Raw genomic sequence first — 55447 nt, forward strand, 5'->3', positions numbered from 1 at the left:
CCCCAGGGGAAAACTTCACAAAGCACTACGCCAAAACGCTGATGCAAATATCAAGTTCTCGCGGTATGGATCTACCAAGAATCATCTCGATTTGCGTAATTTGTGCCGTTGTAAGGTCTACAACACCCTCTTTTACACCGGCTTGAAGAGACTCCCAGCCAACTACTTCAAGCACGGCCTGATTGAACTCTGGTGCTACGTCTAATTCGAATTGCACGAATTGGTTTTCGTGGCTATCAGGGAAAAAACCTTCGATACATAAAAACATAACTGCTCCCTATGCTTACTTTGGTGTTGTTCTACCCGGCTTAGCCGGCTTTGTCTGTTCACCAGTCTCAGGGTTAAACTCACCTAAGTGCTTACCTTGTTTGTTGTAAATCTCAACGGCCCCATGCTGACTGTCCCATTCATAAATTTTTCCTGAGCTATCCACCCAACGGCGGCGCTTACCGCCACCGCCTTGGATCGAAGCTTTTTGTTTTGCCCGCCTGGCATCCGGAAAGGCCGTAAGTCCTATAGGCGCCGGGTGATAATTATGGTGACCTGGGACGCTCAGCGAAATATAAATCGGCTGTATCCGGGTATCGGGAAACCAGATAATCGCGTCTTGGTAGTCCGTCGGGTGTACGGGGTTGATCAGGATTTTATCGGCCTGCTCGGTAGGAGGGTATACCCATGTCCCCGGCTTTAATGAGACACCTTCTAGGGCAGGAATACCCAATACCCCTTTGGGGTCAGTTGCTGGGGTCCATATGACCTCTCTACCGTTCCCAAGGTTTGCAACGAGTTGCTCGCCACGCGGCTGTGCTTTAATCACGGGCACCATCTGCCACTCTGTTTTCGTCCCCGTGTAAAACCCGTATACGCTCACAGATCCATCTGGCAGGTGTTTTACATTGACTCGCACGCGGGTGTTCGCTTGATCCAGGTGCGCATACTGCTCAGACGTGTAGAACGCAGTGTCAGCCGAAATATCGTCGGGTATTAACAGGGCAGCGAATCCCACAACCGTGGAGCCAGCCAATGCCAAGGCTCCTCCTAGACGGCTAGTAAGGGCTGCTGCACTCCCTGAGCCACCAATCCATTGTAGTGGAGTGCTTCCTGCGGCCACCGCTGAGCCAGTGCCTAACACCGCAAAGGTGCCGTATTGCTTCAGTAATTCGACTGGTACAAAACCACCGGGGTTGCAGTGATCGATTATCCCATTCGGTAACGCGCAGGACTTTGCGAAAACGTACCCCCTTAAACTGCGGATTGAGCTTCTCCTCCAGTGCAGCTTGCTGTTTTTTTAGATGCGCCTCCCATCGTGCGTTGGCCTCTAGTTCGTTTTTTTTGTTGCTAGCGGCTACCGCTGCGCCGACGTCTTGGATGGCTTGGATTTCTTCCTTGGTGGGTTGCTTCCTTGGGATGGGTAAATACTCCGGGGTTTCCGGGAAACCGAGTTTCTTCATTGGTGCGCCTTGTTCGACTGGGGGAATCTCGATCAGATGCATTGCTTGAGTGATTATCACTTAAGCTGTTATGCACTGGCTGTAGGGCGATTCCCAAATGCCAAAACCGCATCGAAGTTTCTCAGTTAGTCGCTCCTTTCCCGCACTGAAACTTCCGCGTCGGTGAGATTGGCCGATACAGCCGTGTCGCCAGGCTTTCCCTGCCCACGGCGACTGGCTAAGCTCAGGCTTCGACATTCCCGCAGAGGTCTGATGTATGCCCCAGCACTGGCCGGCCGCCGCTATCGCCCGGATGATCCTCGATGGCTTCGACGATTACCGTGAGCATTTTCGCCAGATCACCATCGGCGCCCGCGCCCGCTTCGAGCAGGCTCAGTGGCAACAGACCCAGAGCGCGTCGGCGGCGCGGATCAACCTCTATGAGGAAAAGGTCAGCGAAGTCAGCGCCTGGTTGCATCAGGCGTTCGACGCCGAAGTGCTGCTGGAGGTGGCGCAGTGGCCGCTGGTCAAAAGCGCTTACATCGGCCTGATCGACCCACGTCTGGACGATGAACTGTCCGAGACCTGGTACAACTCGATCTTCTGCAGCCTGTTCAGCCATGACCTGATCAGCGATGGCTGCATGTTCATCCATACCACCCGGCCCTCGTTGCGCAGCCACGAGCGCGCGGCGCAGACGCGGACCTACTGGCCACAGGGCGGTCTGGCCAGTGTGCTGGCGCAAGTGTTCGATGATTATTGCTTCGATGTCCCCTACGGCGACCTTGCCGGCGACCTGGCCCGGCTCGAAGGGCAACTGCGCGAAAACCTGCCGGACTGGGTGTGCAAGGACCCGGCGCTGGCCGTTGAGTTGTTTACGCCGGTGTTGTACCGCAACAAAGGTGCCTACCTGGTCGGGCGCCTGTATACCCAGGATGAGCAGTGGCCGCTGGTGATCCCCTTGTTGCACCGTGAAGGCCACGGCATCGAGATCGATGCGCTGATCACCGACGAGGCCGAGGTGTCGATCATCTTTTCCTTCACCCGTTCCTATTTCATGGTCGATGTGCCGGTGCCGGCCGACTTTGTCAGCTTTCTCAAGCGCATCCTGCCGGGCAAGCACATTGCCGAGCTGTACACCTCGATCGGGTTCTACAAGCACGGCAAGTCGGAGTTCTATCGCGCGCTGATCAATCACCTGGCCAGCACCGATGACCGTTTCATTATGGCGCCGGGTGTGCGCGGCATGGTCATGAGCGTGTTCACCCTGCCGGGCTTCAATACGGTGTTCAAGATCATCAAGGACCGTTTCTCACCGTCCAAGAGCGTCGACCGCGCCACGGTGATCGAAAAGTACCGCCTGGTGAAAAGCGTTGACCGTGTCGGGCGCATGGCCGATACCCAGGAGTTTTCCGACTTCCGCTTCCCGCTGAGCAAGTTCGAGCCCGAGTGCCTGGCCGAGTTGCTGGAAGTGGCGCCTTCGACGGTGCAGGTGGAAGGCGACACCGTGCTGGTGCGCCACTGCTGGACCGAACGGAGGATGACCCCGCTCAACCTCTACCTGGAACACGCCAACGACGCCCAGGTGCGTGAGGCGCTGGAAGACTATGGCCTGGCCATCAAGCAGCTGGCGGCAGCTAACATCTTTCCCGGTGACATGCTGCTGAAGAATTTCGGTGTTACCCGCCATGGTCGGGTGGTGTTCTACGACTATGACGAAATCTGTTTTCTCACCGAGGTCAATTTTCGCTACATCCCGCCACCGCGCTACCCCGAGGACGAAATGTCCGGCGAGCCGTGGTATTCGATAGGTCCGCTCGACGTGTTTCCCGAGGAATTTCCGCCGTTCCTGTTTGCCGACAGCGGGCAGCGCCGGCTGTTCAGCCAGTTGCATGGGGAATTGTACGACGCCGATTACTGGAAGAGTCTGCAGGAGGCGATTCGCGGCGGTAAGGTGATTGATGTGTTTCCTTACCGGCGCAAGGCTCGGGAGTGTTGAAAAGCATCGCGGGGCAAGCCCGCTCCCACCGAGCCCCGAGATAAGGCCTACCCCTTCATGCACTTCAATTCACTGAAATCCTTGCGCACCTGGCTCAACTTCTGCTCCAGGTGCTGGCGCTGCTGTGTGCTGCTCTGGGCCATCAGATCGATCAGCAGGCGCCGGGCGGCCTGTTCGCTACGCTGATTGGACTGCCGATATTCCGGGGTCCACAGGCTCTCACGGTTCTTCAGCAGCTGCTCAAGACGTGGCTGAAAACTGTCGCTTTTGCGCTGTTCCATGGCCTCACTGAAATGCGCCTGCCAGTTCGCCCGGTTGGCGATTGACTGACGGTTCTGCTCCCCCAGACCTTGCGACCAGGTCATGATGCGCAGCTGCTGTTGCGGACTTAGCTCGCCCAGCCAGGGGGTCAAACGTTTTTCCATGCGCTCGGCCCGCGCCTCAATCTGCCGGGCCAGGGGCGTTTTGACGAATTTTTCCTGACGCTCGCGAATATCTTCAGCAAAGGCCTGACGCATCTCGCGCACCTGTTCATCGTCCATGGCCCGGAGCAATTGCGCCGCAGAGGGCGTGATCTGCTCCGCAACCTTGGCAATGGCCTGTTTGGCCTCTTGTGTGCGGACTTGCAGCTGCTGATCGGTGACCTGGCCGCTGGCGACCATCTGTCGGACTTCATCGATCCAGGTCAGGTACCCCGGCAGTTGTGTACGGCAATGCCAGGCCAGCTGTTGTTTGAGGTGTTGGTTGAGCCAGGCTTTTTGCTGGCGGTTCATGTTCAGGTAGTCGTTGAGCGACCAGGGCACCAGCACGTCAAGGTTGCGGTAGGCGAGGTCAATGCGGCTGCAGGCTACGGCCAGCAGGGCAGGCACGAGCAGGAACAGGCAGGGGCGCAGGTACTTGCACAGGCAGGCGTACATGAGCGAATCCTTGCGGTGGCGTGCTTGTCTTTATAGAACAGCATGGCTCATTGCGGTTCCTTTTGCCGGTTGGGTGTAGAATGCCGACCTCGCAAAGAGGATTTCCGGAAATGGCTTTAGTTGGGCGTTACAACAGTTTGCAAATCGTGAAACACACGGACTTCGGCCTGTACCTGGACGGCGGCGCGGATGGCGAAATCCTCCTGCCTAACCGCTACATTCCCAAGGACACGCCCACTGAGGTCGAAGACTGGCTGAACGTCTTCGTCTACCTGGACAGCGAAGACAAGCTGATCGCAACCACCGAAAAGACCAAACTGCAGGTCGGTGAGTTCGCCAGCCTCAAGGTCAAGGAAATCAACAGCATCGGCATCTTCCTTGACTGGGGCCTGCCCAAGGACCTGTTGATGCCGTACTCCGAAGAAAAGCGCCAGATGAAGGCCGGCGAGTACTGCGTGGTGCATGCCTACCTGGACAAGCGCACCCGCCGCATCACCGCTACCGCGCGTCTGGACCGCTACCTGGACAAGGTGCCGGCGACCTACAAGGTCGGCCAGGAGGTTGATCTGCTGGTGGCCGAAGAAACCCCGATGGGCTTCAAGGCGATCATCAACAACAAGCACTGGGGCTTGATCCACAAGAACGAGGTGTTCAAGTTCCTGCGTTCGGGCAAGCAGGAGAAGGGTTACATCAAGGAGCTGCGCAGCGACGGCAAGATTGCCCTGAGCTTGCAGCCGATCGGTCAGGACCTGGCCAACAGCCTGAATGACAAGATCCTCGCCAAGCTCAAGGACGCCAACGGCGTGCTGCCGGTCAGCGACAAGAGCGACCCGCAGCTGATCAGCGACATGTTCGGGGTCAGCAAGGGCAACTTCAAGAAGGCCATCGGCGCCTTGTACAAGGATGGCCGCATCGTCATCCACGCTGACCGCATCGAACTGCTCTGATCAGGCCTGGCGAAAGCCTGCAAAGCTCAGGTTTTCGCCACCTGGGCGCAGGTCCTGGAGCAGTGAGTCGCGGTCCGCGCTCAGTGCCAGGCTGATGGTCGAGCGCCGCTTGCCGGGGTGGCGCACTTCCATCTTCTCCAGATGCGCCTTGAGGTAGTTCACCGGTACCTTCAGGTGCTGCAGCTCGTCGGTTTCGGGCGTGTACAACAGCAGGTTGACCCAGTCGGCAGCCCCTTTGCGCAGTACCAGCTTCACCGGCACATCGAACCACCACAGGCTGCGCTTGCTGTCGAGCACGGCGAACAGGGTGTTGTCGCTGGAAAGCACCGGTTTTTCCAGCTCCAGGTTGCGACGGGCGATGGCGGCGGGTTTGTCGAGTTTCATGCAGGTTCCTACGGGTGACGCTTGAAAGGTCGACTATTGTGCTGGCAACGCGGCGAAACATAAAGCGGCGCCGTGATGATCCGGGTGCGACAAATAATTGAAACTCCTGAACACGGCCATCGGTCCACTGACTGTCGAGGCTGACAGCCCGTTTTTCCCCTTCAGGAGAACTCCCATGAGTGGCACCAAAGATAAAGTCAAAGGCATGGCCAACGAAGCGGTTGGTAACATCAAGCAAGGTGTTGGCAAAGCAACCGACAATGAACGTCTGCGCGCAGAGGGCGAGTTGCAAGAGCGCAAAGGTGAAGCCCAGCAAGTGGTTGGCAAGGTCAAGGATGCATTGAAAAAGCCTTGATTGATGCCGGCATGGTTACATAGCGGCCACCCTGGGTGGCCGTTGTGCTATCTGCAGCAATCAATAGCAACTTTGGAGCGATCGTCGTTTAGACTTCAGGGCAGACCTTAGTGAGGAATCATGCTCATGACCTTCGAGCGGCGAAAGGAGACGCTATGATCTTGCCCGACCTGCGCGGCTTGCCGTTGCATCGCGTGTTGGTGCGCACCGTCAAGGAGTTTCTCGATGACGAGATGTCTACCTATGCCTCGGCACTGGCTTACCAGATGCTGTTCTCGCTGTTTCCCTTCCTGCTGTTCCTGATTGCGCTGATCGGCTTTTTGCACCTGCCGGACTTTTTCTCCTGGCTGCGCCTGCAGTCGGAGCTGGTTTTGCCGCCCCAGGCCCTGGAGCAGGTGAATCCGGTGATCGACCAGTTGCAGCAGTCCAAGGGTGGCCTGCTCTCGGTAGGTATCGTTATCGCCTTGTGGACGGCATCGGCGGGCGTGCGCTTGATGATGAGCGCGATGAACGCGGCCTACGATGTGGTCGAGGGCCGCCCGGTGTGGAAGCGCATTCCCTTGTCGGTGATCTATACCGTGGGCATCGCCGGGATGTTGCTGGCCACCGCAGCCTTGATGGTGCTGGGGCCGCAGGTCATGGAATGGATTGCTTCGCAGATCGGCATGCAGGAGTTCATTGTCACGGTGTGGACGGTATTGCGCTGGCCGGCGATCATTATTTTGATGATGATGGCGGTGGCGTTGATCTATTACGTGATGCCGGATGTTAAACAGGAGTTCCGCTTTATCACCCCCGGTTCGGTGCTGGCGGTGGTGGTGTGGATTCTCGCTTCGTTGGCCTTTGGTTATTACGTGAAGACCTTCGCCGACTATAATGCAATGTATGGCAGTATCGGTGCGATCATTGTCCTGCTCCTGTATTTCTATATTTCAGCCGCGGTTTTGTTATTGGGCGCGGAGATGAACGCGGTGATCGAGCATATGTCTACCGAAGGTAAGAATCCGGGCGAAAAGCAGGCAGGTGGCACGCCCCACGAACATGATAAAAAGCATGTTTCCGGGTTGGGCCGCGATCATTCGCTCGACCACCCGGCCACGCCGGAAGGTGAACCCATGAGCCGTACAACCCATGATTCGTGACATCCTGAAAATGGGCGACGAGCGCTTGCTGCGCATCGCCCCAGCGGTACCGCAGCACCTGATCGGCAGTGCCGAGCTTGAGCAGTTGATTGCCGACATGTTCGAGACCATGCGCCATGTCGGCGGCGTTGGCCTGGCCGCGCCGCAGATCGGGGTTGACCTGCAGCTGGTGATCTTCGGATTCGAGCGCAGCGAACGCTATCCGGATGCCGAGCCGGTGCCACAGACCATCCTGCTCAATCCGCTGATCACGCCGGTGGGCACCGAAGTCGAAGACGGCTGGGAAGGGTGTCTATCGGTGCCAGGCCTGCGCGGTGTGGTACCGCGTTTTCGCTGTATTCGTTATCAGGGTATCGACCCGCAAGGCCAGGTGATCGATCGGCTGGCGGAGGGCTTTCATGCACGGGTGGTGCAGCATGAATGCGATCACCTGATCGGGCGGCTGTACCCTTCGCGGATTCATGACTTCAACAAATTCGGTTACACCGAGGTGTTGTTTCCCGGGCTTGATCCTGCCGGTGACGACTGAGCAAGGGCCATTGCCATTAGCGACTTGCTGCGCTGGTAACGCGCCAGGCGCTCGGCCAGCGCAGCCGGCAGTTCGCTGCAGGGGCTGAAACCTTGACGCTGGTAGAAGGGCACGAGGTCGGGATGGCAGAACAGCCAGGTCATACCTTCAGTGCTCTTTACCGCGGTCTTGATCAAGCGCCGGGCAATCTGTTGCCCTCTCCAGCGTTCAGCCACCCATAACCCGGTCAGCCAATACCCGCCTGGTACCGGCGTGAGGCACAACGCCGCGACGATCTGCTCCACGCGGGCGACCCAAAGTTGACCTTGAGCGGCCGCACGCATGGACGAGCCCTGGTCTTTGTAGAATTTATTCAGCAATGGCCGTTCAGGTTCGGTCAGCAGGCCGTAGCGTAAGGTGGTCATGAAAATCGTCCAGCAGCAGCTCTGGTCCGGGCTTTTACACCCAGCGGGGCGGTATGTCGAGAGTGAAAATTCAGCGCTATTGTTACGGATTCGGTAACAGTGAATGTTAGGTTCAGGGATTTAACCGTCTTGGGCAACTTGTAAACTATGTTTGTCTCCACAAAAAATAACGGTGGGACCGGTACTTCGTGTTATGTCCTTAGTGTCTGATGTAACAACTTCTCCGCGCCGCTGTTGGCCAATGAAGTCAATCGATTAGTTTGATTGCTTTGCAGGCTTATTATTATGAAAAGTTTACTTGTGCTTGCCCTTTTTGGTGTTTCTTCTTTTGCCCTGGCTGATGAAATTAATACTGCCAGTGCTCAGCCAGTCGTTCAGCAGTACGATTACTCGACCAATCTGGATATTGCCAAAGTTATCAGTTTGTCGACTATTCCGAATGTCTGTGAAGTGGTGCCAGCGACCATGGTCTACGAAGATCACCAAGGTCAACGCCATACCCTTGAGTACCGTGCCATGGGCAGCGGTTGCACCAACGGTTGATCCCGCCTTATCGGCGCTCGCGCTCCAGTAGCTGACGTTTGCGCTCAACGCCCCAACGGTAGCCCGAGAGGTTGCCGTCGCTACGCACCACCCGGTGACAGGGAATGGCCACGGCCAGGGCGTTGGCCGCACAGGCCTGGGCCACGGCGCGCACGGCTTTGGGCGAACCAATCCGCTGCGCGATCTCGGCATAGCTGGCGGTTGTTCCCGCCGGAATTGTCCGCAAGGCTTGCCAGACCCGCTCCTGGAAGGCGGTACCGCGCAGGTCCAGCGGCAAATCCAGGCCAATTCCCGGTACTTCGATCAATCCCACCACCCGGGCTACCAGCGTTTCGAACTCGGCGTCGCCACCGAGCAAGTCAGCCTTGGGGAATTTGTCCTGCAAGTCGTGCAGTAATGCCTGTGGGTCATCGCCGAGGAGGATTGCGCAGATCCCGCGTTCGCTTTGTGCCACCAGGATCGCGCCCAGTGAACATTGGCCGATGGCAAAACGTATCGCCGTGTTGGCGCCGCCATTGCGATAGGACCCCGGGGTCATGCCCAGGCGTGCATTGCTGGATTCGTAAAAACGGCTGTTGGAATTGAAGCCGGCCTCGTACAGGGCATCGGTGATGGTGCTGGCGTGCTGCAACTGATTGCGCACCTTGCTGGCTCGATGGGCCGAAGCATAGGCCTTGGGCGTTACCCCGGTGATGGTCTTGAACACCCGATGAAAGTGGAACGGGCTCATGTTCAACTGCCCGGCCAGCTGATTGAGGCTGGGCGCCGACTCGGCGCTCTCGATCAACTGGCAGGCACGGGTGACCTGCGCCCGATGCTGTTCGGCCATCAGCGTCTGGTCCGCCGCCCGCCGTTTGCTCGGGCGATAGCCGGCGGCTTCGGCTTGTGCCGGGGTGTCAAAGAACTCGACGTTGTCGATGCGCGGCAGGCGTGAGGTGCTGCTGGGCCGGCAGTACACACCGGTGGTGCGCACGGCATAGACAAATTCCCGGTCGGCGGCCGGGTCGCGGGCCAGGATCGCTTGCCAGCGCGGGTCGTTTTCACTGATGCGGGGTTTGTCGTGGCGCATGCCGGAAATCTCTTGTCGAGTAATGATGGACTCAGGTTAAGGCAAGCATCAGCGCAGAAAACTCCGGGTCTTGCGTTCAAACTCGCGGATTAGGCACCCGCCACAGGTACCAGGCGGCAATGGTCCGGTATGGGCGCCAGGCCTAACCGAGTTCAATCATCTGGCGGCGCGTGGGCTGGTCGTCCAGGCCTTGTAGACGACGGTAGCCCTCGCGCACGCCAAAGTCATCGGCGGGCAGGATGTCCATGCGCTCCAGGGTGTAGATCAGCAGCATCTCCACGGTCCAGCGGCCGACACCACGCAAACTCACCAGGCGCTCGATCAGTTGTTCATCATCCAGTGCCAGCGCCTGTTCGTGGTCTGGCACCAAACCGTCCTGACGGGCCTTGGCGATGCCTTGAATAGTGGTCAGCTTGCTGGCGGAAAAACCACAGGCGCGCAGTTGTTCGGGCGCAGTGGCCAGTACCTGCTCAGGGCTCGGAAAGTCGCAGCCCGGATACAGCGCCAGAAAGCGCCCGAGAATGGCGTCGCCGGCTTTCACATGCAGTTGCTGGTAGGCAATGGCGCGCACCAGCGCCTGATACGGGTCACGCTCGGGGCGCGGCTGATGCAGGCAGGGACCGATGGCCTGAACATGCGCGGCCCACTTGGGATCAAGCGCGGCGAGAAATTGCTCGGCCTGGTTGAACAAACTACTCATGGTCTCTCCATGGCGTGGGCCACGCGCTCCAGTGCCTGTTTCAGTTGTGCCCGGCCGCTGGCGGCAGACAAACTGATGCGAACAGCCGCCAGGTCGCCCTGTTTTACCGCAAAAACTTCAGCCGGAACCACCTCGACCGCGTTGGCCCGGCAACGCTGCACCAGGGTTTGTGCCGGCACCGCAGAGCTTACCCAGATGTGCGGCGAGGGGTTCTGGCCGTAAATCCGCTCACTACCGAGGATCCGGCGTGCCAGGCGCCAGCGCTGTTCGACTTCTGCGCGTTGCCAGGCCAGCCGTCGGCTTGCAGTGCCGTCGCTGATCCAGCGGCAGGCAATCTGCAGGTTCAGCGGCGATACCTGCCAGTGGGTCGCCTGCGCATGCGGATCGATCCTGGCCAGCAGCAGCGGGTCAGCGACGATCCAGCCCAAGCGCAAGCCGGCTGCAACGGTTTTCGACAGGCTGCTGATCAGTATTCCCTGTTGCCCGAGCAACGGCCACAAAGGGGGCTGGTCGGTCAGCGCACCGTACACGTCGTCTTCGATCAGTAGCAGGCCGTGGCGATGTACTACTTCGGCAACGGCCTGCTGGCGTTCGTGGCTCATGCACGCACCGGTAGGGTTTTGCAGGCTGGGCGTGAGCACCACCACCCGTGCGCCGGTTGCGCGGGCGACGCGGTCGAGGTCGTCGGGGAGGATACCCTGGTGGTCCAGGGCAATCCCGTGCAGGGGCAGGCGCAGCTGGCGGCAGGCGGCCTTGATGCCGGGGGCCGTCAGGCTTTCGACCAGTACCGGGTCACCTGCCTGGCACAGCGACAGCAGCAGACTGAACAGGCCTTGCTGGGCACCGCCGCAGAGCAGCACCTGGCTGGCGCTCACCTGCAAACCCCGGTTGGCCAGCCAGGCAGCCCCTTGCACGCGGGCCAGCAGCAGTGCGTCGGCACTCAGGTAATGCTCCAGACTGCGCACTTCGCCTTCCTGCAGCAGGGTCTGCAACGTGCGTTCGATGTCGTGGTTGTCAGGGTCTATCACTGGCACGTTGGTCGACAAATCGATCAGGCTGGGCTGTGCAGTTTTCTGTTTCAGTTGAAACAGCGTGGCTTCATTGCTGCCGGCCAGCACGTAGGTGCCACGCCCGACTTCACCGCTGACCAGGTGCCGGGCCGCCGCTTCTCGGTAAGCCTGCTGAGTGGTGCTGGGATTGAGGCCCAGGGCCCAGGCCAGGCGCCGTTGCGGCGGCAGACGCGCACCGACCTGCAGTTCGCCGCGCTCGATGGCTTGGGCAATGGCATCGACCAGCGCCAGGTAGCGGGGTTGCCCGGTGTCAGGCAGGGTAGGGGTCCACATTTATTGTTGGCCATGCAATATAAGGTTGTACCCATACAATGGCCCGGCGCTAGGATCAGGTCAAACCCACTGCTGCCGAGGTGTTCCATGTTCGACCTGACTGACCTGCGTGAGGCTGCCCGTCTGGTGCATGCCAGTGTGCCCGCCACGGCTCAATATGCCTGGCCACGGCTGGCCGAGCGGTTGGGCTGCGAAGTCTGGGTCAAGCACGAGAACCATGCGCCAACCGGTGCCTTCAAGGTGCGCGGCGGTTTGCTCTACGTGCAATGGTTGCTGGCGCAAAAGCCGCAGGTGCGTGGTTTGGTCACCGCTACCCGTGGCAATCACGGGCAGAGTATGGCCCTGGCGGCGCGCAACGCCGGCCTGCCGATCATCATCGTGGTGCCGCAAGGCAACTCGCGGGAGAAGAACGCGGCGATGCGCGCCCAGGGCGCGGAGTTGATCGAATACGGCGCCGATTTCGATCAGTCCCGTGAGGAAGCCGCGCGTCAGGCGCAGTTGCATGACTATGAAATGGTGCCGTCTTTCCACCCGCAACTGGTGCGCGGCGTGGCCACTTATGCCCTGGAGTTGCTCGAAGCGGTTGCGGATCTCGATTGTGTGTATGTACCCATCGGCATGGGCTCGGGTATCTGTGGGCTGATTCAGGCCCGCAACCTGCTGGGCCTGCGTACCGAAATCGTTGGCGTGGTGTCGAGCGCCGCCGATGCCTTTGCCTTGAGCGTCGAACAAGGCCGCATCGTCACCACCGCCACGGCCCATACCTTTGCCGATGGCATGGCCTGCCGCATGCCGGTGCCGGAAGCCTTCGCGATCATCCGTGAGCATGCGGCACGGATCGTCAGGGTCAGCGACGAGGAGATTGCCGAGGCCATACGCATCTACCACGAAGACACTCACAACACCGCCGAAGGTGCCGGCGCTGCGGGGCTGGCGGCGTTGATTCAGGAACGTGATCGCCAGCGCGGGCGCAAGGTGGCGGTGGTGCTCAGTGGCGCCAATATCGATCGTGAGCGGTATGCGCAGGTGTTGGCGGGGTGACTGAAAAATCCTGAATTGATCGTCTGGAAAAAGTGCTATCAGGATTTGATAGCATTTTTTTTGACGATCCCAAGAGTTTTACTTCCTATGAATGCAATCAGTTACAAGGGCTATAGCGCTCGAATCGAGTACGACCCGCGCGATGATATTTTTGTCGGCCGGGTATTGGGGGTACGAGACATCATCAGCTTTCACGCCAGTTCGGTCAGTCAGTTGCATGAAGCATTTCACCTGGCATTGGACGATTATCTGGCCGATTGTGCCGAGCGCGGTGTGACGCCCGAGCGGCCTGCCTCCGGCAAAGTCATGTTGCGCATACGCCCCGAAGTCCATGCCGCTGCGACCATCGCCGCACAGTCGGCGGGCAAGAGTCTGAACCAGTGGGCGGATGAAGTGTTCGAGCGCGCGGCTCAGGTATAACGGGTTTGTCTTCGGGCCAGGGCAATTTCTTCCAATACAGCCGCGCTGATTCCCGCTTTAATAGCGCCTGCCTTCAACGCTGCCCATGGAATGCCCTATGCCTTTTTCCAACGGATTTCTCCTCAGTCTCTCCCTGTGCCTGGATATCGGTATCGCCAATATCGCCATGATCACCCTGGCCATGCAGCGCGGGTTTCTTCAGGGCTTCTGGCTGGGGTTGGGCACCTGTGTGGGTGATCTTGTGTACGCGGTGGCGGCGCTGGCCGGAATGACCGTGCTGCTGCAGTTCGAAAGCGTGCGCTGGGTGTTGTGGCTGGGCGGTTCAGTGTTGCTGGTGTGGTTCGCAGTGAAAATGCTGCTGGCCGCATGGCGCGGGGACGGCCATGTGCAACCCGGCGAAGTGGTGGTGGAGTCGTCCTGGCGCGAGTTTCTGCGCGGGATCTTCCTGGCCATGTCTTCACCCAGCGCGATTCTCTGGTTTGCGGCTGTGGGCGGTGTGCTGATTTCACGTTCCGGCGGCGGCAGCTTGATGGAGGCCGGCCTGTTTCTGTCCGGTTTCTTCGCCGCAGGGCTGCTCTGGTGCCTGTCGTTGTGCCTGATCGCCAGTCATGGCGGGCGCTTGCTGGGTGATCGCCTGTTGACCTGGTCCTACCTGCTCTCGGCGGCGATTTTCTGCTACTTCGCGGTCTATGTGATTGTCTCCGGTTACCGTGAATTCATCCTCGCCGTGCCAGCGGCCACAGCGGGTCTATAATCAGTCGGGGTACCCATGTGCAGGTGCCGTCAGGCCGGAGGATCTTCGAGATGAAAGGTCTTGATGCGAAAAAAATGGCCAAGAAAAAGCCCCTGAAAACCGCTGAAGAAAAACGTGCGGCCAAACGCGCAAAGCGTTCGGCAGGCAGTGGTTTTCTCCCATGACAATGACCCGGAGCCCCGCAAGGGGCTCCGTGTTCAAATAAGGCAAAGGATATGTCTAGCCCGACTCAAGCTGGAGTCCAGCCCGTACGCTTTGAGCAGGTTGATGCCTTCACCATCGCCGGTATCGGTGGTCGCTTCTCGCAATCCACCCTCGGTGAAATTCCTCAGCTTTGGCAACGCTTCGAACCGCACATCGGCAAGGTGCCGGGACAAGTCGGCGAGCATACCTACGGCGTTTGCTGCAACGCCGACGGTAAAGGCCATTTTGACTACATTGCTGGTGTGCAGGTGGCGGGGGTAAGGGTTTTGCCAGCCGGCTTCCAGCAGGTCGAACTCCAGCCCCAGCGCTACGCCGTGTTCGAGCACCACGGTAGCCTCGATAACCTCAAGGCTACGTTCCAGGCCATCTGGCACGACTGGTTGCCGCAATCGGGCGAACAGGCTGCCCAGGCACCGGAGTTCGAACGCTATGGCAAGGACTTCGATCCTTTTGCCAGCCACAGTGTGATGGAAATCTGGCTGCCGCTGGACTACGAAAAATAATCCACGGCGGCTGTCGAATCCCTGCGTCCTCATTCGACCATTTGTGAACGCGCCGATTCGCTCGGCGCCTGACTGTTGTCGAATCGTAGAGGACACGACCATGAGCAGCGCCGCCGAAAACGAAGTCCGTCAACTCATCGAACGCTGGATTCCAGCCGTTCGCGCCCGCGATATCCCCGCCATCACTGCACCTTATGCCGACGACATCGTCGCCTTCGATGCCGTCAAGGCGCTGCAGTTCAAAGGCAAGGCAGCCTATCGGGATCACTGGCAAGCCTGCATGGAACACTGCCCTGGCGACATGATCTTCGAGATGGAGCAGCTGCAGATTCATGCCACGCCAGACCTGGCGCTGGCCCACTGGCTCAATCGCTGCGGTCCGGCCAGCGAGGAGGGCGGTGAGGACAAAAGCTGCTACATGCGCGTAACCGCAGGCTACAAACGTATCGACGGGCAATGGAAGGTCATTCATGAGCATTGGTCGGCGCCATTCGACATGGAAACCGGTGCCGCCCTGTTCTCGCTCAAACCTTGAGCTGAGAGCGCCGAGGATTATGCCGAATTGCACTTTGCATCTGCTGTGGAGATGACGATGAAATACCTTTGCCTGGTCTATTGTGAAGAGAGTCTGTTGCACAGCTTGCCCGACAGCCCTGCGGATGCCGAGTGCATGGCCTATGCCGAGTCGATCCAGGGCAGCGGCCGGATGCTCGCCGCCGAGGCGCTCAAGCCGGTGCAGACAGCCACCACCGTGCGTGTTCGCGGTGGTCACATGAGCCTGACTGATGGGCCTTTTGCCGAGACCAAGGAACAGCTGGCCGGCTTCTATCTGGTCGATGCCCGCGACCTGAACGAAGCCCTGAACATTGCCAAGGGAATACCTGCCGCCAGGGTCGGCAGCGTCGAAGTGAGGCCGATCCGCGAGCTCCAACCCTGAGACGCAGGAGAACAATAAGATGAGCCTTCACCCCCCAGGTGATTCGCAGTACGAGCTGTCCTTGAGCCGCGTGATCGATGCACCGCGCAGCAAGGTGTTCCGGGCCTGGACCGAGCCCGATCTGCTGGCGCAATGGTGGGGGCCCAACGGCATGACCACGCCCTTGTGCGAAATGCAGTTGTGGGTAGGAGGATTGTTCCGCACGGTGATGCAGGCCCCGGATGGCACCGAATACCCGAACCAGGGGGTGTTTCTGGAGATCGTCCCGCCGGAGCGGATTGTCTTCACCGATGCCTTCGGGCCGGGCTGGGTGCCGTCGAACAAGGCATTCATGACCGTGGTGGTGACCTTCGAGGCGCTTCAGGGCAAAACCAAGTACACCGCGCGCGCGTTGCACTGGAATGCCGCCGATTGCCTGGCCCATGAAGAGATGGGTTTTCATCGCGGCTGGGGTGAAAGCCTGGATCGCCTGGTGGCGCTGGTGACCACGCAGATGCCGGGCTGATGGCGACGCCGGTTCAAGTGCAGGCCGAGGTCGAGACGGTCTATAAGCATGAGTCGCGCCGGATCCTGGCGACGCTGATTCGCTTGCTGGGTGATTTCGACCTGGCCGAAGAGGCTATGCACGAAGCGTTTTTCGTCGCCGTTGAACGCTGGCAACGCGATGGCATTCCTGCCAACCCGCGGGCCTGGCTGGTGTCCACCGGGCGCTTCAAAGCCATTGACGGGCTACGGCGGCGGGCGCGTTTCGACCGCTCGCAGACGCAGTTGATGATGGCGCTGGAGGCCCGGCAGGAGGATGAAGTGAACGACCAGGAGCTGGAAGATGATCGCCTGCGCCTGATCTTCACCTGTTGTCACCCGGCGCTGGCAGCCGATGCCCAGGTGCCGCTGACCCTGCGGGAAGTCTGTGACCTGACCACAGAGGAAATCGCCCGGGCTTTTTTGCAGAGCCCGGCGACCATTGCCCAGCGCATCGTGCGCGCCAAGGCCAAGATCCGCGATGCGCGGATTCCCTATCAGGTGCCGTCCCTGGCGGAATTGCCTGAACGTCTGGACAGCGTGTTGCGGGTCATTTACCTGGTGTTCAACGAGGGCTATTCGGCGTCATCGGGTGACCACCTGATGCGCAATGATCTGAGTGATGAAGCGATCCGCCTGGGGCGGCTGTTGCAGCAGTTGCTACCTGATCCGGAAGTGCTGGGCTTGCTGGCGTTGATGTTGTTGCAGGCATCGCGACAGGCGGCGCGCAGCGATGAGCATGGCGATTTGATTTTGCTGGATGAACAGGACCGCAGTTTGTGGAACCGCGCGTTGATCGCCGAGGGCAGCCAGCTGGTGCGCCAGGCGCTGCGCAGTCAGCAGTTCGGGGTGTACAGCTTGCAGGCCGCGATTGCCGCGGTGCATGCCGAAGCGGCCAGTGCCGAGCAGACCGACTGGGAAGAAATCGTCGGGTTGTACGATGTGCTGCTGCGCGGTTGGCCTTCGCCGGTGGTCGAGCTCAATCGCGCCGCGGCCCTGGCGCGTCGTGACGGGCCGCTGGCAGGGTTGCTGGCGGTGGAGGCGATTCTGGCGCGGGGACAGTTGCAGGATTACCACCTGGCCCACAGCGCCCGCGCCGAACTGTGCCGGCAACTGGGGCGCCTGGATCAGGCCCGTGACGCTTACCGCACCGCCCTGGGCCTGACCTCACAAGGTGCCGAGCGGCGCTTTATCGAGCGCCGCCTGAGCCAGTTGTGAGCCTCAGCCGATGGTGATCGGCGGCGGGCTGACCAGATCGACGGTCTGCTGTTTGCGCGGGGCGAGGATTTCGGCCTCGCCATCGACCACCAGTTCATCATTCTGGTTGAACACGCGGGTGGCAATGCGCACTTTGAACTTCGGCAGCTTCTCGAGGATTTCCAGGCGCACGGTCAGGGTGTCGCCGAACTTCACCGGCTTCTGGAAGCTCATGGTCTGACCCAGGTAGATGGTGCCCGGGCCAGGCAGCTCGCAGGCTACTGCGGCGCTGATCAAGGCACCGCTGAACATGCCGTGGGCGATGCGCTCCTTGAACATGCTCTTGGCGGCGAACTCGGCATCCAGGTGCACGGGGTTGTGGTCACCGGACATGGCCGCGAACAGCTGGATGTCACGTTCTTCGACGGTCTTGCTGAAACTGGCGGTCTGGCCGACTTCAAGGGCTTCGTAAGGCGTGTTGGTGACCTGGGTCATCGATTCGGTTCCTGCTAGGGGCGGGGGCGGCCGTCATTCGCTGCGGGCAGGGCGGCCAAGGGCCAGGGCCTGTTCCAGCCAGTCGATGATCGCGGCCGTGACCTCGTCACGGTTGGTTTCATTGAGCAGTTCATGTCGCGCTTTGGGGTAGAGCTGCAACTGCACATGCTGGTTGCCGGCCAGGCGCAAAGCACCGGCCAGATCCTTGAGACGCTTGCCGGCACTGACCGGATCACATTCACCGCCCATGACCAGGATCGGCAGGTTCGGATCGATCTGTTTGAGGTTGGCCGGCTGGCTGATCTGTTCAAGCCCCATCAGCAGGTCGATCCATAAACGATTGGTGCAGCGGAAGCCGCACAACGGGTCGGCGACATAGTGGTCGACTTCGGCGCTGTCGCGGCTGAGCCAGTCGAAGGCCGTGCGCGTGGGTTTGAACGCTTTGTTGAAGGAGCCAAAGGACAACCACTCGATCAGCGCACTGTGGCCCAAGGGCCCCTGGCGCCAGGCTTCGATGCGGGCAATCACGCATGCCGTGCGGTACAGCGCCGGGGGCTGGAAATTCGAGCCGCTGAGAATCGCCCCTTGCAGGCTGGCGCCGTGGTGCATCAGGTACGCCTGGGCAATGTAGCTGCCCATGCTGTGACCGAAGAGAAACACCGGGGTGCCGGGAAACTGCAGGCCGATGTGCTGGCTGAGCACTCCCAGGTCGTTGACCACTGCGCTCCAGCCATCGTGGCGGGCGAACAGGCCGAGAGTGCCGAGCTCGGCGGTACGGCCATGGCCGCGCTGGTCATGGGCAATCAGGGCATAGCCCGCCGCATTCAGGGCCTGGCCCAGGCGCTGATAGCGACCGGCATGTTCGGCCATGCCATGGGCCAGCAGCACCACTGCCTTGATCGGCGTACTGGGCAGCCATTGGTAGACATACAGGCTGCAGTGATCACTGGCCGCTAGCCAGAACGCATCGTGGTGCATGGCGAGTCCTTGTGCGCACAGGTGAGTAAGTCAGCTCAGTGTATAACTCAAGCGCGCAATCGAAGGGCAGCGACAAACAAGATTCACAATGTAAATGACAGCGCTTGGCATATTTGCCACCTGCGGCATACCTGCTAACGTCGGCACAGCACCTTCTTCGCCAAGCAGGCAAGGGGACCGGAACGGCTCAGGTATGAGGACAAGAATAAATGCAGGCTGATTTCTGGAATGACAAGCGCCCGGCAGGCGTTCCTTCGAACATTGACATGAATGCTTACAAGTCTGTGGTCGAAGTGTTCGAACGCTCGTGCAAGAAATTCGCTGACCGCCCGGCGTTCAGCAATCTCGGTGTGACGATGACCTACGCCGAGCTGGATCGTCACTCGGCGGCCTTTGCCGCCTATCTGCAGCAACACACCGATCTGCTGCCGGGCGACCGTATCGCGGTGCAGATGCCCAATGTGTTGCAGTATCCGATCGCGGTGTTCGGTGCCTTGCGCGCCGGGCTGATCGTGGTCAACACCAACCCGCTGTATACCGCTCGCGAGATGCGTCATCAATTCAAGGATTCCGGGGCCCGGGCGCTGGTCTACCTGAACATGTTCGGCAAACTGGTGCAGGAGGTACTGCCCGATACCGGTATCGAATTCCTCATCGAGGCGAAGATGGGCGATATGCTGCCGACGGCCAAGGGCTGGCTGGTCAACACCATTGTCGCCAAGGTCAAGAAGATGGTCCCGGACTACCACTTGCCCCAGGCTGTGTCCTTCAAGAGCGCGCTGAGCCAGGGGCGTGGCATGGTGCCCAAGCAGGTTGCGCTGAGCCTCGATACTATCGCCGTGCTGCAGTACACCGGTGGCACCACCGGCCTTGCCAAGGGCGCGATGCTGACCCACGGCAACCTGGTGGCCAACATGCTTCAGGTACTGGCGTGTTTCTCCCAGCATGGGGACGATGGCCAGCGGCTGATCAAGGAGGGCCAGGAGGTGATGATCGCACCGCTGCCGCTCTACCATATCTATGCCTTTACCGCGAACTGCATGTGCATGATGGTGACCGGCAACCACAACGTGCTGATCACCAATCCGCGAGACATTCCCGGCTTTATCAAAGAGCTGAAAAAGTGGAAATTCTCCGGGCTTCTCGGCCTGAACACCTTGTTCGTGGCGCTGATGAATCACCCGGAATTCAAGCACCTGGATTTCTCTGCCCTGAAAGTCACCAACTCCGGTGGTACGGCGCTGGTGACCGCCACCGCCGAGCGCTGGGAAAGCCTGACGGGTTGCCGCATTGTCGAAGGCTATGGGCTGACGGAAACTTCGCCGGTGGCCAGCACCAATCCGTATGGCAAGCTCGCGCGCCTGGGCACAGTGGGTATTCCAGTGCCGGGTACAGCCTTCAAGGTCATCGACGATGAAGGCCACGAGCAGCCGATGGGCGAGCGTGGCGAGTTGTGCATCAAAGGTCCGCAAGTGATGAAGGGCTACTGGCAGCACCCTGAGGCTACGGCCGAGGCGCTTGATAGCGAGGGCTGGTTCAAGACCGGTGACATTGCGGTGATCGATCCGGATGGTTTTACCCGGATTGTCGATCGCAAGAAGGACATGATCATTGTGTCCGGTTTCAACGTGTACCCGAACGAGATCGAAGAGGTCGTCATGGGCCATCCGCAAGTCGCCAACTGCGCGGTAATCGGCATTCCGGACGAGCGCTCCGGCGAAGCCGTGAAGCTGTTTGTGGTGGCGCGTGAAGGCGGGGTGAGTCTTGAAGAGCTGAAGGCTTACTGCAAGGCCAACTTCACCGGCTACAAAGTGCCCAAGCACATCGTGCTACGCGATTCGTTACCGATGACGGCAGTGGGCAAGATCCTGCGTCGGGAGCTGCGCGACATCGCCTGACGTTCAGGGTGGGAGCGGGCTTGCCCCGCGATGCGATGTACCTGACACATCGCATCGCGGGGCAAGCCCGCTCCCACAGAAAGCTCGCACAAATCGGATGTTTAGGTTTTTTACTCTAAAAATGACCATTGCATTATCAAGAGTCATTTTTGTGACTGTTTGGGCTGCTTTAGCTCTAGGCGACCCTGTGCAAAGCTGCTAATCTCGGCCCGCTTCTGATGATCGGCTTTGCAATAAACCGTAATCTTATATCAATAATAATCGCATCGACTGCGGTGAAGAATTCGCTGGTGCTGGAGGAGTGGGCTTCCATGATCGAAAATTTTTGGAAGGATAAGTACCCAGCCGGGGTTGCGGCGCAAATCAACCCTGATGAGTACCCGAATATCCAGGCAGTATTGAAACAGTCCTGCCAACGCTTTGCTGACAAACCAGCCTTTAGCAACCTGGGCAAAACTCTTACCTACGGCCAGCTGTACGAGTTGTCGGGGGCGTTTGCGGCTTACCTGCAACAACATACCGACCTGCAGCCTGGTGACCGTATTGCCGTGCAACTGCCCAACGTGCTGCAGTATCCGGTTGCCGTATTCGGTGCCATGCGTGCCGGCCTGATCGTGGTGAACACCAACCCGTTGTATACCGCGCGGGAACTGGAGCACCAGTTCAATGACTCCGGCGCCAAAGCACTGGTATGTCTGGCCAACATGGCGCACCTGGCGGAAAAGGTGGTGCCCAAGACCCAGATCAAGCACGTTATTGTCACCGAAGTGGCCGATCTGCTGCCACCGGTAAAGCGCCTGTTGATCAACAGCGTGATCAAGTACGTGAAGAAAATGGTCCCGGCCTACCACTTGCCCAAAGCGCTGAAGTTCAATGATGTATTGAGCAAGGGCGCCGGCCAGCCGGTGAAAGAAGCCAGCCCCGACAGCAATGATGTGGCTGTGTTGCAGTACACCGGCGGCACTACTGGGGTGGCCAAGGGCGCGATGCTGACCCACCGTAACCTGGTAGCCAATATGCTGCAGTGCCGGGCGCTGATGGGCTCCAACCTCAATGAAGGTTGCGAGATCCTGATCACCCCGCTGCCGCTGTACCACATCTATGCCTTCACCTTTCATTGCATGGCAATGATGCTGATCGGCAACCACAACATCCTGATCAGCAACCCGCGCGACTTGCCGGCGATGGTCAAGGAGTTGTCGAAGTGGAAGTTCAGCGGCTTTGTCGGGCTGAACACCTTGTTCGTTGCCCTGTGCAACAACGAAAACTTCCGCAAGCTGGATTTCTCGGGACTGAAGATTACCCTGTCGGGCGGCATGGCCCTGCAGATGAGTGTCGCCGAGCGCTGGAAAGCGGTGACTGGCTGCGCGATCTGCGAAGGTTACGGCATGACCGAAACCAGCCCGGTGGCAGCGGTCAACCCGGCCGAGCAGAACCAGATCGGTACCATCGGTATTCCGGTGCCTTCGACCCTGTGCAAGATCATCAATGATGAAGGTGTCGAACTGCCGCTGGGTGAAGTCGGTGAGTTGTGCGTCAAAGGCCCGCAAGTGATGAAGGGCTACTGGCAGCGCCAGGATGCGACCACCGAGATCCTTGACAGCGAAGGCTGGTTGAAGACCGGTGACATCGCCCTGATCCAGCCTGACGGCTACATGCGGATTGTCGACCGTAAGAAAGACATGATTCTGGTGTCCGGATTCAACGTCTATCCCAACGAGCTTGAAGACGTGCTGGCTGCGTTGCCGGGCGTGTTGCAGTGTGCGGCCATTGGCGTACCGGACGAGAAATCCGGTGAAGTGATCAAGCTGTTCATCGTTGCCCGGCCTGGGGTGACCCTGACCAAAGAGCAGGTGATGGAGCACATGCGTGCCAATGTCACCGGCTACAAGGTACCGCGTTTCATCGAGTTCCGTGATGCACTGCCGACCACCAACGTCGGCAAGATCCTGCGTCGCGAGCTGCGTGATGAAGAGCTGAAAAAGCTCGGTCTGAAGAAGATCGCTTGAGTCTGTGATCGCGGGGCAAGCCCGCTCCCACCAGGGTTATTGAATCCCTGTGGGAGCGGGCTTGCCCCGCGATGCTTTTACCCTCAGCGCAACTTCTCAAGCATCTGGTAATACCACATCCCCGCCGCCAGCAAAGGATTGCCCAGCACATCGCCCATCGGCACCTTGATGTGTTTGCAGCCGGCAAAGGTATCGAATTTCTCCAACGTCCCGGTCAGTGCCTCAGCCATGATTTCACCCATGATGTGGCTGGTGGCAATACCGTGCCCGGAGTAACCCTGGCAGTACCAGACATTGTCGGAAAGCTTGCCCAGCTGCGGAATGCGGTTGACCACGATACCCATGGCGCAACTCCACTGGAACTCGATCGGCACGCCCTTGAGTGCCGGGAAGGTGCGCTCGATGCACGGGCGCAACTCGCCAGCGATATCCCGCGAGTCGCGACCTGAATAGTTGGCGCCACCGCCGAACAGCAGGCGGCCGTCGGCAGTCAGGCGGTAGTAATCGAGGACAAAGCGGCAGTCATACACCGCCAGATCTTGCGGATTGATCTGCGCGGCCAGTTCACCCAGCGGCGCGGTGGTCACGATGCCGCCCATGGCCGGGAAAATCTTGCCCTTGAGCTGGCGCTTTTCCAGTTTGTGGTAGACGTCACCGGCCAGCAGGATCTGCTTGGCTTCGACCCGTCCTTGCGCGGTAACCACCGCCGGCTGTTCGCCATGGACGATGTCCAGCACCTCGGAGTTTTCGAAGATCAGCGCACCCAGGCTATGGGCTGCACGGGCTTCGCCCAGGCACAGGTTGAGCGGGTGCAGGTGCAGGTTGCGCAGGTTCTTCAGCGCGCCCAGATACAGTGGGCTTTGCAGGTGTTCGGCCATGGCCTTGCGATCGAGCAACTGCACCTGGTCGCCCATGCCGCGGCGCTGCGCTTCGGCTGCGAAAGCCTGCAGTTCATGCATGTGCGAGGCCTTCATCGCCGCATGCAGGTGACCGCGCTTGAGGTCGCAGTTGATGCCGTAGCGGGCGACCCGCTGTTCGATGATCTGGTGCCCGCGCCAGCGCAGGTGCCAGATGAAGTCATCGACGTCCTCGCCAAGCTTTTCGCGCATCTGCTTGCGCATCGCCTCGTCACCCGACAGGCTGCCGGTGACCTGGCCGCCGTTGCGCCCGCTGGCGCCCCAGCCGATGCGGTTGGTTTCGACAATGGCGACCTTGAGGCCACGCTCGGCCAGCTCGACGGCACTGGCCACGCCGGTAAAACCGCCACCGATGATCGCCACGTCGACCTTGACCGTGCCTTTGAGTGTCGGGTACTGGGTGCTGTCGTTGAGGCTGGCGGTGTAGTAGGAGGCACTGCGTTGAGCGGTGCCGGTGTTCACGGCTGCGTTCATAAAAAATCCTTGGCGCAAAAATAAAGTGGATCAGGCCTGGGTCAGGTACCAGCGCCAGTCCTGTTCGCCGACTTCGGCCATGAACTGTCGGTACTCGGCACGTTTGACCGCCAGGTAGACACCGAGGAAAGCCTCGCCGAACGCCTCACGCGCCCAGTCCGAGGCCTCCAGGGCCTTGAGCGAAGTCAGCCAGTCGGTGGGCAGCAGTTCCTTGGCCTGGGCATAGCCGTTGCCTTCGACCGGAGCGCCCGGATCCAGCTGCTGGCGGATGCCTTGATGCAGGCTGGCGAGAATTGCCGCGGCGGCCAGGTAGGGGTTGGCGTCGGCGCCACAGATGCGATGTTCGATGTGCCGGCTGTTGGCCGGACCGCCGGGTACGCGCAGGCTCACGGTGCGGTTGTCGACCCCCCAGGTCGGCGCCAGCGGTGCATAGCTGTTGGCCTGGAAGCGGCGGTAGGAGTTGGCGTTAGGGCAGAACAGCAGTAACGAATCGAGCAAGTGCTTGAGCATGCCGGCCACGGCGTGACGCAGCAGCGGTGTGCCGGCCTTGTCTTCGCTGGCGAACAGGTTGTTGCCCTGGGCATCGGCCAGGCTCACATGCATGTGCATGCCGGTGCCGGCCAGGTGATCGAAGGGTTTGGCCATGAAGCAGGCCTGCATGCCGTGCTTGTGTGCCACGCCTTTGACCAGGCGCTTGTAGCGCACGGCCTGGTCCATGGCCAGCAGGGCATCGCCATGCTCCAGGGTGATTTCGACCTGACCCGGGGCGTACTCGGAAATCGCCGTACGTGCCGGGATGCCCTGGGCCTTGCAGGCGCTGTAGAGGTCGGCGAGGAAAGGCTCGATCTGTTCCAGCTCGCGCAAACCATAGACCTGGGTGCCGCGCGGACGTCCGCCGTCGCTGTCCAGTGCCGCTTGCGGGCGGCCGTGGTGGTCGCGTTTCTGGTCGAGCAGATAGAACTCCAGCTCGCAGGCCATGACCGGGTGGTAACCCTCGGCTTTGAGCGCATCGATGACCTTGACCAGCAGATGGCGCGGGTCGGCGATGGTGGCTGGCAAGCCTTCAGTGGGGTGCATGCTGACCTGCACTGCTGCAGTCGGAATCTGCCGCCAGGGCAAGCGCACCAGGCTGTTTTCCAGCGGATAGGCGCGGCAGTCGATATCACCGACGTCCCACACCAGCCCTGAGTTTTCCACATCGTCGCCATTGAGGGTCAGGCCGAGAATGGTGCTGGGCAGGGGGCGACCGCTTTCATACACCGCCAGCAGTTCCTCGCGGTGCAACAGCTTGCCGCGTGGTACGCCGTTGGCATCGAGGATGAACAGCTCGATCATCTCGATATCGGGGTTGTCAGCCAGGAATGTTCGGGCCTGTTCGATGGGGGCAAATTGCATGCAGTGCTCGCTCGCGCCGTCAGGCGCTCAGGACTGTCTGCGCCGGAGGGCGACAGTCATGGACAGGTAGGCCAGGGCTGGCCGATATATTCAGTCTAGGGCGAGAAATGCATCGGGTGGGCGGGCATGGCGGCAGTGCCACAAGGCCCAGAAGGCGAGGATGATGTGAACCAGCGGGTTTTCCCCGGAGCGAGCCCGCACCTTCGGGAACGAAGGCGGCAACAGCGGACGGGGCATGCACAGGGGCGAAGTCATGCCGGGATACTCCCACGCCAGTGAAGGTTCATTAAATCAGCCTTTGTATACCTTCAGGTTGCCTGCCGCTAAACAATCATCCGCCTACCCGCGACCGTGCCGAGCGGGGGCAAATCTGCGACAATCGCAGCCCTTCCCATGCCGATCATGAAAAAGCAGGCTCACCTGCACAACTAAAAGCCCCCATGACTGACCACGCTATCGATCAACTGCTGAAAAACCTCGACCACGCCATGATTGCCGAGCGCCACCGCCTGCGTCGGCAGCTGCATGAACTGCGCAAGCGCCCGGACGAGGCGAAGCTGGCCCAGTGGGTCGACAAGGTGCAGGCCTCCTGTGCCCAGGTCACTGCGCGCAAGGCCAGTGTGCCGAGCATTCGTTACGATGACAGCCTGCCGATCGCCGCCAAGCGTGACGAAATCAAGAAAGTCCTCGCCGCACATCAGGTGCTGATCATTGCTGGTGAAACTGGCTCGGGTAAAACCACCCAGTTGCCGAAGATCTGCCTGGAGCTGGGGCGTGGCCAGCATGGCCTGATTGCCCACACCCAGCCGCGGCGGATCGCGGCGCGCAGTGTTGCCACCCGGGTGGCCGAAGAGTTGGGCACGCCGCTGGGGGCGCTGGTCGGTTACCAGGTGCGCTTCGAAGACCAGAGCGACGCCAATACCCTGGTCAAGCTGATGACCGACGGTATTCTCCTGGCCGAAACCCAGCACGACCGTTTTCTCGAGCGTTACGACACCATCATCGTCGACGAAGCGCACGAACGCAGCCTGAACATCGACTTTCTGCTCGGTTACCTGAAAACCCTGCTGCCGCGGCGTCCGGACCTCAAGGTGATTATCACCTCGGCGACCATCGATCTGGAGCGTTTCTCCAAACACTTCAACGACGCGCCGATCATCGAAGTCTCCGGTCGTACCTACCCGGTGGAAACCTGGTATCGGCCGTTGACCAGCGAGCAGGACGAGGAGGGCAACCGCGTCGAGGATGATCTCACGGTTGACCAGGCGATTCTCGCCACCCTCGACGAGATTGCCGCCCATGAGCGCAGCCAGGGCAAGGGGCCGGGGGACGTGCTGGTGTTCCTGCCCGGCGAGCGCGAGATTCGCGACGCCGCGGAAATGTTGCGCAAGGCGCAGCTGCGGCACACCGAGATCCTGCCGCTGTATGCGCGGCTGTCGCCAGCCGAGCAGCAGAAGATTTTCCAGTCCCACCCCGGTCGGCGCGTGGTGCTGGCGACCAACGTCGCGGAAACCTCGTTGACGGTACCGGGTATCCGCTATGTGATCGACAGCGGCACCGCGCGGATCAGCCGCTACAGCTACCGCGCCAAGGTCCAGCGTTTGCCCATCGAGGCGGTGTCACAGGCCAGTGCCAACCAGCGCAAGGGCCGCTGTGGCCGGGTCGAACCGGGCATTTGCGTACGCCTGTACAGCGAAGAAGACTTCAATGCACGGCCAGCCTTTACCGACCCGGAGATCCTGCGAACCAACCTCGCAGCGGTAATCCTGCAGATGCTGCACCTGCGCCTGGGTGAGATCGACGCCTTCCCGTTTATCGAGCCGCCGGATGGCAAGGCGATCAGCGATGGCTTCAACCTGTTGCAGGAGCTTTCGGCGGTCAACCGCGAGAACCAGTTGACCCCGCTTGGACGTCAGCTGGCGCGCCTGCCGGTCGACCCGCGACTGGGACGCATGCTGCTCGAAGGTGCCAAGCAGGGCAGCCTCAACGAGTTGTTGATCGTCGCCAGTGCCTTGTCGGTGCAGGATCCGCGCGAGCGGCCGCCGGAGCGTCAGCAAGCCGCCGATCAGGCGCATGCACAGTGGAAAGATGCCGACTCGGACTTTGCCGCGCTGGTCAATCTGTGGCGTGGTTTCGAAGAGCAGCGCCTGGCCCTGACCGCCAGCCCGCTGCGCAACTGGTGCCGGAAAAACTTCCTCAATTATCTGCGCCTGCGTGAATGGCGCGATGCCCATCGGCAGTTGAGCCTGATCTGCCGCGACCTGCAGTTGAGCATCAACAAAGAGCCGGCCGACTACCCGAAACTGCACAAGGCGATTCTTTCCGGCCTGCTCAGCCAGATCGGCCAGAAGACCGAAGACGGTGACTACCTCGGCGCCCGTCAGCGGCGTTTCTGGGTACATCCGTCGTCGGGGCTGGGCAAGAAGCGCCCGCAGTGGATCATGACCGCCGAGCTGGTCGAAACCACCAAGCTCTATGCACGCATGGTGGCCAAGATCGAACCGGACTGGATCGAGCCGCTGGCCACTCACCTGATCAAGAAGAACCATTTCGAGCCGCACTGGGAGAAGAAGCGCGGCCAGGTGGTGGCTTACGAACAGGTCACGCTGTATGGCCTGATCGTGGTCGGTCGCCGGCCGGTGCACTTCGGGCCGATCGACCCGGTGATGTCCCGCGAGCTGTTCATCCGCGAAGCGCTGGTGGGTGGCGAGATTCAGTCGAAGGCCAAGTGCCTGAGCGCCAACCGCCGTCTGCTCGAACAGCTCGACGAGCTGGAGGCCAAGGCCCGGCGCCGCGATATCCTCGCCGATGACGAGACTTTATATGGCTTCTATGAAGCACGTTTGCCGGCCGAGATTCATCAGACGGCGACTTTCGACAGCTGGTACCGGGTCAACAGCCAGAAAGACCCGCAACTGCTGATCATGCGCGAAGAGGATGTGCTGGCGCGTGAAGCCAGCGAAGTCACCGCGGCGCAGTATCCCGATACCTTGCGCCTGGGCGACTTGAGCCTGGCCTTGAGTTATCACTTCGAGCCCAACCATCCGCGTGACGGCGTTACTGTGCGGGTGCCGGCACCGTTGCTGCCAAGCTTGCCGGGTGAGCGCCTGGAGTGGCTGGTGCCCGGCTTGCTCGAAGCCAAATGCATTGCTCTGGTGCGCAACCTGCCCAAGGCCCTGCGCAAGAACTTCGTACCGGTCCCGGACTTCGTCAAGGCGGCGTTGCAGCGCATGACCTTCGCCGAGGGCTCGCTGCCGCAGGCCCTGGGCCGCGAGCTGCTGCGCATGACTGGCGCACGGGTCAGCGATGAAGCCTGGGCCGAAGCGGCCGGGCAGGTGGACAACCACCTGAAGATGAACCTGGAAGTGGTCGATGGTCAGGGTAAATTCCTCGGCGAAGGCCGCGACCTGACCGAGTTGACCGCCCGTTTTGCCGCTGCCAGCCAGGCCGCACTGGCTGTGCCGCAGACCGAGAAGAGCCAGCAGCCGGTACAGGCCAAGGCCTTTGCCCAGGTCGCCGAGAGCGCCCAGCAGAAGATCGCCGGGCTGTCGATGACGGTGTACCCGGCCTTGGTGGAAGAAAACGGTACGGTCAAGGAAGGGCGTTTCTCGACCCAGGCCGAGGCCGAGTTCCAGCACCGCCGCGCCCTGCAGCGCCTGCTCCTGCAGCAACTGGCCGAGCCGGCCAAGTTCCTGCGTGGCAAGCTTCCGGGGCTGACTGAGCTGGGTTTGCTGTACCGCGAGTTGGGGCGTATCGAAGCCTTGGTCGAGGATATCCTTCTGGCCAGCCTCGATAGCTGCATTCTCGAAGGTGAAGAGAACCTGCCTCGCGATGGTGCCGGCCTGGCTTCCCTGGCCGAGCGCAAGCGCGGCAGTTGGACCGAGCACGCCGAACGCCTGGCACGCCTGACCCTGGAGATCCTCAAGCTCTGGCACGGTCTGCAGAAACGCTTCAAGGGCAAGATCGACCTGGCCCAGGCCGTGGCGCTCAATGACATCAAGCAGCAGCTGAGCAACCTGGTCTATCCGGGCTTCGTCCGCGAAACCCCGGGGCTGTGGCTCAAGGAGCTGCCGCGCTACCTCAAGGCCATCGAGTTGCGCCTGGAGAAACTCGGCTCCCAGGTGCAGAAGGACCGGGTCTGGAGCGGTGAGCTGGGCAATCTGTGGACCCAGTACAAGGCGCGCGCCGACAAGCATGCCCAAGAGGGCAAACGTGACGATCAACTGACCCTGTACCGCTGGTGGCTGGAAGAATACCGGGTTTCGCTGTTTGCTCAGCAGCTCGGTACCAAGGTGCCGGTTTCGGACAAACGACTCAGCAAACAGTGGAGTCAGGTAGAAGCCTAAACGGCTGCAGATGTGGCACACTTGACCGATATTCGCCGCTGTCGCGCCCACCTTGCCGGCAGCAGCGCTTACCGAATGAGGTGCCCTGCAGCGCTCCCGCTGACGGGATTATTGTGTGTAAGAGTTGGTACGTTCGTGCCAGCTGACCGAATCGAACAGGCCGTCGCCCGGTGGGCATCGGCCCCTGAACAGAGGAACGACCGTGCATAACGTCGTCATCAGCGGCACCGGCCTGTACACCCCGGCCAACAGCATTTCCAACGAAGAGCTGGTGGAGTCCTTCAACGCCTATGTACAGCAGTTCAACGCGGACAACGCCGAGGCCATCGAGCGTGGTGACGTGCAGGCCCTGGCCGAATCCAGCGCCGCCTTCATCGAAAAAGCCTCGGGGATCAAGAGCCGCTTTGTCATGGACAAAGACGGCATCCTCGACCCGCAACGCATGAAGCCACGCCTGCCGGAGCGCTCCAACGACGAGCCGTCGGTTCTCTGCCAGATGGCTGTGGCGGCTGCCGAACAGGCGCTGCAACGCGCGGGCCGTACCGCTGCCGATGTCGATGCGGTAATTGTCGCCTGCTCCAACCTGCAGCGCCCGTACCCGGCAATTGCCATCGAAGTGCAGCAGGCCCTGGGCATCAACGGCTTCGGCTTCGACATGAATGTCGCCTGCTCTTCGGCCACCTTTGGCATCCAGACCGCCTGCAACAGCGTGCAACTGGGTCAGGCCCGCGCGATTCTGGTGATCAGCCCGGAAATCTGCACCGGCCACCTGAACTTCCGTGACCGTGACAGCCACTTCATCTTCGGCGATGCGGCCACCGCGGTGCTGGTAGAGCGTGCCGACCTGGCCACCTCGGCGCATCAGTTCGACATCGTCAGCACCAAGCTGCTGACCCAGTTCTCCAACAATATCCGCAACAACTTCGGCTTCCTCAACCGGGCGGCTGAAGAGGGTATCGGCGCCCCGGACAAACTCTTCGTCCAGGAAGGCCGCAAGGTGTTCCGCGAAGTCTGTCCGATGGTGGCCGAACTGATTGGTCAGCACCTGGCCGAAAACAACATCGCTGTCAGCGACGTCAAGCGCTTCTGGCTGCACCAGGCCAACCTGAGCATGAACCACCTGATCGTCAAGAAGCTGCTCGGTCGCGACGCCCTGGAAGAAGAAGCACCGGTGATTCTCGACAGTTACGCCAACACCAGTTCGGCCGGCTCGGTGATCGCCCTGCACAAACATCAGGACGATCTGGCAACAGGCGCTCTGGGCGTACTCAGCTCCTTCGGTGCCGGCTATTCCATTGGTAGCGTGATCCTGCGCAAGCGCTGAGGCCTGCGAACCGTCTGGCAGCAGTAAGACGGTTTACCTCGATACAAAAGGACGTGCCTCACAGAGGACGTCCCTTTTGTTGCTGGCTGCATTTGTAACAAAACCGTCTAATCGAACTCTACCGACACAACGACGGATGGATGGCGATAATGGGCGAAGAACAAGGCCGCTTGCTCGAACGGCTGCTCGCGGGTGAGCAACCGGCTTTCAAGGAACTGGTCGACACCTATCAGGGCGCCATGCGCGCGGTGGCTTATGCCATTGTCGGCAGCCGCAATGCCGATGAGGTGGTGCAGGATGCCTGGCTGGCGGTGGTACGCAACCTGGCCGGATTCCAGCAGCGCTCCAGTCTCAAGACCTGGCTGCTGACCATCACGGCCAACACGGCAAAAAACCGCTACAAACAGAACCGCCGGGAAGTACTGCTCGACGATCTGCCTGCACCACATGGCAGCGTCGGCGATGAGCGCTTCGCTGGCGATGGCCACTGGTTGTTGGCGCCTTCGGCCTGGCATGAAGACTCCCCTGAAGCCTTGCTCAGCCAGGATGAGTTGCGCGAGTGCCTGGAGCACACCTTGCTCAGCCTGTCTGAACTGCAGAGCAGCGTCTTGGTGTTGCGCGAACGCCAGGGACTGGAGCTGGAACAAATCTGTAATCTTCTCGATATTTCGCTCTCCAATGTCCGCGTGCTGCTGCACCGGGCACGGCTGAAGGTCTTCGCGACCCTGGAACATTTCGAGGAAACCGGCCAATGCTGACTTGCAAGGAACTTGTCGCCCGCTCAAGCGATTACCTGGATGGACAACTCGATCTGGGTGAAAAACTGCTGGCTCGCCAACACCTGTTGTTTTGCAAAAATTGCCGACGGTTCATCAAGCAGATGCGTTTGGCCCAGGCGACGATCAAGGCGCTGCCGGAAGCCCCGGTAGACGATGTTGACGAAATCGTCCAGCGCATGACGGCGGCCCATGGGACCCACGACAAACCCTGAAAATCGCACTGGAAGGCCCTGCAACGGGGCTTTCCAGCTTATTCTTATTCGAAGTAAAAAGTTCCCCTGTAACAAAACATTTATATAAAAGCCACTGATCTGACATAACCCCCCGCCAAGATTCCTCCCCAGCACAAGTGGCTCAAGCCGCGTGTTTTTTCAATATTATCAAGACCATAAAGTAGGGGAGCTTCTTCGATGATCCGTAAGCACTTCGCAGGTTTCGCAGCCAGCGCCTTGGCCATGGCCGTTACCGCCCAGGCTTTTGCGGGTACCGTGACCACCGACGGCGCCGATATCGTAGTCAAGACCAAGGGTGGCCTCGAGGTCGCTACCACCGACAAGGAATTCAGCTTCAAGCTGGGCGGTCGTGTTCAGGCTGACTACAGCAGTTTTGACGGTTTCTACACCAAAAATGGCAACACTGCCGACGCCGGTTACTTCCGTCGTGCTTACCTGGAACTGGGCGGGGTGATGTACACCGACTGGGCCTACCAGATTGCTTACGACTTCTCGCACAACTCCGGCGGTGACAACCGTTCCGAAGATGGCTACTTCGATGAAGCCTCCCTGGCTTACAACGGCTTCAAGCCGGTGTCGATCAAGGTCGGCCGTTTCGACCCTGAATTCGGTCTGGAAAAAGCCACTAGCTCCAAGTGGGTAACGGCTCAGGAACGTACCGCAGCCTACGATCTGGTCGACTGGACCAACTCGCACAACGGCGGCATGGGCCTGCAGGCCTCCGGCAACGCCGGCGACTCGCTGTACGGTTCGGTGGGCGTGTTCGCCAAAGACGCGACCAACCAGGACAAGGATGGCGACAGCACCAAGCAGTTCAACCTGCGCGGCGTTTTCGCGCCGATGCATGAAGCTGGCAACGTTCTGCACCTGGGTATCAACTACGCCCAGCGCGACCTTTCCGACACTGCATTCGATGGCCGGATCCGCAGCCGTCTGGGCATGCGTGGTGTGAGCACCGACGGTGGCCAGGATGCCGGTGACAATGGCAACCGTCTGGTCCTCGGTGGCGCCAACAACACCCCGGCCGGTGCCTACGACACCGACAAGGCCTGGAACCTGGAAGCGGCCTGGGCCATGGGCCCGTTCTCGGTACAGGGTGAGTACATCAAGCGTGACACGCAAGCCGACGATGATGCGTTCTCCGACATCAAGTCCGAAGGCTACTACGGCCAACTGGCCTACACCCTTACCGGTGAAGCGCGCGGCTACAAGCTGGGCAAATTCGACGGCATCAAACCGCAGAACAAGCAGATCGGTGCCTGGGAACTCTTCTACCGTTACGACCACCTGAGCACTGACGATGACAATGGTGCATTTGCCGATATCGGCGATGTGGAAGCCAAAGTGCACAACGTGGGTGTGAACTGGTACGCCAACGAGTCGATCAAGCTCAGCGGTGTGTACGTCAAAACCAAGGTCGACAATGCCGAGAACGCTGCCGGCGACGACAGCGGTGACGGTTTCGTCATGCGCGCGCAGTACGTGTTCTAAGCAACACCGCTCCTCATCCGTTAGATCTTCAGCCCCGCACCCGCGGGGCTTTTTTTCGTCGGCGTGACGAGGCAGACTGCGCCAATGCCTACCCTTATCCTGTCACAGCTAGCCGAACTCGCACCTGCCACCTGGGACGCCCTGGTGCCGGGCGAGCAACCGTTTTTGCGCCATGCATTCCTCAGCAGCCTGGAGGACAGCGGTAGCGTCAGCAAACGCACCGGCTGGACGCCAGCGCATCGGTTGCTGACCGATGCTTGCGGGCAGTTGCAGGCAGCCATGCCGGCCTACATCAAGACCCATTCGTTTGGCGAGTACGTCTTCGATCATGGTTGGGCCGATGCCTGCGAGCGGGCGGGCATTGCCTATTACCCCAAATTGCTGTGTGCCGTGCCGTTTTCGCCGGTCGGCGGTTCGCGACTGTTGGGCGATGCTCAGGCCACTGGCAAACTGCTTGATCAGCTAACTGACGCGCTGTTGGAGCAGGGCTTTTCAGGCGCACATATCAACTTCACCGATGCCGATGCTGACGCCGTGATCGGCGCTCGCGAAGGCTGGATGGAGCGCCTGGGCTGTCAGTTTCACTGGCGCAACCAGGGCTATCGGGACTTCCAGGACTTTCTCGACAACCTCAGTTCACGCAAGCGCAAGCAGATGCGCAAGGAACGTGAACAGGTGGCGGGGCAGGGCATCGAGTTTCGCTGGTACCGGGGTGATGAACTGAGCGAGGCGCAATGGGACTTCGTTTTTGCCTGCTACGCCAACACTTATGCCGTGCGTCGTCGGGCACCGTATCTGACCCGCTCGTTCTTCAGCCTGCTCGCCGAGCGCATGCCGACGGCGATCCGTGTGGTGATGGCGCGCCAGGCCGGGCGCGACGTGGCCATGGCCTTCAGCCTGGTCGGCGGTGACAGTCTGTATGGGCGTTACTGGGGGTGCCTGGACGAGTTCGACCGGCTGCATTTCGAGACCTGCTTTTATCAGGGCATGGACTTTGCCATTGCTGAAGGGCTGCAGCGCTTTGATGCCGGTGCGCAAGGTGAGCACAAATTGATTCGTGGCTTTGAGCCGGTGATTACCCGGTCCTGGCATTACCTGCTGCATCCGGGATTGCGCCGCGCTGTGCTGGAGTTTTTGCAGCAGGAACGGGCAGGGGTATTGGCCTATGCCGAAGAGGCGCGTACAGCCTTGCCCTATCGGCAAGGCTGAGGGCCTCATCGCTGGCAAGGCCAGCTCCCACAGGGTTCTCTGCTTGCTGCACCTGTGTGGGAGCCGGCCTTGCCGGCGATGAATGTCAGTCGATGCCGACAAACCCACCGGTCTGGTGATGCCACAAGCGCGCATACAATCCCTGCTGGGCCAGCAGCTCGGCATGGCTCCCCATCTCGGCAATCCGGCCTTTCTCCAGCACTACCAGGCGGTCCATACGGGCAATGGTCGACAGCCGGTGGGCGATGGCAATCACCGTTTTTCCCTGCATCAGGGTCTCGAGGCTTTCCTGGATCGCCGCTTCGACTTCCGAGTCCAGCGCTGAAGTGGCCTCGTCCATGATCAGGATCGGCGCGTTCTTGAGCAGTACCCGGGCAATGGCGATGCGCTGGCGCTGGCCACCGGAGAGCTTGACCCCACGCTCGCCGACATGGGCATCGAAGCCGGTGCGCCCCTGGGCATCGGACAGCAGCGGGATGAACTCATCGGCGCGGGCCTGGCGGACCGCTTCCCAGACCGTTTCGTCACTGGCGTCGGGGCGTCCGTACAGCAGGTTTTCGCGGATCGAGCGGTGCAGCAACGAGGTGTCCTGGGTGATCATGCCGATCTGCGCGCGCAGGCTGGCCTGGGTCACCTGGGCAATGTCCTGGCCATCGATGAGGATGCGCCCGCTTTCCAGGTCATACAAACGCAGCAGCAAGTTGACCAGGGTTGATTTACCGGCGCCGGAAGGGCCGATCAGGCCGATTTTCTCGCCAGGGCGAATGTCCAGGTTGAGGCCATCGATGATCCGGCTGCCTTTGCCGTAGTGAAAGCAGACATCCTCGAACTTCACCGCGCCACGATCGACTTTCAGGGCCGGAGCCTTCGGCGAATCGTTGACGGTGACCGGCTGGGCGATGGTCTGCAGGCCATCCTGAACCATGCCGATGTTCTCGAAGATGCCGTTGACCACCCACATGATCCAGCCGGACATGTTGACGATACGAATCACCAGGCCGGTCGCCAGGGCAATGGCGCCGACGCTGATCAGTGACTGGGTCCACAGCCAAAGGGCCAGGCCCGTGGTGGTGACGATCAGCAGGCCGTTGAGGCTGGTGATGACCACGTCCATGCTGGTGACCACGCGAGCGGCCAGTTGGGTTTTTTCGGTCTGTTCGCTGATCGCTTCGCGCGCGTACTGCTGCTCGAAGTCGGTGTGGGCGAAGAGTTTCAGGGTGGCGATGTTGGTGTAGCCATCGACGATGCGGCCCATGAGTTTGGAGCGCGCATCGGAAGAAATCACCGCACGGGCTTTGACCCGCGGCACGAAGTAGTAGAGCGCGCCGATGTAACAGAGGATCCAGGTGATCAGCGGCAGCATCAGGCGCCAGTCTGCCTCGGCAAACAGCAGCAGCGAGCTGATCGCATAGATCAGCACATGCCACAGGGCATCCACCGCCTGCACCGCCGAGTCGCGCAGCGAGTTGCCGGTCTGCATGATGCGCTGGGCAATACGCCCGGCAAAATCGCTCTGGAAGAAGTTCAGGCTCTGCTTGAGCACATAGGTGTGGTTTTGCCAGCGGATCATGCTGGTCATGCCCGGGCTGATGGTCTGGTGCACCAGCAGGTCATGCAGGCCGACGAACACCGGGCGCAGCAGCAGCGCGACCACCAGCATCCAGATCAGCTCAGCGGCATGTTCGCTGAAAAAGTTGATGTTGGGGGTGCCCTGGGCCAGATCGATGATCCGGCTCAGGTAACTGAACAATGCCACTTCGATCAGCGCGCCGATCAGGCCGACCACCAGCAGCGCGGCAAAGCTGGGCCAGACCTGGCGCAGGTAGTACAGGTAGAACGGCCATACCGTACTCGGCGGCGAGGCGCTGGGTGCTTCACGAAAGATATCGATCAGCTTTTCGAAACGGCGAAACAGCATGAAAAGGGTAACTCCTGTTCAGTCAGACCCTCAGGCCTTGGCTCACGTCCCTGTGAAGCCGGGGGTCAGTCGATGCGTTTGGCCGACTTGATGAATACCGGATCAACCGGCACATCGCGCATGCCTTTCTTGACCGTGGTTGGCGAATTGACGATCTGGTCGACTACATCCATGCCCTTGACCACTTTGGCGAACACCGCGTAACCGGCGTCACGACCCGGGTCGAGGAAGGCGTTATCCGCCACGTTGATGAAGAACTGGCTGGTGGCCGAGTTGGGGTTGGAGGTGCGCGCCATCGACAGCGTGCCACGGGTGTTGTGCAGGCCGTTGCTGGCTTCGTTCTTGATCGGATCCTTGGTGGGCTTTTGCACCATCTGCTCGGTAAAGCCTCCGCCCTGGGCCATGAAGCCCGGGATTACCCGGTGGAAAATGGTGTTGTTATAGAAGCCGCTGTCCACGTATTCGAGGAAGTTCTTGCTGCTGACCGGAGCCTTGACCGGGTCCAGTTCCACTTCGATCTGGCCGAAGCTGGTGTCGAGCAATACGTGCGGTGCCTTGTCGGCAGCCATCAGGCTGGTGGCGAAGACAACCGAGCAGGTGGCGAGCAGAAGTTTTTTCAGCATGGGCTCAATGTTCCTTGAGAGGTGGTGGACGCTGCCAGAAACTGCAGCAGCGTCTGATTGAAAATCTGTGGTTGATCCAGGGGGGTAGCGTGCCGGGAATTTTCGATGACCGCCAGTCGCGCGCGGGGAATCAGCTCTACATAGCGCTCTTTCAGGGTGACCGGGGTGTAATCCTGATCGGCACTGACGACCAGCGTAGGACAGCTGATCTGCCCCAGGCGTTCGCTGACGCCCCAGCCGACAATGGCATCGAAGCTGGCCAGGTAGGCGCGCTTGTCGTTTTTCGCCCAGCGTTCGGTCATCTTGCAGCGCAGGTCGGCCTGTTGCGGCTCAGGGAACAGCCGCGCAGCCAGGCCCTTGCCGATGGTTTCCAGGCTCAGGGCTCGGGCCATGGCCCAGCGCTTGGCCCACCAGATCCAGTCCTGGCGGGTGCGGCGCTTGACCTCAGGGGCACTGTTGACGATGCACAGGCTGCGCAGCCACTCAGGGTGATCGACCGCGAACTGAAAACCGACCATGCCGCCCATCGACAGGCCGACCAGGTGCACCGGTCCGGTCTGCAGCTGTTCGAGCAGGGCCAGCAGATCGGCGCTGAAGCTCTGGATGCTGTAGCGCTCGTGGGGTTTGTCGGAGCGGCCATGGCCACGGATGTCCATCAGAATCACCCGGTAGTGACGGGCCAGTGCCGGCACCTGCATCTCCCAATCCTTGCAACTGGAGCCCAGGCCGTGCAACAGCACCAGCGGATCGCCCTGGCCATATTCCTCGTAGTGCAGTGAACAACCTTCATGTTCGAAATAGGCCATGGGCATGATTCCTGTCAGGCTTGGGCGGGAGCGGCGAAGGGCACGTCCAGCGGCGCGGTATCGAAGTTGCGCAGCAAATCGATGAGGATCTGCGTGGCCGGGCCCAGGGGTTTGTCCTTGTTGGAGTAAAGGTAGAACAGTGGATGGCGACTGCCACCCTGATCCAGCGGCAAGGGCTTGAGCACACCTTCGCGCAATTCCCGTTCGATCAGGTGGCGCGGTAGCCACGCAAAGCCCAGGCCGCTGCTGACGAAGGTTGCGGCGGTGGCCAGGCTGCCGACGGTCCAGCGCTGTTCGGCGCCGAGCCAGCCGACATCGCGCGGTTGCGCGCGGCCCGAGTCGCGGATCACCACTTGCAGCTGGCTTTCCAGGTCCTGGAAATTCAGCTCGCGACCCAGTCGATGCAGGCTGTGATCGGGATGGGCCACGGCGACGAACTCCACCGAACTGAGCTCGGTACCCAGGTAGCCGGGGATGTTGAAGCCGCTGATGGCCAGGTCGGCAATGCCCTCATGCAGCACCTCTTCGACCCCGGACAGCACTTCTTCACGCAGGCGCACGCGGCAACCGCGGCTTTGCGGCATGAAGGCGCTCAAGGCGCGGACCAGTCGGGCGTTGGGGTAGGCGGCATCGACCACCAGGCGCACTTCGGCCTCCCAGCCCTGCTCCATGTGGTGCGCCAGGTCTTCCAGCTGGCTGGCCTGCTTGACCAGTTGCCGGGAGCGGCGCAGCAGCACGTTGCCAGCTTCGGTGAGCACCGCCTTGCGTCCGTCGATGCGCAATAGCGGCACGCCCAACTGGTCCTGCATGCGCGCCACGGTGTAGCTCACCGAGGATTGCGAACGGTGCAGCGCTTCGGCCGCCTGGGCAAAACCACCGTGATCGACCACTGCTTGCAGGGTCCGCCACTGATCCAGGGTAACGCGCGGCGCTTTCATCTTCGGCTCCTGTTGTCCTAAGCTGGCGCTCTTTCATGGAGAGCGCCGTATGAAAAAATCTTGTGCTGTACTGCTGGCCCTGCTTCCGCTAACAGCCCTGGCTTATCCCATCGATGTGGAAAAGACCCTCGATGGCGTCAAGCTCGACTACACCACCTACGACACCGACCGTGACATCGGTTCGATCACCCTGAACAACTATGGCGAGGTGGCGGCCCAGTGCAAGGTGCTGTTCCGCAACGGCCCGGAAGCCCCCAGGGTGCGCCGGGTACAGGTGCCGGCCAGGCAGAGCAAGGATGTCACGGCCAAATTCAATCGCGAGATCATCAAGCTGCGCATCAGCCTGGACTGCAAGCCGCAATGACTGAGGCTAGCGCACCGGCACAATAAAACAAATAAACTGATAGATTGCACCCGGATTTTACGCTTTTTAATCGATAGGTCACTGTTTAGTCTTACCTCCATCGACTTACCACATTCGCCGATGGAGGCAACCCATGTCCCGTGTACTCGTTATCGAAAGCAGCGCCCGCCAGCAGGGTTCGATCTCCCGGGAGCTGACCAGTGACTTCGTCAGCCAGTGGCAAGCGGCCCATCCTGGCGACCAGGTCACCCTGCGCGACCTGGCCGTCAACCCGGTGCCGCACCTGGACGCCAACCTGCTCGGTGGCTGGATGAAGCCCGAAGCGCAGCGCAATAGCGACGAGCTGCAGGCGCTGGCCCGCTCCAACGAACTGACGGATGAAGTACTGGCTGCCGATGTACTGGTGCTGGCCGCGCCGATGTACAACTTCACCATCCCGAGCACCTTGAAGGCCTGGCTGGACCACGTACTGCGTGCCGGCGTCACCTTCAAGTACACCGAAACCGGCCCGCAGGGCCTGCTCACTGGCAAGAAGGCCTACATCCTCACCGCCCGCGGTGGCATCCATGCCGGCGCCTCGAGCGACCATCAGGAACCGTACCTGCGTCAGGTAATGGCCTTCATCGGTATCCATGATGTGACCTTCATTCACGCCGAAGGCCTGAACATGGGCGGTGACTTCCATGAGAAGGGCTTGAACCAGGCCAAGGCCCAGCTGGCCGCGGTAGCGTGATTGCACTGAATTTTCCCGCCTGACACCTGTTGCTCCCTTGGGTGTACCTGCCCGGTCATTGCCTTGTGCATGACCGGGCTTTTTTGTTGCCGCCTATCGCTGGCAAGGCCAGCTCCCACAGTGTTTTGTGGGAGCTGGCCTTGCCAGCGATAGTTGCCCGAATGACCGCGAAAAGCTAAGGTCGCCGCCTCCACAGCAAGGGGCAAGCATGGGCTATTTATTGATCGTCGCACTGATCCAGGCGTTTTCCTTCAGCCTGATCGGCGAGTACCTGGCAGGTCATGTCGACAGCTACTTCGCCGTGCTGGCGCGGGTAGTGCTGGCCGGGTTGGTGTTCCTGCCGCTGACCCGCTGGCGTCAGGTCGAGCCGCGTTTCATGCGCTCGATGCTGCTGATCGGCGCCCTGCAATACGGCATCACTTACGTCTGCCTGTACCTGAGTTTCAGGGTGCTGACCGTGCCGGAAGTGCTGCTGTTCACCATCCTCACGCCCCTGCACGTGACCCTGATCGAGGATGCCCTGAACCGGCGCTTCAATCCCTGGGCGCTGGTGGCGGCTCTGGTGGCGGTGGCGGGTGCGGCGGTGATCCGCTTCGACCGCATCAGCCCGGACTTCTTCATCGGCTTCCTGCTGCTGCAACTGGCCAACTTCACCTATGCCGCCGGCCAGGTGCTGTACCGTCACCTGATCGCGCGCAACCCCAGCGACCTGCCGCATTACCGGCGCTTCGGCTATTTCTACCTGGGCGCCTTGCTGGTGGTGTTGCCGGCGTTCCTGGCGTTCGGTAACAGCCAGCACCTGCCGAGCACCGATGTGCAGTGGCTGGTGCTGCTGTTCCTGGGGCTGTGCCCGACGGCGTTGGGCTTGTACTGGTGGAACAAGGGCGCGTGCCTGGTTTCCGGCGCGACCCTGGCAGTGATGAACAACCTGCACGTACCGGTGGGGCTGCTGCTCAACTTGCTGATCTGGAATCAGCACGAGCCCCTGGGCAGGCTGTTCATCGGCGGGGCGGTGATTCTGGCTTCGCTATGGCTCGGACGTCTCGGCAGTCAGCGTCCGTTGCTGATGGGGCAGGCCCGCCGGTAGCAGGCCGGCGCGCAGGTCATTGCCGCTGGGCTGCTGATACAGGCTCAGGCCGAACTCGGGCATCACCGCCAGCAGGTAGTCGAAGATGTCGCCCTGGATGCGCTCATAGTCAGCCCATGCGGTGGTGCGGGTGAAGCAGTAGATCTCCAGCGGCACGCCCTGGGCGGTGGTCTGCATCTGGCGGACCATGCAGGTCATGTTCGGCTGGATTTCCGGGTGGCTCTTCAGGTAGGCCAGGGCATAGGCGCGGAAGGTGCCGATGTTGGTCATCCGCCGGCGGTTGGCGGAAAGCTCGGCGACATTGCCCTGGGCTTCGTTCCAGGCCTTGAGCTCGCTGCGCTTGCGGGCGATGTAGTCGGTCAGCAGGCGCACTTCACCCAGGCGCTGTTCCTCATCGTTGCGCAGAAAACGCACGCCGCCGGCATCGATGAACAGGCTGCGCTTGATCCGCCGCCCGCCCGACTGCTGCATGCCGCGCCAGTTCTTGAACGATTCGGACATCAACCGCCAGGTCGGGATGGAGACGATGGTCTTGTCGAAGTTCTGCACCTTGACCGTGTGCAGGGTGATATCCACCACATCGCCATCGGCACCGACCTGGGGCATTTCGATCCAGTCGCCGACCCGCAGCATGTCGTTGCTGGTCAGTTGCACACTGGCGACGAACGACAGCAGGGTGTCCTTGTACACCAACAGGATCACCGCCGACATCGCACCCAGGCCCGACAGCAGCAACAGCGGTGAACGGTCGATCAGCGTGGCGACGATGATGATCGCGCCAAATATGTACAGCACCATCTTCGCCAGTTGCACATAGCCCTTGATCGAGCGGGTGCGGGCGTGCTCGGTACGCGCGTAGATGTCCAGCAGGGCATCGAGCAGGGCGCTGATGGCCAGCATCAGGAACAGAATGGTGAAAGCCAGCGCGACGTTGCCGAGGAAATGCTGGCTGGGGGCATTGAGCTCCGGCACCAGTTTCAGGCCGAACTGCACCACCAGTGATGGCGTCATTTGCGCCAGACGGTGGAAAACCTTGTTTTGCAGCAGATCGTTGACCCAGTGCAGTGCCGGCTGTCGGCCGAGCAGCTTGACGGCGTGAAGGGTCAGGAAGCGTGCCACCCGGCCCAGCACCAGGGCGATGGCCAGCAGAATGCTCAGCCCGAGGCCTGCGTGCAGTACAGGATGTTGATCGAGAGTGCCCCAGAGATCGAGGGCGTTTTGCCAGAACTGTTCAATAGCCATGCGGTAGTTGACGTGTCCGAAGTGAAAATGAGCGGTTATTAGAGCCCGGAAAGGTGCATCAATGCCAAAAGAAATTCGGCGTGGGCCTCGGAAAACGTTACCCTATACGGCTGAATTTCTGCACATGCCCGAGGTACACCCGTGTTTTCCCAATTCGCCCTGCACGAACGCCTGCTCAAAGCCGTTGCTGCACTGAACTTCGAAGAGCCGACTCCGGTGCAGGCGGCCGCCATTCCCCTGGCTTTGCAGGGGCGTGACCTGCGGGTGACGGCGAAAACCGGTAGCGGCAAGACCGCAGCCTTCGTCCTGCCGGTGCTCAACCGCCTGGTCGACCTCAAGCAGAAGCGCGTCGAGATCCGTGCCCTGGTGCTGCTGCCAACCCGCGAGCTGGCCCAGCAGACCCTCAAGGAAATCGAGCGTTTCGCCCAGTTCACTTTCATCAAGGCCGGCATGATCACCGGCGGTGAAGACTTCAAGGAACAGGCCGCGATGTTGCGCAAGGTCCCGGATATCCTCGTCGGTACCCCGGGCCGCATGCTCGAGCAGCTGAACGCCGGCAACCTCAAGCTTGAGCATGTGCAGGTCGTCGTTCTCGACGAAGCCGACCGTATGCTCGACATGGGCTTCTCCGAAGACGTCGAGCGCCTGTGTGGCGAGTGCCCGAACCGCGAGCAGACCCTGCTGTTCTCCGCCACCACCGGCGGTGCCGGCCTGCGCGACATGATCGGCAAAGTGCTCAAAGACCCTGAGCACCTGATGCTCAACACCGTCAGCCAGCTCAACGACGGTACCCGTCAGCAGATCATCACTGCCGACCACAACCAGCATAAAGAACAGATCGTCCAGTGGCTGCTGGCCAACGAGACCTATCAGAAGGCGATCATCTTCACCAACACCCGGGTCATGGCTGACCGCATCTATGGTCACTTGGTGGCCAAGGACGTCAAAGCCTTCGTTCTGCATGGCGACAAGGACCAGAAAGACCGCAAGCTGGCCATCGAGCGCCTGAAGCAGGGCGGTGCCAAGGTGCTGGTGGCGACCGATGTCGCGGCCCGTGGCCTGGATGTTGACGGCCTGGACCTGGTGATCAACTTCGACATGCCGCGCAGCGGTGACGAATACGTGCACCGTATCGGCCGTACCGGTCGTGCCGGTAACGAAGGCCTGGCGGTTTCGTTGATCTGCCATGGCGACTGGAACCTGATGTCGAGCATCGAGCGTTACCTGAAGCAGAGCTTCGAGCGCCGTGTCATCAAGGAAGTCAAAGGCACCTACAGCGGACCGAAGAAGGTCAAGGCCTCGGGCAAGGCTGCTGGCGTGAAGAAGAAAAAGACTGACAAGAAGGGTGACAAGAAGGTCGTGGCCAAGCGTAAGCCGACTGCCAAGCCGAAGCCTAATGCACCGCTGGCCAGCGCCGACGGTCTGGCGCCGCTCAAGCGTCGCAAGCCGGCACCTGCTGCCGAGTAATCATCCGCTTTGAAGGCCAGCTCCCTGTGGGAGCCGGCCTTGCCGGCGATAGCTTCACCGCCTGATTCAAACCTTCTTCTCCGCCGACTTCAACTCCTGCAGCCGCTTGTCGATCAGCTGACACTTGTCCGGCAGGTCCTTGCTGGCACTCTCAAGCTTCATGCCTTTCAACTCGTCATTGATCTCCTTGGCCTTCTGCGGATTCTGCTCCGTCAGTCGCGTTACCTCCTTGGCCAGCTCCTCGCGTTTTTCCGTGGCTTCTTCAAGCGTGCACGCCCAGCTCGGCAAGGCCAGTAGCAAGCTGGCGGCGGCAGCGATGTTCAACAGGCTTTTCATGGGCAGAGCTCCCGTGGCTTGGTGTTGCGGTTGAGCCACAAGCAGCGCGCAAAGTTCAGTCGAACCGCAACACAAGGGTGGCATTCAACCCCTGCAGCCACTGATAATCGGCGCTGGATCCACTGCCACCGAGACGCTGTCATGCCGTTAGCCGATAGCGGGGGCCCGCAATGAGCGCTACCCGTCGCAATACCGATGCCTTTGCCCTGCAAGTAATGCTGGTGCTGTGCCTGATCTGGGGCATCCAGCAGGTGATGATCAAGCTGGCCGCGCCAGACATTGCGCCGGTGATGCAACAGGCCCTGCGTTCGGGCATGGCGGCGGTATTGGTCGGCCTGCTGATCTGTTTTCGCGGCGGTTGGGACCAGGTGGCGCATACCTGGCGCGGCGGTCTGCTGGCCGGCGCGCTGTTCGGGGTGGAGTTTTTGTTCATCGCCGAAGGCCTGAAGCTGACCTCGGCGGCGCATATGTCGGTGTTCCTCTACACCGCGCCGGTATTTACCGCCCTGGGCTTGCACTGGCTGTTGCCGAGCGAACGCCTGCGGCCCTTGCAATGGCTGGGTATCGTCCTGGCCTTTGGCGGCATTGCCTATGCCTTTGCCGGCGGCGTCTCGTGGTCAGACCTGGACGGGCGCATGCTGTTGGGCGATGCCTTCGGCGTGCTGGCGGGCCTGGCCTGGGGCGCGACCACGGTGGTGGTACGCGCTTCCCGGCTGTCAGAGGCGCCTGCGACCCTGACCTTGTTCTATCAACTGGCGGTCGGATTCGTCGGCCTGTTGCTGATCGCCGCCCTCAGCGGCCAGATCACCCAGGTGCACTTTACCCCGCTGGCGATTGGCAGCCTGTTGTTCCAGGGGCTGATCGTGTCGTTCTTCAGCTACCTGACCTGGTTCTGGCTGCTGCGCCGCTATCTGGCGTCAAACCTGGCCGTGTTTTCTTTCATCACCCCGCTGTTCGGGGTGACCTTCGGTGTGCTGCTGCTGGACGAACCACTGAGCCTGAACTTCGTGCTCGGGGCCATCATGGTGTTGCTCGGCGTGACCCTGGTCAGTGCTGAGCAGTGGGTGCGCCGACGTTTGCGCAGCTTGCTCGGCTAGGCTGCGGCCGCCAGAGCAGTGCACCACCCAGCAGCAGGCCGCAGCCGGCGATAACCAGCGCCGGTTGCAGGCTGGCGGCGAACCGATTGCTCAGCGCGGCCAGCAGCGGCCCGCTGAGCTGGCCAAGGGCGAAACAGGCAGTCAGCAAGGCGGTGTTGCGTTGATAGGCGTGGGGTGACAGTTCGCGCAGGCGCTGCATCATCAGCTGCATGCAGGCCAGGAACGGCGTGCCGCACAACAACACCCCGAGGGCCAGGCCCGGGCCATTGCCGAGCAGGCAGGCGAACACCCCGGCAGCCTGCAGCCAGAGCGTCGCCATCAACCAGCGCGAGGTGCTGCCCCAGTGTGGGCGGCGGTAGCTGGTCAGCACCACCCCCACTGCCGCCGCCAGACCGAACCCCGGCCAGAACAGATCCGCCAGCCAGTGTCCGTGGAAGCGGGCGCTGGCCATCTGTGACATGAACGTGGCCGGGATGATGTAGCCGATGCCATACAGCGCGTAGATCAGGCCCAAACGTGCGATGCCCCGGGTCGCTGCCGGCGCCGCGACAGGGCTGCCGGCAGGCGCTGAGGCTTGCGGCCGGGGCAGCAGGGGCAGCACGGCCAGCAGCATCACCAGCGCGCTGGCGGCATAGATCAGCCACAGTGGGGCCGAGCCCAGGCCGTACAGATTGGAGCACAGGGCGAGCAGGCCGGTGAGCATGATGCCCACGCCAGGACCGGCGAACACCAGGGCCCCGAGTCGAGGCCGGTTGCTTGCTGCCGCCAGTTGCTGGCTGAGGCTGGTGAGCATGACCAGCACCCAGGCGCTGGCCACGCCGGTGCCGAAGCGCAGCAGCAGGTGGCTGCAGAAACCCTTAGCCCAGAACGAGGCCAGGGTCAGCCCTGCGCAGAGCCACAAGCCCGCATGCAGGCGTGCGCTGACCTGGCCTGGACGACGGGCGAACATGGCGTCCAGCGCGCCGAGCAGGTAGCCCAGGTAGTTGGCGGCGGCGATCAGACCGGCGGCGGTCAGGCTAATCTGGCCTTCAGCGATCAGGTGCGGCAGCTGCGGGGTGAGGGCAAAGCGGCCAATACCCATGGCCATCATCAGGGCCACGGCGCAGGCAAGCAGGCGAACAGGCGGGGACATGGTCAAGCTCCTGAAGCGGGATCGATGACCGTCAGGCTAAGGAGGATTGACTTTCAATAAAATTGAATAATCATGAGGAACTTGTTCTGTTCTGGAGAATATCTCGTGGAGCTCAGTCAACTGCGTATTTTTCAGGCAGTCGCCGAGGAAGGCTCGATTACCCGGGCCGCCGAGCGTCTGCACCGGGTACCGTCGAATCTGTCGACACGCCTGCGTCAGCTGGAAGAGCAACTGGGCGTCGAGTTGTTCCGCCGCGAGCGACAGCGATTGCAGCTATCGCCGGCAGGCAAGGTGCTGCTCGATTACGCCGGGCGCATGCTGGCGCTGCGCGATGAAGCCTTCGCGGCCGTGCAGGGCGGACAACCGGCTGGGGATTTCGCCTTGGGCACCATGTACAGCACCGCTGCCATCCACCTGCCGGCACTGCTGGCGCGCTATCACAAGACCTATCCGGCAGTGAACCTGCAGGTGCAGGCGGCGCCCAGTGGTGAGCTGCTCGAAGGTCTGCTCAGCGGCCGTCTGGACGCTGCCCTGGTGGATGGGCCACTGGCCCTGGCCGGGCTGGACGGCGTGCCGCTGTGCGATGAAACCCTGGTGCTGATCACCGAGCCCGATCATCCGCCGGTGCACAGCGCCCGGGACGTCGCCGGGCGGGCGGTGTTCACCTTCCGCCAGGGGTGTTCCTACCGCATGCGCCTGGAGGCCTGGTATGCCCATGACCATGCGGCCATGGGTCGGGTCATGGAAATCGAGTCCTATCCGAGCATGCTCGCCTGTGTGATTGCCGGAGCGGGGGTGGCGTTGATGGCGCAGTCGATGCTCGACAGTTTGCCCGGACGTGAACGGGTGGCGGTGCACCGCTTGCAAGCGCCCTTCGATCTGGCCACGACCTGGTTGATGTGGCGCAAAGGCATGCGTGGGGCGAATTTGAGTGCCTGGATCGATTTGCAACAAGGGGAAACAGTTGCACAGGCGACTGAGGTGGCGGTCAGGGCTTGATTAAGATCAACTGGGACCCAAGTTGTAGTCCAGGAGCATGCGCAATGGAAGACATAGGGCTATGATCTGTATGAAGCATCGCAGGATTGAAACGCCGTGCAGGCTGACCCGAGAGGGGGAGTTATGAGAAATAATCTGTTCAACTGGCTTCATGACCTGGCTGCGGCTCTGGGCTTGATTCCACCGCCATTGCAGCCGGTGCCGATCCCTACCGATGAGGAACAGCGCAAGCGCCAGCCACGTCGCTAGGCGCCTGGCCCGGGCCGCCGCATCAGGGTGATGCGACGGCCACCGTTGGCCTGGATCAGGCCAGGTTTACCGCACCCACCGGACGGCGGGACATCAAACTCACCACCACAAAGCTGACCAGCGCGATCGCCAGGCTGTAGTAGATCGGCGTGTTGGCATCCATCCCATCCTTGACCATGAACGCCAGGGCAGTGACAAAGCCCAGGGTCATGCTGGTGATTGCACCGGCAGTGGTTGCGCGTTTCCAGAAGATTGCACCGATCAGTGGTACCAGCATGCCGCCGACCAACAGGTTGTAGGCCAGGGTCAGGGCACTGATGACGTCTTCGACCACCAGGGCGATACCCAGCACGACAATACCGGTGAGCAGGGTGAACAGGCGGTTGATCGCCAGGCTCGACTGCTTGCCGCCGCGCAGTTTTGGCAGCAGGTCTTCAGTCAGCACGGTCGAGGCTGCCAGCAGGCCAGCACTGGCCGTGGACATCATCGCTGCCAGCGCCGCTGCAATCACCAGGCCGCGGATGCCATCCGGCAGGGCGGATTTGACGATTGCGGCAAAGGCATTGTTGGCGTTGGCCAGATCCGGCAGCAGCACATGGGCAGCCATACCGATCACCGCACACACCAGGCCATAGATCACGCAGTAGACACCGGCGACGGTACCTGCGCGTTTGGCGACCTTCTCGTCACGGGCGGTGAACACCCGTTGCCAGATATCCTGACCGATGAGGATGCCGAAGAAGTAGATCAGGAAGTAGGTGATGATGGTGTCCCAGCCGATGGTGGTCAGGCTGAAGCTGGCGCTTGGCAGCTTGGCGACCAGTTCGTCCCAGCCGCCCACGCGGTACAGGCAGATCGGCAGCAGGACAAACATCAGGCCAACGGTCTTGATCACGAACTGAACGATGTCGGTCAGGGTCAGCGACCACATGCCGCCGATGGTGGAGTACACCACCACGACGCCGCCGCCGAGCAGAATTGCAGCCCAGAACTGCATATCGAACAGCACTTGCAGAACGGTGCCGATGGCCAGGGTCGAGGTCACAGCGATCATCAGCGCATAGGCGAGCATGATCACCGCGCTGGCCTGACGGGCCATGGGGTTGTAGCGCTGCTCCAGCACCTGGGTCACGGTGAAGATTTTCAGGCGCAGCAGCGGTTTGGCCAGGAACAGGTTCAGCGCGATGATGCCCAGGCCCAGTGCCGCGCACAGCCAGAAGCCCGAGATGCCGTGGACATATCCGAGTTTCACGGTGCCAACTGTCGAGGCGCCGCCGAGCACAGTGGCCGCCATGGTGCCCATATACAGGCTAGGGCCGAGGTTACGCCCGGCGACCAGGTAATCTTCATGGGTTTTTGCTTTGCGCATGCCGTACCAGCCAAGCCCGAGCATGCCGGCCGCATAGATCAAGACAACGAATAAGTCTAAGGCCATGGGTGTCTCCGATTATCTTTATTATGGTGAGATCGATCCTGGCGCCAGGCAAGCCCGGCGCCGGTCATTCGTCTACTTCACCGGCCGCTTGTGCGCCGGCGATCATGGCTCCTGCCTCGTTGTAGCTCCTGTGGTGCCTGTCGGTCAGCGGCGAGCAACGCCCGGCAGGACACAGAGCATTTCGTAGAGCAGGTTGGCACCGAGCAAGGAGGTGTTGCCGGTGGTGTCGTAAGGTGGCGAGACTTCTACCAGGTCGCAGCCAATCAGGTCCAGACCCTGGCAACCACGGATGATTTCCATCGCCTGGATGGTGGTCAGGCCGCCGATTTCCGGGGTGCCGGTGCCGGGGGCCCAGGCCGGGTCGATGCCGTCGATGTCAAAGCTCAGGTACACCGGGCCGCCACCGACTTTCTCGCGCACTTCGGCCATCAGCGGTTCCAGCGACTTGTGCCAGCACTCTTCGGCCTGGACCACACGGAAGCCCTGTTTGCGGCTCCAGTTGAAGTCTTCGGCGGTATAACCCTGGGCGCGCAGACCGATCTGCACCACGCGGTCGCAATCGAGCAGGCCTTCTTCCACGGCGCGGCGGAAGGTGGTGCCGTGGGCGATTTTCTCGCCGAACATGTGATCGTTGACGTCAGCGTGGGCATCGATGTGCACCAGGCCTACCTTGCCGTGCTTCTTGTGGATCGCCCGCAGGATCGGCAGGGTGATGGTGTGGTCGCCACCCATGGTCATGGGGATGACGTTGTGTTCGAGGATTTCGTCGTAGGCTTCTTCGATGATGCGCACAGCTTCAAGCAGGTTGAAGGTGTTGATCGCCACGTCACCGATATCGGCGACCGACATCGAATCGAAGGGGGCAGCGCCAGTGGCCATGTTGTAAGGGCGGATCATCACCGACTCGGCGCGGATCTGCCGTGGGCCGAAACGGGTGCCGGAGCGCAGCGAAGTACCGATGTCCAGCGGGATGCCGATGAACGCGGCATCAAGGCCTTCGGCGCTTTGCAGGTGAGGGAGACGGAGCATGGTGGCGATGCCGCCGAAACGCGGCATTTCGTTGCCGCCCAGTGGTTGGTGCAGAATCTTGTCCACGGTCGGGCCTCATCGATTCGATTGTTTTAGTTGTTGGAACCTGTCTTGCGGGTTGGCTGGTAACCCTTGAATGCTGGCAAGCAGGTGCATTGCGGCAGAGTCTGCAAAAGGTAGTGGGCAAAAAGAATCGCTACAGGCAAATACTTAGTTCAGGTTTTTCTAAACTATCGGCGGGAATCTGGTTAGACTTTTGCCAAACACGCCTTTTCGGACCCTGTAAGCCATGGCTTCTGCACTGCCTGACCTGAAACTCCTGCGCATTTTTGTCAGCGTCGTACGTCATCAGGGCTTCGCCAACGCCCAGCGCGAACTCAACCTTTCGACCTCGGCCATCAGCACCTACATGAGCCAGCTGGAAGCGGCGCTGGGCATTGTCCTGTGTCACCGCGGGCGCGGGGGCTTCAGCCTGACCAGCAAGGGCGAACTGTTCCATCAGGAAACCCTGCGCCTGCTGGCCGAAATGGACGGCTTCGAGCAATACGCCGCAGCACTCAAGGGCGAGTTGCGCGGAACCCTGAACCTGGGGGTGATCGACTCGACCGTCGGCGACCGCGCTTTGCCGCTGGCCGAAGCGATCGGTGCCTACAGCCAGGAGCACCCGGCGGTGCATTTGCACCTGTCGGTATCCAGCCCCTACGAGTTGCAGCTGGGGGTGCAGGACAACCGCCTGGACCTGGCCATCGGCGCGTTTTCGACGCGCATGAGTGGCCTGGTCTATCAACCGCTGTACCGCGAGCAGCACTGGCTGTACTGCAGTAACCGCCACCCGCTGTTTCACGAGCGGCGCATTCCAGAACAGGTCATCACCCAGCAACGCATGGTCGGGCGCGGCTACTGGAGCCAGGCGGAACTGGCTCGTCACGGTTTCAAACACAGCGCAGCGACGGTGGAAAGTATGGAAGCGCAACTGATTCTGGTGTTGTCCGGCGCCTATATCGGATACCTGCCGGAACACTATGCCCAGGCGTGGGCCGACAAGGGGGATTTGCGTGTGTTGTCACCGGCGACCTTCGGCTACCAGGCGCCGTTTTCCATGATCATCCGTCGCGGACGCAGCCGCGAACCCTTGATTCAGACCTTTCGCGATTTGCTCAAGGCGCAGCTCACACCGGCCTGACCGAAATGACCTCTGAAAAATTCAAATAGAACCGGAAATATCCTCGGTAAGCGGGCTACTTTCCCGTAATTGCTCTGCTAAACCTGTACTGCGTTGATGTCATTTCCCCATCACCCTTCGGCAGGTATCGCACAGATGCGTATGAATTTACCCGTCAGTGAGCACGAAAGAACCTTTCCCCGCGAACAACGCCTGATTTCCACCACCGATCTCAACAGCCGTATTACCTATTGCAACGACGCCTTTGTTGCCATCAGTGGTTTCACCTACGAAGAACTGATCGATCAGACGCACAACCTGGTACGCCATCCGGATATGCCGCCTGCGGTATTCGGCCATATGTGGGAAACCATCAAACAGGGAAAACCGTGGATGGGTGTGGTCAAGAACCGCGCTAAAAACGGCGACTTCTACTGGGTCAGCGCCTATGTCACGGCGATCTACGAAAACGGTCGGATCAGCGGTTATGAATCCGTGCGTTCAGTGCCGAGCCGCGAGCAGAACCGCCGTGCCTCGGCACTGTATGCAAGGTTGCGTCAGGGGCGGGCAGCTTGACCTGGCCATGCTCAGCGAGGAAGCGCGGCTGCAGACCGCGCTGACGCGCTTGGTCGACAGTGACCTGGCGCAGCAAAGCCTGCGGGCGATGGGCAGTATGAACGAAGCGGTCAATGACATCGGTCAGGCGGTCAACGCCCTGGCCGAGCAGACTCAGTCGATTGGCAGTGTGGTGGATGTGATCACCTCGATTGCCGAACAGACCAATCTGCTTGCTCTGAACGCTGCGATTGAAGCGGCGCGGGCTGGTGAACAGGGGCGCGGATTCGCTGTGGTGGCGGACGAAGTGCGGTCTTTGGCCCAGCGCACCCGCAGCTCCACCGAGGAAATCCACCAGATCATCGCCTCGCTGCGTGACGGCGCACAACGTGCGGTGTCCACGGCGAGCAAGGGCGAGCAGATTGCCAGAGACAGCGTGCAACGTGTCCAAGCGGTGCAGTCGGCGCTGGTGGGAATAACCCAGGCGGTCAGCCGTATTACCGGTATGAGTCAGCAGATGGCCACCGCGTCTGAACAACAGAGTCATGTCGCTGAAGCTATCAATCAGCAGATCACCCGCATCGCCCAGCTCTGTGATCACAGTGCCGGACAGGCCAAGCAGGGTGCCGCGATCAGTCAGGATCTGGAACGCATGGCTGAGTACCTGTACAGCCTGGCCGAACGTTTCAATCGCTGAGGTCTTTCGTCTCACCCACAGGGAAGTGGGCTTTTTCCGGGACTGCTGTGGCACACTTTGCCCGTCCAGGAGAACCCGATGTCCAGAATCCAGTGCGAGCGCTGCCTGCGCCCACAAGCCCATTGCCTTTGCCCGTTGATCCCGTCCCTCGATAGCCGCACCCGCGTGCTGGTGTTGCAGCATCCGAGTGAAGTGCGTCATGCCCTCAATACCGCGAAACTGGCGGCACTGGGTCTGCGAAATAGCGAATTGCGGGTAGCTGAGGCGTTCGAGGATCTGGCTGCGCTGATCGAGGTGCCGGGGTATCGCAGCGCGTTGCTGTTTCCCGGCGATCAGGCTCAGCCTCTGGTGGCCTATACCGACGATCAGGATCAACGCCCCTGGCTGCTGGTGGTGCCCGATGGTACTTGGCGCAAGGCGAGCAAGTTGCTGCACATGAATCCGTTGTTGGCAGCCTTGCCGCGGGTGACGCTGGCTCAGGTACAGCCTTCGCGCTACCGCTTGCGCAAAGCGCCGGCGGAGGGGGCGCTATCGACCCTGGAGGCGGTGGTGCAGGCGTTGAATGTGCTGGAGGCGCCGCTGTCTTTCGATGCACTGCTCAAGCCTTTCGATGCCTTGATCGAGGGGCAGATCGAGGCGATGGGGCGCGAGACGTACGAGCGAAATCACCAGCGCTGACTTTCATGTGGGAGCCGGCCTTGCCGGCGATGACATCGTTGCGGTGTCAGATGTTGCGCGGCGCCTGCATCGCTGGCAAAGCCAGCTCCCACAGTTCAACGTTCGCGCATAGCTTCAGTACGCGCCTTGAGCACCGGCTTGAGCAGGTAATCCAGCACACTCTTGTGCCCGGTGATGATGTCCACCGTGGCGGTCATCCCGGGGATGATCAGCAAAGGCTTGTTATCGCCACCCAGGTGGTTTTTGTCGGTGCGCACCTGGATCAGGTAGAACGAATTACCCTTGTCGTCGGTGACGGTGTCGGCGCTGATCAATTCCAGCTTGGCCTTCAAGCCGCCATAGATGGTGTAGTCGTAGGCGCTGAACTTGACCATTGCCGACTGCCCGGGGTGCAGGAAGGCAACGTCCTGCGGGCGCACCTTGGCTTCGATCAGCAGATTGTCTTCCAGCGGCACGATCTCCAGCAGGTCGCTGCCCGGCTGGACCACGCCGCCGATGGTGTTGACCTTGAGCAGCTTGATGATGCCATGCACCGGCGAAACCACCGTGGTGCGCGTGACCCGGTCATCGATGGCGATGCTCGAGGCGGTGATCTTCGACAGGTCGGTGCGTTTCTCGTTGAGCTCCTTGGCCGCCTCCGAACGGAAACCGGCTTCCGACTCTTCGATCTTGCTCTTTATTTCCGCCACGGCTGCCTCGGCGCGGGGAATCGCCAGGGTGGTGGCGTTCAGCGAGCCACGGGCTTCGACGGTGCTGCGCTTGAGGCGCAGGATCTCTACGGGTGAGATCGCCCCGGTGCCCACCAGCGGCGTCGACATGTTCAGTTCTTGCTGCAGCAGGGCCAGCGCCGAGCGGTACTGCTCGGCCTTGGAACGGAACTCGGCCAGCTCCTGGGTCTTTTGTCGCAGTTGTTCGCTGAGGGTCTGCTTTTCGCTGGTCAGGCGCCGTTGCCGGGACTGGTATAACGACAGCTCGTCCTCGGCCACCTGCGGCGCTTTGCTGCGTACCTCTTCAGAGACTTCGAAGGGGCGCCCCTCAGCCTCGGCCGACAGGCGTTCGACCTGGGCGGTGAGGGCATAGCGATCCGCTTCGCTCTCGCCCTTGTTGGACAGAAAGCGCGTGTCGTCCAGGCGCAGCAAGGTATCGCCTTTGTTGACCATCTGTCCTTCGCGAACAAAGATTTCGGTGACGATGCCGCCTTCCAGGTTCTGGATCACCTGGACCTTGCTCGACGGGATCGCCTTGCCTTCGCCCATGGTCACTTCATCCAGCACCGCGAACCAGGCCCAGATCAGCGCCACCAGCAACAAGGCGGCCGCCAGCCACACGGTGATGCGCGACAGGCGCGGCGAATCCTGTAACGTTGCGCCGGCTACATCCGGCATGTAGTCGCGTTCGGCGGTTTTGCCGAAGCTCTGGAAGTAACTGCGCAAGCCTTGGCTGATGGACATGACGAGATCCCCTAGATGGCCGAGCCGACCCGGCCTTTGCGCAGTGCATCGATAACCGCTTCCTTCGGCCCATCAGCCACCACCTTGCCGTTGTCGAGCACCAGCAAGCGGTCGACCAGGCTGAGCATCGAGGTGCGGTGGGTGACCAGCAACAGCGTCTTGCCCTCGACCCAGCTATGCAGGCGTTGGCGCAGCTGGTCTTCGCTGGCGTTGTCCATGTGGCTGGTGGGTTCGTCGAGGATCATGATCGGCGGCTCCAGCAGCATCGCCCGGGCCAGCAGCACGGACTGGCGCTGGCCACCGGAGAGCAACTGGCCACGTTCACCGACCGGGCGATCGAAACCTTGCGGATGCTGGCGCGCCAGTTCACTGACGCCGGTCAGCTCGGCGACCTCCAGCATGCGTGCATCACTCACATAGCGCGCGCCGAGGGTGAGGTTGTCGCGCAGGCTGCCGGCCAGCAGCGGCAGGTCATGGGCGACATAACCGATCTGGTTGCGCAGGTCGGCGATGTCGAGTTGGCGTAGATCGAGGTTGTCGAGCAGGATCTGTCCTTCGTCC

At 60.9% G+C, this 55447-nt stretch carries 58 protein-coding genes (1 of these 58 cut by a window edge); 33 read left to right on the forward strand and 25 right to left on the reverse strand.

The window, feature by feature from the left end; translation table 11 throughout:
• Positions 1-25 precede the first annotated feature (25 nt).
• The 3 genes from NPS47_RS21650 to NPS47_RS21660 are packed head-to-tail and all read right to left on the reverse strand — an operon-like array spanning position 26 to position 1451.
• A complete protein-coding gene (locus NPS47_RS21650; protein WP_274296812.1) occupies positions 26-268 on the reverse strand; it encodes a pyocin S6 family toxin immunity protein in 243 nt (80 codons plus the stop codon).
• 15 nt (positions 269-283) lie between these two features.
• Positions 284-1030: a colicin E3/pyocin S6 family cytotoxin gene (locus tag NPS47_RS21655; protein WP_274296813.1), complete on the reverse strand. Its 747-nt coding sequence runs from the start codon at positions 1028-1030 to the stop codon at positions 284-286.
• 16 nt (positions 1031-1046) lie between these two features.
• Positions 1047-1451 (reverse strand): hypothetical protein, encoded by a 405-nt coding sequence (locus tag NPS47_RS21660; protein WP_274296814.1) that lies wholly within the window; start codon positions 1449-1451, stop codon positions 1047-1049.
• Positions 1452-1707: 256 nt separating this feature from the next.
• On the opposite strand from NPS47_RS21660, the gene aceK reads away from it, so the two are divergent.
• The gene (gene aceK, locus NPS47_RS21665; RefSeq protein ID WP_274296815.1) at positions 1708-3429 is read left to right on the forward strand and encodes a bifunctional isocitrate dehydrogenase kinase/phosphatase; all 1722 of its coding nucleotides are present in this window, start codon (positions 1708-1710) and stop codon (positions 3427-3429) included.
• A 47-nt stretch (positions 3430-3476) separates the two neighbouring features.
• Here aceK and NPS47_RS21670 read toward each other — a convergent pair whose 3' ends face one another.
• Positions 3477-4346, reverse strand: a complete 870-nt coding sequence (locus NPS47_RS21670) for a DUF6279 family lipoprotein (RefSeq protein ID WP_274296816.1) — start codon at positions 4344-4346, stop codon at positions 3477-3479.
• 110 nt (positions 4347-4456) lie between these two features.
• Between NPS47_RS21670 and NPS47_RS21675 the strand changes: the two genes are divergently transcribed.
• Positions 4457-5293 (forward strand): CvfB family protein, encoded by an 837-nt coding sequence (locus NPS47_RS21675; RefSeq protein ID WP_274296817.1) that lies wholly within the window; start codon positions 4457-4459, stop codon positions 5291-5293.
• Here the strand turns inward: NPS47_RS21675 and NPS47_RS21680 are convergent, their stop codons facing one another.
• Positions 5294-5677: a hypothetical protein gene (locus NPS47_RS21680; RefSeq protein ID WP_274296818.1), complete on the reverse strand. Its 384-nt coding sequence runs from the start codon at positions 5675-5677 to the stop codon at positions 5294-5296. It lies immediately after the preceding gene.
• A gap of 175 nt (positions 5678-5852) precedes the next feature.
• Between NPS47_RS21680 and NPS47_RS21685 the strand changes: the two genes are divergently transcribed.
• From NPS47_RS21685 to def, 3 genes are all read left to right on the forward strand, one after another.
• On the forward strand, positions 5853-6032 hold the full coding sequence (locus NPS47_RS21685) for a CsbD family protein (RefSeq protein WP_045187592.1): 180 nt from the start codon (positions 5853-5855) through the stop codon (positions 6030-6032).
• Between the two features lie 155 nt (positions 6033-6187).
• Entirely contained in the window at positions 6188-7174 is a 987-nt protein-coding gene (locus NPS47_RS21690) for a YihY/virulence factor BrkB family protein (RefSeq protein WP_274296819.1), read from the forward strand.
• Positions 7164-7703: a peptide deformylase gene (def, locus tag NPS47_RS21695; RefSeq protein ID WP_274296820.1), complete on the forward strand. Its 540-nt coding sequence runs from the start codon at positions 7164-7166 to the stop codon at positions 7701-7703. Before NPS47_RS21690 ends, def begins: the two co-directional genes overlap by 11 nt.
• Here the strand turns inward: def and NPS47_RS21700 are convergent.
• Positions 7655-8107 carry a GNAT family N-acetyltransferase gene (locus NPS47_RS21700; protein WP_274296821.1) on the reverse strand — a complete coding sequence of 151 codons (453 nt, stop codon included), beginning with the start codon at positions 8105-8107 and terminating at the stop codon, positions 7655-7657. The two genes, def and NPS47_RS21700, sit on opposite strands and share 49 nt — an antisense overlap.
• A gap of 285 nt (positions 8108-8392) precedes the next feature.
• On the opposite strand from NPS47_RS21700, the gene NPS47_RS21705 reads away from it, so the two are divergent.
• The gene (locus NPS47_RS21705; protein ID WP_274296822.1) at positions 8393-8650 is read left to right on the forward strand and encodes a DUF2790 domain-containing protein; all 258 of its coding nucleotides are present in this window, start codon (positions 8393-8395) and stop codon (positions 8648-8650) included.
• Positions 8651-8657: 7 nt separating this feature from the next.
• Here NPS47_RS21705 and ada read toward each other — a convergent pair whose 3' ends face one another.
• From ada to NPS47_RS21720, 3 genes are all read right to left on the reverse strand, one after another.
• Positions 8658-9719, reverse strand: a complete 1062-nt coding sequence (gene ada / locus NPS47_RS21710; protein WP_274296823.1) for a bifunctional DNA-binding transcriptional regulator/O6-methylguanine-DNA methyltransferase Ada — start codon at positions 9717-9719, stop codon at positions 8658-8660.
• A gap of 142 nt (positions 9720-9861) precedes the next feature.
• Positions 9862-10419, reverse strand: coding sequence for a DNA-3-methyladenine glycosylase family protein (locus NPS47_RS21715; RefSeq protein WP_274296824.1), 558 nt, complete (start codon positions 10417-10419; stop codon positions 9862-9864).
• Positions 10416-11762 (reverse strand): PLP-dependent aminotransferase family protein, encoded by a 1347-nt coding sequence (locus tag NPS47_RS21720; RefSeq protein ID WP_274296825.1) that lies wholly within the window; start codon positions 11760-11762, stop codon positions 10416-10418. The genes NPS47_RS21715 and NPS47_RS21720 overlap by 4 nt, the downstream gene beginning before the upstream one ends.
• A gap of 87 nt (positions 11763-11849) precedes the next feature.
• Between NPS47_RS21720 and NPS47_RS21725 the strand changes: the two genes are divergently transcribed.
• The 8 genes from NPS47_RS21725 to NPS47_RS21760 all read left to right on the forward strand — a co-directional run bounded on the left by NPS47_RS21725 (position 11850) and on the right by NPS47_RS21760 (position 17361).
• Complete coding sequence (locus NPS47_RS21725; protein ID WP_274296826.1) at positions 11850-12803, forward strand: threonine dehydratase; 954 nt, start codon at positions 11850-11852, stop codon at positions 12801-12803.
• An 87-nt stretch (positions 12804-12890) separates the two neighbouring features.
• Entirely contained in the window at positions 12891-13223 is a 333-nt protein-coding gene (locus NPS47_RS21730; protein WP_274296827.1) for a type II toxin-antitoxin system HicB family antitoxin, read from the forward strand.
• A gap of 97 nt (positions 13224-13320) precedes the next feature.
• Positions 13321-13977 carry a LysE family translocator gene (locus NPS47_RS21735; RefSeq protein WP_274296828.1) on the forward strand — a complete coding sequence of 219 codons (657 nt, stop codon included), beginning with the start codon at positions 13321-13323 and terminating at the stop codon, positions 13975-13977.
• A gap of 215 nt (positions 13978-14192) precedes the next feature.
• Positions 14193-14684: a GyrI-like domain-containing protein gene (locus NPS47_RS21740; protein ID WP_274296829.1), complete on the forward strand. Its 492-nt coding sequence runs from the start codon at positions 14193-14195 to the stop codon at positions 14682-14684.
• 100 nt (positions 14685-14784) lie between these two features.
• Positions 14785-15219, forward strand: a complete 435-nt coding sequence (locus NPS47_RS21745; RefSeq protein WP_274296830.1) for a YybH family protein — start codon at positions 14785-14787, stop codon at positions 15217-15219.
• Positions 15220-15276: 57 nt separating this feature from the next.
• On the forward strand, positions 15277-15621 hold the full coding sequence (locus NPS47_RS21750; RefSeq protein WP_274296831.1) for a YciI family protein: 345 nt from the start codon (positions 15277-15279) through the stop codon (positions 15619-15621).
• A gap of 19 nt (positions 15622-15640) precedes the next feature.
• Positions 15641-16126: an SRPBCC family protein gene (locus tag NPS47_RS21755; protein WP_274296832.1), complete on the forward strand. Its 486-nt coding sequence runs from the start codon at positions 15641-15643 to the stop codon at positions 16124-16126.
• Positions 16126-17361 (forward strand): RNA polymerase sigma factor, encoded by a 1236-nt coding sequence (locus NPS47_RS21760; protein WP_274296833.1) that lies wholly within the window; start codon positions 16126-16128, stop codon positions 17359-17361. Before NPS47_RS21755 ends, NPS47_RS21760 begins: the two co-directional genes overlap by 1 nt.
• Positions 17362-17364: 3 nt before the next feature.
• On the opposite strand, the gene NPS47_RS21765 is transcribed toward NPS47_RS21760, so the two are convergent.
• Together NPS47_RS21765 and NPS47_RS21770 are read right to left on the reverse strand one after the other, a co-directional pair.
• The gene (locus NPS47_RS21765; RefSeq protein WP_010223082.1) at positions 17365-17835 is read right to left on the reverse strand and encodes a MaoC family dehydratase; all 471 of its coding nucleotides are present in this window, start codon (positions 17833-17835) and stop codon (positions 17365-17367) included.
• Positions 17836-17868: 33 nt separating this feature from the next.
• Positions 17869-18813 (reverse strand): alpha/beta hydrolase, encoded by a 945-nt coding sequence (locus NPS47_RS21770; protein WP_274296834.1) that lies wholly within the window; start codon positions 18811-18813, stop codon positions 17869-17871.
• 209 nt (positions 18814-19022) lie between these two features.
• Between NPS47_RS21770 and fadD2 the strand changes: the two genes are divergently transcribed.
• Positions 19023-20711, forward strand: a complete 1689-nt coding sequence (gene fadD2 / locus NPS47_RS21775; RefSeq protein WP_274296835.1) for a long-chain-fatty-acid--CoA ligase FadD2 — start codon at positions 19023-19025, stop codon at positions 20709-20711.
• A gap of 311 nt (positions 20712-21022) precedes the next feature.
• Entirely contained in the window at positions 21023-22720 is a 1698-nt protein-coding gene (fadD1, locus tag NPS47_RS21780) for a long-chain-fatty-acid--CoA ligase FadD1 (RefSeq protein WP_274296836.1), read from the forward strand.
• Between the two features lie 83 nt (positions 22721-22803).
• On the opposite strand, the gene NPS47_RS21785 is transcribed toward fadD1, so the two are convergent.
• The 3 genes from NPS47_RS21785 to NPS47_RS21795 form a co-directional block, all read right to left on the reverse strand.
• On the reverse strand, positions 22804-24111 hold the full coding sequence (locus NPS47_RS21785; protein ID WP_274296837.1) for an NAD(P)/FAD-dependent oxidoreductase: 1308 nt from the start codon (positions 24109-24111) through the stop codon (positions 22804-22806).
• Positions 24112-24141: 30 nt separating this feature from the next.
• Positions 24142-25506 carry a glutamine synthetase family protein gene (locus NPS47_RS21790; protein ID WP_274296838.1) on the reverse strand — a complete coding sequence of 455 codons (1365 nt, stop codon included), beginning with the start codon at positions 25504-25506 and terminating at the stop codon, positions 24142-24144.
• A 90-nt stretch (positions 25507-25596) separates the two neighbouring features.
• Positions 25597-25761: a hypothetical protein gene (locus NPS47_RS21795; protein WP_274296839.1), complete on the reverse strand. Its 165-nt coding sequence runs from the start codon at positions 25759-25761 to the stop codon at positions 25597-25599.
• A 185-nt stretch (positions 25762-25946) separates the two neighbouring features.
• Here NPS47_RS21795 and hrpA point away from each other — a divergent pair, with 185 nt between their 5' ends.
• From hrpA to NPS47_RS21825, 6 genes are all read left to right on the forward strand, one after another.
• The gene (hrpA, locus tag NPS47_RS21800; protein ID WP_274296840.1) at positions 25947-29852 is read left to right on the forward strand and encodes an ATP-dependent RNA helicase HrpA; all 3906 of its coding nucleotides are present in this window, start codon (positions 25947-25949) and stop codon (positions 29850-29852) included.
• 202 nt (positions 29853-30054) lie between these two features.
• Positions 30055-31176, forward strand: a complete 1122-nt coding sequence (locus NPS47_RS21805; protein WP_274296841.1) for a beta-ketoacyl-ACP synthase III — start codon at positions 30055-30057, stop codon at positions 31174-31176.
• A gap of 149 nt (positions 31177-31325) precedes the next feature.
• Positions 31326-31934 carry an RNA polymerase sigma factor gene (locus NPS47_RS21810; RefSeq protein WP_274296842.1) on the forward strand — a complete coding sequence of 203 codons (609 nt, stop codon included), beginning with the start codon at positions 31326-31328 and terminating at the stop codon, positions 31932-31934.
• Positions 31928-32167: an anti-sigma factor family protein gene (locus tag NPS47_RS21815; protein WP_274296843.1), complete on the forward strand. Its 240-nt coding sequence runs from the start codon at positions 31928-31930 to the stop codon at positions 32165-32167. The genes NPS47_RS21810 and NPS47_RS21815 overlap by 7 nt, the downstream gene beginning before the upstream one ends.
• A 198-nt stretch (positions 32168-32365) precedes the next feature.
• Complete coding sequence (locus tag NPS47_RS21820; RefSeq protein WP_274296844.1) at positions 32366-33679, forward strand: OprO/OprP family phosphate-selective porin; 1314 nt, start codon at positions 32366-32368, stop codon at positions 33677-33679.
• 84 nt (positions 33680-33763) lie between these two features.
• Complete coding sequence (locus NPS47_RS21825) at positions 33764-34888, forward strand: GNAT family N-acetyltransferase (RefSeq protein WP_274296845.1); 1125 nt, start codon at positions 33764-33766, stop codon at positions 34886-34888.
• Between the two features lie 85 nt (positions 34889-34973).
• Here the strand turns inward: NPS47_RS21825 and NPS47_RS21830 are convergent, their stop codons facing one another.
• The 4 genes from NPS47_RS21830 to NPS47_RS21845 form a co-directional block, all read right to left on the reverse strand.
• A complete protein-coding gene (locus NPS47_RS21830; protein ID WP_274296846.1) occupies positions 34974-36806 on the reverse strand; it encodes an ABC transporter ATP-binding protein in 1833 nt (610 codons plus the stop codon).
• A gap of 65 nt (positions 36807-36871) precedes the next feature.
• Entirely contained in the window at positions 36872-37429 is a 558-nt protein-coding gene (locus tag NPS47_RS21835; protein ID WP_274296847.1) for a peptidylprolyl isomerase, read from the reverse strand.
• Positions 37423-38235, reverse strand: coding sequence for an alpha/beta fold hydrolase (locus NPS47_RS21840; RefSeq protein WP_274296848.1), 813 nt, complete (start codon positions 38233-38235; stop codon positions 37423-37425). The genes NPS47_RS21835 and NPS47_RS21840 overlap by 7 nt, the downstream gene beginning before the upstream one ends.
• A gap of 14 nt (positions 38236-38249) precedes the next feature.
• On the reverse strand, positions 38250-39173 hold the full coding sequence (locus NPS47_RS21845) for a LysR family transcriptional regulator (RefSeq protein ID WP_274296849.1): 924 nt from the start codon (positions 39171-39173) through the stop codon (positions 38250-38252).
• Positions 39174-39222: 49 nt separating this feature from the next.
• Between NPS47_RS21845 and NPS47_RS21850 the strand changes: the two genes are divergently transcribed.
• The 3 genes from NPS47_RS21850 (at position 39223) to NPS47_RS21860 (ending at position 41357) form a co-directional block, all read left to right on the forward strand.
• On the forward strand, positions 39223-39537 hold the full coding sequence (locus NPS47_RS21850) for a 3-phosphoglycerate kinase (protein WP_274296850.1): 315 nt from the start codon (positions 39223-39225) through the stop codon (positions 39535-39537).
• 133 nt (positions 39538-39670) lie between these two features.
• Complete coding sequence (locus NPS47_RS21855; protein WP_274296851.1) at positions 39671-40270, forward strand: FMN-dependent NADH-azoreductase; 600 nt, start codon at positions 39671-39673, stop codon at positions 40268-40270.
• 208 nt (positions 40271-40478) lie between these two features.
• Positions 40479-41357 carry a carboxylate/amino acid/amine transporter gene (locus NPS47_RS21860; RefSeq protein WP_274296852.1) on the forward strand — a complete coding sequence of 293 codons (879 nt, stop codon included), beginning with the start codon at positions 40479-40481 and terminating at the stop codon, positions 41355-41357.
• Here the strand turns inward: NPS47_RS21860 and NPS47_RS21865 are convergent.
• On the reverse strand, positions 41298-42599 hold the full coding sequence (locus NPS47_RS21865; RefSeq protein ID WP_274296853.1) for a mechanosensitive ion channel family protein: 1302 nt from the start codon (positions 42597-42599) through the stop codon (positions 41298-41300). The two genes, NPS47_RS21860 and NPS47_RS21865, sit on opposite strands and share 60 nt — an antisense overlap.
• A gap of 141 nt (positions 42600-42740) precedes the next feature.
• Here NPS47_RS21865 and NPS47_RS21870 point away from each other — a divergent pair, with 141 nt between their 5' ends.
• Positions 42741-44066 (forward strand): DEAD/DEAH box helicase, encoded by a 1326-nt coding sequence (locus NPS47_RS21870; protein ID WP_038613572.1) that lies wholly within the window; start codon positions 42741-42743, stop codon positions 44064-44066.
• Between the two features lie 66 nt (positions 44067-44132).
• Here NPS47_RS21870 and NPS47_RS21875 read toward each other — a convergent pair whose 3' ends face one another.
• Positions 44133-44402 (reverse strand): hypothetical protein, encoded by a 270-nt coding sequence (locus NPS47_RS21875; RefSeq protein ID WP_274296854.1) that lies wholly within the window; start codon positions 44400-44402, stop codon positions 44133-44135.
• Positions 44403-44572: 170 nt separating this feature from the next.
• On the opposite strand from NPS47_RS21875, the gene NPS47_RS21880 reads away from it, so the two are divergent.
• Positions 44573-45499 carry a DMT family transporter gene (locus NPS47_RS21880; RefSeq protein WP_274296855.1) on the forward strand — a complete coding sequence of 309 codons (927 nt, stop codon included), beginning with the start codon at positions 44573-44575 and terminating at the stop codon, positions 45497-45499.
• On the opposite strand, the gene NPS47_RS21885 is transcribed toward NPS47_RS21880, so the two are convergent.
• Positions 45450-46631 (reverse strand): MFS transporter, encoded by a 1182-nt coding sequence (locus NPS47_RS21885; RefSeq protein WP_274296856.1) that lies wholly within the window; start codon positions 46629-46631, stop codon positions 45450-45452. The genes NPS47_RS21880 and NPS47_RS21885 overlap by 50 nt on opposite strands.
• Positions 46632-46736: 105 nt before the next feature.
• Between NPS47_RS21885 and ptrR the strand changes: the two genes are divergently transcribed.
• Both ptrR and NPS47_RS21895 read left to right on the forward strand, forming a co-directional pair.
• Positions 46737-47630, forward strand: a complete 894-nt coding sequence (ptrR, locus tag NPS47_RS21890; RefSeq protein WP_274296857.1) for a putrescine utilization regulator PtrR — start codon at positions 46737-46739, stop codon at positions 47628-47630.
• 123 nt (positions 47631-47753) lie between these two features.
• On the forward strand, positions 47754-47879 hold the full coding sequence (locus tag NPS47_RS21895; protein ID WP_256205393.1) for a PA1414 family protein: 126 nt from the start codon (positions 47754-47756) through the stop codon (positions 47877-47879).
• Between the two features lie 55 nt (positions 47880-47934).
• On the opposite strand, the gene NPS47_RS21900 is transcribed toward NPS47_RS21895, so the two are convergent.
• Both NPS47_RS21900 and speB read right to left on the reverse strand, forming a co-directional pair.
• On the reverse strand, positions 47935-49314 hold the full coding sequence (locus NPS47_RS21900) for a sodium:solute symporter (protein ID WP_274296858.1): 1380 nt from the start codon (positions 49312-49314) through the stop codon (positions 47935-47937).
• A 144-nt stretch (positions 49315-49458) separates the two neighbouring features.
• Positions 49459-50409: an agmatinase gene (gene speB / locus NPS47_RS21905; protein WP_028943195.1), complete on the reverse strand. Its 951-nt coding sequence runs from the start codon at positions 50407-50409 to the stop codon at positions 49459-49461.
• Between the two features lie 223 nt (positions 50410-50632).
• Between speB and NPS47_RS21910 the strand changes: the two genes are divergently transcribed.
• The 4 genes from NPS47_RS21910 (at position 50633) to NPS47_RS21920 (ending at position 53435) form a co-directional block, all read left to right on the forward strand.
• Positions 50633-51526 (forward strand): LysR family transcriptional regulator, encoded by an 894-nt coding sequence (locus NPS47_RS21910; protein ID WP_038613562.1) that lies wholly within the window; start codon positions 50633-50635, stop codon positions 51524-51526.
• 135 nt (positions 51527-51661) lie between these two features.
• Positions 51662-52081 carry a PAS domain-containing protein gene (locus tag NPS47_RS25845; protein WP_425313541.1) on the forward strand — a complete coding sequence of 140 codons (420 nt, stop codon included), beginning with the start codon at positions 51662-51664 and terminating at the stop codon, positions 52079-52081.
• A 97-nt stretch (positions 52082-52178) separates the two neighbouring features.
• Entirely contained in the window at positions 52179-52757 is a 579-nt protein-coding gene (locus NPS47_RS25850) for a methyl-accepting chemotaxis protein (RefSeq protein ID WP_425313543.1), read from the forward strand.
• A 78-nt stretch (positions 52758-52835) separates the two neighbouring features.
• Positions 52836-53435 carry a tRNA-uridine aminocarboxypropyltransferase gene (locus NPS47_RS21920; protein WP_274296859.1) on the forward strand — a complete coding sequence of 200 codons (600 nt, stop codon included), beginning with the start codon at positions 52836-52838 and terminating at the stop codon, positions 53433-53435.
• 95 nt (positions 53436-53530) lie between these two features.
• On the opposite strand, the gene NPS47_RS21925 is transcribed toward NPS47_RS21920, so the two are convergent.
• The gene (locus NPS47_RS21925) at positions 53531-54886 is read right to left on the reverse strand and encodes an HlyD family type I secretion periplasmic adaptor subunit (RefSeq protein WP_274296860.1); all 1356 of its coding nucleotides are present in this window, start codon (positions 54884-54886) and stop codon (positions 53531-53533) included.
• An 11-nt stretch (positions 54887-54897) separates the two neighbouring features.
• Positions 54898-55447, reverse strand: partial view of a type I secretion system permease/ATPase gene (locus tag NPS47_RS21930; RefSeq protein WP_425313542.1) — the final stretch only. Its footprint extends 1598 nt past the window's final position; 550 of the gene's 2148 nt are visible here — the last part of the coding sequence; its start codon lies beyond the right edge, outside the window — the gene reads right to left on this strand; it ends in the stop codon at positions 54898-54900.

Origin of the sequence: Pseudomonas putida (genome assembly GCF_028682475.1) — a bacterium.
GTDB lineage: Bacteria > Pseudomonadota > Gammaproteobacteria > Pseudomonadales > Pseudomonadaceae > Aquipseudomonas > Aquipseudomonas putida_AG.

Coding starts and splice junctions, on each gene's coding strand:
- NPS47_RS21650 (WP_274296812.1), bottom strand. CDS start 268: ATGTTTTTATGTATCGAAGGTTTTTTCCCTGATAGCCACGAAAACCAA.
- NPS47_RS21660 (WP_274296814.1), bottom strand. CDS start 1,451: ATGAAGAAACTCGGTTTCCCGGAAACCCCGGAGTATTTACCCATCCCA.
- aceK (WP_274296815.1), top strand. CDS start 1,708: ATGCCCCAGCACTGGCCGGCCGCCGCTATCGCCCGGATGATCCTCGAT.
- NPS47_RS21670 (WP_274296816.1), bottom strand. CDS start 4,346: ATGTACGCCTGCCTGTGCAAGTACCTGCGCCCCTGCCTGTTCCTGCTC.
- NPS47_RS21675 (WP_274296817.1), top strand. CDS start 4,457: ATGGCTTTAGTTGGGCGTTACAACAGTTTGCAAATCGTGAAACACACG.
- NPS47_RS21680 (WP_274296818.1), bottom strand. CDS start 5,677: ATGAAACTCGACAAACCCGCCGCCATCGCCCGTCGCAACCTGGAGCTG.
- NPS47_RS21685 (WP_045187592.1), top strand. CDS start 5,853: ATGAGTGGCACCAAAGATAAAGTCAAAGGCATGGCCAACGAAGCGGTT.
- NPS47_RS21690 (WP_274296819.1), top strand. CDS start 6,188: ATGATCTTGCCCGACCTGCGCGGCTTGCCGTTGCATCGCGTGTTGGTG.
- def (WP_274296820.1), top strand. CDS start 7,164: ATGATTCGTGACATCCTGAAAATGGGCGACGAGCGCTTGCTGCGCATC.
- NPS47_RS21700 (WP_274296821.1), bottom strand. CDS start 8,107: ATGACCACCTTACGCTACGGCCTGCTGACCGAACCTGAACGGCCATTG.
- NPS47_RS21705 (WP_274296822.1), top strand. CDS start 8,393: ATGAAAAGTTTACTTGTGCTTGCCCTTTTTGGTGTTTCTTCTTTTGCC.
- ada (WP_274296823.1), bottom strand. CDS start 9,719: ATGCGCCACGACAAACCCCGCATCAGTGAAAACGACCCGCGCTGGCAA.
- NPS47_RS21715 (WP_274296824.1), bottom strand. CDS start 10,419: ATGAGTAGTTTGTTCAACCAGGCCGAGCAATTTCTCGCCGCGCTTGAT.
- NPS47_RS21720 (WP_274296825.1), bottom strand. CDS start 11,762: ATGTGGACCCCTACCCTGCCTGACACCGGGCAACCCCGCTACCTGGCG.
- NPS47_RS21725 (WP_274296826.1), top strand. CDS start 11,850: ATGTTCGACCTGACTGACCTGCGTGAGGCTGCCCGTCTGGTGCATGCC.
- NPS47_RS21730 (WP_274296827.1), top strand. CDS start 12,891: ATGAATGCAATCAGTTACAAGGGCTATAGCGCTCGAATCGAGTACGAC.
- NPS47_RS21735 (WP_274296828.1), top strand. CDS start 13,321: ATGCCTTTTTCCAACGGATTTCTCCTCAGTCTCTCCCTGTGCCTGGAT.
- NPS47_RS21740 (WP_274296829.1), top strand. CDS start 14,193: ATGTCTAGCCCGACTCAAGCTGGAGTCCAGCCCGTACGCTTTGAGCAG.
- NPS47_RS21745 (WP_274296830.1), top strand. CDS start 14,785: ATGAGCAGCGCCGCCGAAAACGAAGTCCGTCAACTCATCGAACGCTGG.
- NPS47_RS21750 (WP_274296831.1), top strand. CDS start 15,277: ATGAAATACCTTTGCCTGGTCTATTGTGAAGAGAGTCTGTTGCACAGC.
- NPS47_RS21755 (WP_274296832.1), top strand. CDS start 15,641: ATGAGCCTTCACCCCCCAGGTGATTCGCAGTACGAGCTGTCCTTGAGC.
- NPS47_RS21760 (WP_274296833.1), top strand. CDS start 16,126: ATGGCGACGCCGGTTCAAGTGCAGGCCGAGGTCGAGACGGTCTATAAG.
- NPS47_RS21765 (WP_010223082.1), bottom strand. CDS start 17,835: ATGACCCAGGTCACCAACACGCCTTACGAAGCCCTTGAAGTCGGCCAG.
- NPS47_RS21770 (WP_274296834.1), bottom strand. CDS start 18,813: ATGCACCACGATGCGTTCTGGCTAGCGGCCAGTGATCACTGCAGCCTG.
- fadD2 (WP_274296835.1), top strand. CDS start 19,023: ATGCAGGCTGATTTCTGGAATGACAAGCGCCCGGCAGGCGTTCCTTCG.
- fadD1 (WP_274296836.1), top strand. CDS start 21,023: ATGATCGAAAATTTTTGGAAGGATAAGTACCCAGCCGGGGTTGCGGCG.
- NPS47_RS21785 (WP_274296837.1), bottom strand. CDS start 24,111: ATGAACGCAGCCGTGAACACCGGCACCGCTCAACGCAGTGCCTCCTAC.
- NPS47_RS21790 (WP_274296838.1), bottom strand. CDS start 25,506: ATGCAATTTGCCCCCATCGAACAGGCCCGAACATTCCTGGCTGACAAC.
- NPS47_RS21795 (WP_274296839.1), bottom strand. CDS start 25,761: ATGACTTCGCCCCTGTGCATGCCCCGTCCGCTGTTGCCGCCTTCGTTC.
- hrpA (WP_274296840.1), top strand. CDS start 25,947: ATGACTGACCACGCTATCGATCAACTGCTGAAAAACCTCGACCACGCC.
- NPS47_RS21810 (WP_274296842.1), top strand. CDS start 31,326: ATGGGCGAAGAACAAGGCCGCTTGCTCGAACGGCTGCTCGCGGGTGAG.
- NPS47_RS21815 (WP_274296843.1), top strand. CDS start 31,928: ATGCTGACTTGCAAGGAACTTGTCGCCCGCTCAAGCGATTACCTGGAT.
- NPS47_RS21820 (WP_274296844.1), top strand. CDS start 32,366: ATGATCCGTAAGCACTTCGCAGGTTTCGCAGCCAGCGCCTTGGCCATG.
- NPS47_RS21825 (WP_274296845.1), top strand. CDS start 33,764: ATGCCTACCCTTATCCTGTCACAGCTAGCCGAACTCGCACCTGCCACC.
- NPS47_RS21830 (WP_274296846.1), bottom strand. CDS start 36,806: ATGCTGTTTCGCCGTTTCGAAAAGCTGATCGATATCTTTCGTGAAGCA.
- NPS47_RS21835 (WP_274296847.1), bottom strand. CDS start 37,429: ATGCTGAAAAAACTTCTGCTCGCCACCTGCTCGGTTGTCTTCGCCACC.
- NPS47_RS21840 (WP_274296848.1), bottom strand. CDS start 38,235: ATGGCCTATTTCGAACATGAAGGTTGTTCACTGCACTACGAGGAATAT.
- NPS47_RS21845 (WP_274296849.1), bottom strand. CDS start 39,173: ATGAAAGCGCCGCGCGTTACCCTGGATCAGTGGCGGACCCTGCAAGCA.
- NPS47_RS21850 (WP_274296850.1), top strand. CDS start 39,223: ATGAAAAAATCTTGTGCTGTACTGCTGGCCCTGCTTCCGCTAACAGCC.
- NPS47_RS21855 (WP_274296851.1), top strand. CDS start 39,671: ATGTCCCGTGTACTCGTTATCGAAAGCAGCGCCCGCCAGCAGGGTTCG.
- NPS47_RS21860 (WP_274296852.1), top strand. CDS start 40,479: ATGGGCTATTTATTGATCGTCGCACTGATCCAGGCGTTTTCCTTCAGC.
- NPS47_RS21865 (WP_274296853.1), bottom strand. CDS start 42,599: ATGGCTATTGAACAGTTCTGGCAAAACGCCCTCGATCTCTGGGGCACT.
- NPS47_RS21875 (WP_274296854.1), bottom strand. CDS start 44,402: ATGAAAAGCCTGTTGAACATCGCTGCCGCCGCCAGCTTGCTACTGGCC.
- NPS47_RS21880 (WP_274296855.1), top strand. CDS start 44,573: ATGAGCGCTACCCGTCGCAATACCGATGCCTTTGCCCTGCAAGTAATG.
- NPS47_RS21885 (WP_274296856.1), bottom strand. CDS start 46,631: ATGTCCCCGCCTGTTCGCCTGCTTGCCTGCGCCGTGGCCCTGATGATG.
- NPS47_RS21895 (WP_256205393.1), top strand. CDS start 47,754: ATGAGAAATAATCTGTTCAACTGGCTTCATGACCTGGCTGCGGCTCTG.
- NPS47_RS21900 (WP_274296858.1), bottom strand. CDS start 49,314: ATGGCCTTAGACTTATTCGTTGTCTTGATCTATGCGGCCGGCATGCTC.
- NPS47_RS21910 (WP_038613562.1), top strand. CDS start 50,633: ATGGCTTCTGCACTGCCTGACCTGAAACTCCTGCGCATTTTTGTCAGC.
- NPS47_RS25845 (WP_425313541.1), top strand. CDS start 51,662: ATGCGTATGAATTTACCCGTCAGTGAGCACGAAAGAACCTTTCCCCGC.
- NPS47_RS25850 (WP_425313543.1), top strand. CDS start 52,179: ATGAACGAAGCGGTCAATGACATCGGTCAGGCGGTCAACGCCCTGGCC.
- NPS47_RS21920 (WP_274296859.1), top strand. CDS start 52,836: ATGTCCAGAATCCAGTGCGAGCGCTGCCTGCGCCCACAAGCCCATTGC.
- NPS47_RS21925 (WP_274296860.1), bottom strand. CDS start 54,886: ATGTCCATCAGCCAAGGCTTGCGCAGTTACTTCCAGAGCTTCGGCAAA.